55 protein-coding genes and 1 riboswitch (2 of these 56 only partly in view) are annotated in these 54,164 nt (G+C 70.6%); of the genes, 26 read left to right on the plus strand and 29 right to left on the minus strand.

Annotated elements, in window-relative coordinates:
• From FHR66_RS08655 to FHR66_RS08675, 5 genes are all read right to left on the minus strand, one after another.
• Positions 1 to 376, minus strand: the 5' end (the start) of a protein-coding gene (locus FHR66_RS08655) for a methyl-accepting chemotaxis protein (protein ID WP_160960851.1). Its footprint begins 815 nt before the window's first position; 376 of the gene's 1,191 nt are visible here — the first part of the coding sequence; its start codon is at positions 374 to 376; the stop codon falls past the left edge of the window.
• 163 nt (positions 377 to 539) lie between these two features.
• Positions 540 to 1,154: a high frequency lysogenization protein HflD gene (hflD, locus tag FHR66_RS08660; RefSeq protein ID WP_160967473.1), complete on the minus strand. Its 615-nt coding sequence runs from the start codon at positions 1,152 to 1,154 to the stop codon at positions 540 to 542.
• Positions 1,151 to 2,293 (minus strand): tRNA 2-thiouridine(34) synthase MnmA, encoded by a 1,143-nt coding sequence (gene mnmA, locus FHR66_RS08665; RefSeq protein ID WP_167087717.1) that lies wholly within the window; start codon positions 2,291 to 2,293, stop codon positions 1,151 to 1,153. The genes hflD and mnmA overlap by 4 nt, the downstream gene beginning before the upstream one ends.
• Complete coding sequence (locus FHR66_RS08670) at positions 2,290 to 2,748, minus strand: NUDIX hydrolase (protein ID WP_160967469.1); 459 nt, start codon at positions 2,746 to 2,748, stop codon at positions 2,290 to 2,292. The genes mnmA and FHR66_RS08670 overlap by 4 nt, the downstream gene beginning before the upstream one ends.
• Positions 2,748 to 3,251, minus strand: a complete 504-nt coding sequence (locus FHR66_RS08675; protein ID WP_160967467.1) for a hypothetical protein — start codon at positions 3,249 to 3,251, stop codon at positions 2,748 to 2,750. Before FHR66_RS08675 ends, FHR66_RS08670 begins: the two co-directional genes overlap by 1 nt.
• Before the next feature lie 76 nt (positions 3,252 to 3,327).
• Here FHR66_RS08675 and clpS point away from each other — a divergent pair, with 76 nt between their 5' ends.
• Together clpS and clpA are read left to right on the plus strand one after the other, a co-directional pair.
• Positions 3,328 to 3,648 carry an ATP-dependent Clp protease adapter ClpS gene (gene clpS, locus FHR66_RS08680; RefSeq protein WP_019796528.1) on the plus strand — a complete coding sequence of 107 codons (321 nt, stop codon included), beginning with the start codon at positions 3,328 to 3,330 and terminating at the stop codon, positions 3,646 to 3,648.
• A gap of 123 nt (positions 3,649 to 3,771) precedes the next feature.
• A complete protein-coding gene (gene clpA, locus FHR66_RS08685) occupies positions 3,772 to 6,054 on the plus strand; it encodes an ATP-dependent Clp protease ATP-binding subunit ClpA (protein ID WP_160967465.1) in 2,283 nt (760 codons plus the stop codon).
• Positions 6,055 to 6,179: 125 nt separating this feature from the next.
• Here clpA and infA read toward each other — a convergent pair whose 3' ends face one another.
• From infA to trxB, 4 genes are all read right to left on the minus strand, one after another.
• Positions 6,180 to 6,398, minus strand: a complete 219-nt coding sequence (gene infA / locus FHR66_RS08690) for a translation initiation factor IF-1 (protein ID WP_004425677.1) — start codon at positions 6,396 to 6,398, stop codon at positions 6,180 to 6,182.
• 92 nt (positions 6,399 to 6,490) lie between these two features.
• Complete coding sequence (gene aat, locus FHR66_RS08695) at positions 6,491 to 7,228, minus strand: leucyl/phenylalanyl-tRNA--protein transferase (RefSeq protein ID WP_160967463.1); 738 nt, start codon at positions 7,226 to 7,228, stop codon at positions 6,491 to 6,493.
• Between the two features lie 22 nt (positions 7,229 to 7,250).
• Complete coding sequence (locus FHR66_RS08700) at positions 7,251 to 8,375, minus strand: GNAT family N-acetyltransferase (protein WP_160967462.1); 1,125 nt, start codon at positions 8,373 to 8,375, stop codon at positions 7,251 to 7,253.
• Between the two features lie 114 nt (positions 8,376 to 8,489).
• Positions 8,490 to 9,458: a thioredoxin-disulfide reductase gene (gene trxB, locus FHR66_RS08705; RefSeq protein WP_160967460.1), complete on the minus strand. Its 969-nt coding sequence runs from the start codon at positions 9,456 to 9,458 to the stop codon at positions 8,490 to 8,492.
• 288 nt (positions 9,459 to 9,746) lie between these two features.
• On the opposite strand from trxB, the gene FHR66_RS08710 reads away from it, so the two are divergent.
• From FHR66_RS08710 to lolA, 3 genes are all read left to right on the plus strand, one after another.
• Complete coding sequence (locus tag FHR66_RS08710) at positions 9,747 to 12,104, plus strand: DNA translocase FtsK (RefSeq protein ID WP_160967459.1); 2,358 nt, start codon at positions 9,747 to 9,749, stop codon at positions 12,102 to 12,104.
• Positions 12,104 to 14,104, plus strand: a complete 2,001-nt coding sequence (locus FHR66_RS08715) for a DUF3857 domain-containing transglutaminase family protein (protein WP_237475332.1) — start codon at positions 12,104 to 12,106, stop codon at positions 14,102 to 14,104. The genes FHR66_RS08710 and FHR66_RS08715 overlap by 1 nt, the downstream gene beginning before the upstream one ends.
• A gap of 86 nt (positions 14,105 to 14,190) precedes the next feature.
• Positions 14,191 to 14,817, plus strand: coding sequence for an outer membrane lipoprotein chaperone LolA (gene lolA, locus FHR66_RS08720; RefSeq protein ID WP_160967457.1), 627 nt, complete (start codon positions 14,191 to 14,193; stop codon positions 14,815 to 14,817).
• Positions 14,818 to 14,863: 46 nt separating this feature from the next.
• Here the strand turns inward: lolA and dmeF are convergent, their stop codons facing one another.
• A complete protein-coding gene (dmeF, locus tag FHR66_RS08725) occupies positions 14,864 to 15,979 on the minus strand; it encodes a CDF family Co(II)/Ni(II) efflux transporter DmeF (RefSeq protein ID WP_167087719.1) in 1,116 nt (371 codons plus the stop codon).
• A 139-nt stretch (positions 15,980 to 16,118) separates the two neighbouring features.
• Between dmeF and FHR66_RS08730 the strand changes: the two genes are divergently transcribed.
• On the plus strand, positions 16,119 to 17,492 hold the full coding sequence (locus FHR66_RS08730; protein WP_160967453.1) for a replication-associated recombination protein A: 1,374 nt from the start codon (positions 16,119 to 16,121) through the stop codon (positions 17,490 to 17,492).
• Between the two features lies 1 nt (position 17,493).
• Positions 17,494 to 17,563: riboswitch (Fluoride riboswitch) on the plus strand.
• 110 nt (positions 17,564 to 17,673) lie between these two features.
• A complete protein-coding gene (gene crcB / locus FHR66_RS08735) occupies positions 17,674 to 18,093 on the plus strand; it encodes a fluoride efflux transporter CrcB (RefSeq protein ID WP_160967452.1) in 420 nt (139 codons plus the stop codon).
• 14 nt (positions 18,094 to 18,107) lie between these two features.
• Here crcB and FHR66_RS08740 read toward each other — a convergent pair whose 3' ends face one another.
• From FHR66_RS08740 to FHR66_RS08750, 3 genes are read right to left on the minus strand one after another with little or no spacing between them, the layout of a single operon-like run.
• Positions 18,108 to 18,440 carry a DUF3325 domain-containing protein gene (locus FHR66_RS08740; protein ID WP_160967450.1) on the minus strand — a complete coding sequence of 111 codons (333 nt, stop codon included), beginning with the start codon at positions 18,438 to 18,440 and terminating at the stop codon, positions 18,108 to 18,110.
• Complete coding sequence (locus FHR66_RS08745; RefSeq protein WP_160967448.1) at positions 18,437 to 20,053, minus strand: PepSY-associated TM helix domain-containing protein; 1,617 nt, start codon at positions 20,051 to 20,053, stop codon at positions 18,437 to 18,439. The genes FHR66_RS08740 and FHR66_RS08745 overlap by 4 nt, the downstream gene beginning before the upstream one ends.
• Positions 20,050 to 20,388, minus strand: a complete 339-nt coding sequence (locus tag FHR66_RS08750; RefSeq protein ID WP_160967446.1) for a DUF3649 domain-containing protein — start codon at positions 20,386 to 20,388, stop codon at positions 20,050 to 20,052. Before FHR66_RS08750 ends, FHR66_RS08745 begins: the two co-directional genes overlap by 4 nt.
• A 211-nt stretch (positions 20,389 to 20,599) precedes the next feature.
• Between FHR66_RS08750 and FHR66_RS08755 the strand changes: the two genes are divergently transcribed.
• A complete protein-coding gene (locus FHR66_RS08755; RefSeq protein WP_160967444.1) occupies positions 20,600 to 20,959 on the plus strand; it encodes a response regulator in 360 nt (119 codons plus the stop codon).
• A gap of 38 nt (positions 20,960 to 20,997) precedes the next feature.
• On the opposite strand, the gene FHR66_RS08760 is transcribed toward FHR66_RS08755, so the two are convergent.
• The 14 genes from FHR66_RS08760 to FHR66_RS08825 all read right to left on the minus strand — a co-directional run bounded on the left by FHR66_RS08760 (position 20,998) and on the right by FHR66_RS08825 (position 32,045).
• Positions 20,998 to 21,648: a TPR domain-containing protein gene (locus FHR66_RS08760; RefSeq protein ID WP_160967442.1), complete on the minus strand. Its 651-nt coding sequence runs from the start codon at positions 21,646 to 21,648 to the stop codon at positions 20,998 to 21,000.
• On the minus strand, positions 21,645 to 22,121 hold the full coding sequence (locus tag FHR66_RS08765) for a cytochrome c-type biogenesis protein (protein WP_160967440.1): 477 nt from the start codon (positions 22,119 to 22,121) through the stop codon (positions 21,645 to 21,647). Before FHR66_RS08765 ends, FHR66_RS08760 begins: the two co-directional genes overlap by 4 nt.
• A complete protein-coding gene (locus tag FHR66_RS08770) occupies positions 22,118 to 22,660 on the minus strand; it encodes a DsbE family thiol:disulfide interchange protein (RefSeq protein WP_160967438.1) in 543 nt (180 codons plus the stop codon). Before FHR66_RS08770 ends, FHR66_RS08765 begins: the two co-directional genes overlap by 4 nt.
• A complete protein-coding gene (locus tag FHR66_RS08775) occupies positions 22,657 to 24,627 on the minus strand; it encodes a heme lyase CcmF/NrfE family subunit (protein WP_160967436.1) in 1,971 nt (656 codons plus the stop codon). Before FHR66_RS08775 ends, FHR66_RS08770 begins: the two co-directional genes overlap by 4 nt.
• 37 nt (positions 24,628 to 24,664) lie before the next feature.
• The gene (gene ccmE / locus FHR66_RS08780) at positions 24,665 to 25,144 is read right to left on the minus strand and encodes a cytochrome c maturation protein CcmE (RefSeq protein WP_160967434.1); all 480 of its coding nucleotides are present in this window, start codon (positions 25,142 to 25,144) and stop codon (positions 24,665 to 24,667) included.
• Positions 25,128 to 25,340, minus strand: coding sequence for a heme exporter protein CcmD (ccmD, locus tag FHR66_RS08785; protein WP_160967433.1), 213 nt, complete (start codon positions 25,338 to 25,340; stop codon positions 25,128 to 25,130). The genes ccmE and ccmD overlap by 17 nt, the downstream gene beginning before the upstream one ends.
• A complete protein-coding gene (locus FHR66_RS08790; RefSeq protein WP_160967431.1) occupies positions 25,337 to 26,143 on the minus strand; it encodes a heme ABC transporter permease in 807 nt (268 codons plus the stop codon). Before FHR66_RS08790 ends, ccmD begins: the two co-directional genes overlap by 4 nt.
• 10 nt (positions 26,144 to 26,153) lie before the next feature.
• Complete coding sequence (locus FHR66_RS08795) at positions 26,154 to 27,476, minus strand: S8 family serine peptidase (RefSeq protein WP_160967429.1); 1,323 nt, start codon at positions 27,474 to 27,476, stop codon at positions 26,154 to 26,156.
• Entirely contained in the window at positions 27,473 to 28,114 is a 642-nt protein-coding gene (locus FHR66_RS08800; RefSeq protein WP_160967427.1) for a zf-HC2 domain-containing protein, read from the minus strand. The genes FHR66_RS08795 and FHR66_RS08800 overlap by 4 nt, the downstream gene beginning before the upstream one ends.
• A complete protein-coding gene (locus tag FHR66_RS08805; RefSeq protein WP_160967425.1) occupies positions 28,114 to 28,695 on the minus strand; it encodes an RNA polymerase sigma factor in 582 nt (193 codons plus the stop codon). The genes FHR66_RS08800 and FHR66_RS08805 overlap by 1 nt, the downstream gene beginning before the upstream one ends.
• A gap of 63 nt (positions 28,696 to 28,758) precedes the next feature.
• Positions 28,759 to 29,433, minus strand: coding sequence for a hypothetical protein (locus tag FHR66_RS08810; RefSeq protein WP_317845262.1), 675 nt, complete (start codon positions 29,431 to 29,433; stop codon positions 28,759 to 28,761).
• Between the two features lie 249 nt (positions 29,434 to 29,682).
• Complete coding sequence (locus FHR66_RS08815) at positions 29,683 to 30,078, minus strand: c-type cytochrome (RefSeq protein WP_160967423.1); 396 nt, start codon at positions 30,076 to 30,078, stop codon at positions 29,683 to 29,685.
• A gap of 22 nt (positions 30,079 to 30,100) precedes the next feature.
• The gene (locus FHR66_RS08820) at positions 30,101 to 31,465 is read right to left on the minus strand and encodes a cytochrome C (protein WP_167087721.1); all 1,365 of its coding nucleotides are present in this window, start codon (positions 31,463 to 31,465) and stop codon (positions 30,101 to 30,103) included.
• Between the two features lie 67 nt (positions 31,466 to 31,532).
• Positions 31,533 to 32,045 (minus strand): cytochrome b, encoded by a 513-nt coding sequence (locus tag FHR66_RS08825; protein ID WP_160968097.1) that lies wholly within the window; start codon positions 32,043 to 32,045, stop codon positions 31,533 to 31,535.
• A 278-nt stretch (positions 32,046 to 32,323) separates the two neighbouring features.
• Here FHR66_RS08825 and FHR66_RS08830 point away from each other — a divergent pair, with 278 nt between their 5' ends.
• The 15 genes from FHR66_RS08830 (at position 32,324) to FHR66_RS08900 (ending at position 47,331) form a co-directional block, all read left to right on the plus strand.
• Entirely contained in the window at positions 32,324 to 32,740 is a 417-nt protein-coding gene (locus tag FHR66_RS08830; RefSeq protein ID WP_160968075.1) for a sugar 3,4-ketoisomerase, read from the plus strand.
• Between the two features lie 3 nt (positions 32,741 to 32,743).
• Positions 32,744 to 33,409 (plus strand): acetyltransferase, encoded by a 666-nt coding sequence (locus tag FHR66_RS08835; protein ID WP_160968073.1) that lies wholly within the window; start codon positions 32,744 to 32,746, stop codon positions 33,407 to 33,409.
• Positions 33,410 to 33,414: 5 nt separating this feature from the next.
• Positions 33,415 to 34,374 carry a glycoside hydrolase family protein gene (locus tag FHR66_RS08840; protein WP_160968071.1) on the plus strand — a complete coding sequence of 320 codons (960 nt, stop codon included), beginning with the start codon at positions 33,415 to 33,417 and terminating at the stop codon, positions 34,372 to 34,374.
• A complete protein-coding gene (locus FHR66_RS08845) occupies positions 34,361 to 35,296 on the plus strand; it encodes a GNAT family N-acetyltransferase (RefSeq protein WP_160968069.1) in 936 nt (311 codons plus the stop codon). The genes FHR66_RS08840 and FHR66_RS08845 overlap by 14 nt, the downstream gene beginning before the upstream one ends.
• Positions 35,293 to 36,423 (plus strand): DegT/DnrJ/EryC1/StrS family aminotransferase, encoded by a 1,131-nt coding sequence (locus FHR66_RS08850; RefSeq protein WP_160968067.1) that lies wholly within the window; start codon positions 35,293 to 35,295, stop codon positions 36,421 to 36,423. The genes FHR66_RS08845 and FHR66_RS08850 overlap by 4 nt, the downstream gene beginning before the upstream one ends.
• On the plus strand, positions 36,420 to 37,673 hold the full coding sequence (locus tag FHR66_RS08855) for an O-antigen translocase (RefSeq protein WP_160968065.1): 1,254 nt from the start codon (positions 36,420 to 36,422) through the stop codon (positions 37,671 to 37,673). Before FHR66_RS08850 ends, FHR66_RS08855 begins: the two co-directional genes overlap by 4 nt.
• The gene (locus tag FHR66_RS08860) at positions 37,673 to 38,614 is read left to right on the plus strand and encodes a glycosyltransferase family 2 protein (RefSeq protein WP_160968063.1); all 942 of its coding nucleotides are present in this window, start codon (positions 37,673 to 37,675) and stop codon (positions 38,612 to 38,614) included. The genes FHR66_RS08855 and FHR66_RS08860 overlap by 1 nt, the downstream gene beginning before the upstream one ends.
• Positions 38,611 to 39,777: a hypothetical protein gene (locus tag FHR66_RS08865; RefSeq protein WP_160968061.1), complete on the plus strand. Its 1,167-nt coding sequence runs from the start codon at positions 38,611 to 38,613 to the stop codon at positions 39,775 to 39,777. The genes FHR66_RS08860 and FHR66_RS08865 overlap by 4 nt, the downstream gene beginning before the upstream one ends.
• A gap of 11 nt (positions 39,778 to 39,788) precedes the next feature.
• Positions 39,789 to 40,628 carry a Wzz/FepE/Etk N-terminal domain-containing protein gene (locus tag FHR66_RS08870; protein ID WP_160968059.1) on the plus strand — a complete coding sequence of 280 codons (840 nt, stop codon included), beginning with the start codon at positions 39,789 to 39,791 and terminating at the stop codon, positions 40,626 to 40,628.
• A gap of 108 nt (positions 40,629 to 40,736) precedes the next feature.
• On the plus strand, positions 40,737 to 41,585 hold the full coding sequence (locus FHR66_RS08875; protein ID WP_160968057.1) for a methyltransferase domain-containing protein: 849 nt from the start codon (positions 40,737 to 40,739) through the stop codon (positions 41,583 to 41,585).
• A 2-nt stretch (positions 41,586 to 41,587) separates the two neighbouring features.
• Complete coding sequence (locus FHR66_RS08880; protein ID WP_160968055.1) at positions 41,588 to 42,820, plus strand: amidohydrolase family protein; 1,233 nt, start codon at positions 41,588 to 41,590, stop codon at positions 42,818 to 42,820.
• A complete protein-coding gene (locus tag FHR66_RS08885) occupies positions 42,817 to 43,512 on the plus strand; it encodes a class I SAM-dependent methyltransferase (RefSeq protein WP_160968053.1) in 696 nt (231 codons plus the stop codon). Before FHR66_RS08880 ends, FHR66_RS08885 begins: the two co-directional genes overlap by 4 nt.
• A 23-nt stretch (positions 43,513 to 43,535) precedes the next feature.
• Positions 43,536 to 45,047, plus strand: coding sequence for a B12-binding domain-containing radical SAM protein (locus tag FHR66_RS08890; protein WP_160968051.1), 1,512 nt, complete (start codon positions 43,536 to 43,538; stop codon positions 45,045 to 45,047).
• A gap of 2 nt (positions 45,048 to 45,049) precedes the next feature.
• Positions 45,050 to 46,198: a glycosyltransferase family 4 protein gene (locus tag FHR66_RS08895; RefSeq protein WP_160968049.1), complete on the plus strand. Its 1,149-nt coding sequence runs from the start codon at positions 45,050 to 45,052 to the stop codon at positions 46,196 to 46,198.
• Complete coding sequence (locus FHR66_RS08900; RefSeq protein WP_160968047.1) at positions 46,195 to 47,331, plus strand: glycosyltransferase family 4 protein; 1,137 nt, start codon at positions 46,195 to 46,197, stop codon at positions 47,329 to 47,331. Before FHR66_RS08895 ends, FHR66_RS08900 begins: the two co-directional genes overlap by 4 nt.
• A 154-nt stretch (positions 47,332 to 47,485) precedes the next feature.
• On the opposite strand, the gene FHR66_RS08905 is transcribed toward FHR66_RS08900, so the two are convergent.
• Positions 47,486 to 48,769 (minus strand): nucleotidyltransferase family protein, encoded by a 1,284-nt coding sequence (locus FHR66_RS08905; RefSeq protein WP_160968045.1) that lies wholly within the window; start codon positions 48,767 to 48,769, stop codon positions 47,486 to 47,488.
• Complete coding sequence (locus FHR66_RS08910; RefSeq protein ID WP_160968043.1) at positions 48,766 to 50,274, minus strand: B12-binding domain-containing radical SAM protein; 1,509 nt, start codon at positions 50,272 to 50,274, stop codon at positions 48,766 to 48,768. The genes FHR66_RS08905 and FHR66_RS08910 overlap by 4 nt, the downstream gene beginning before the upstream one ends.
• A gap of 184 nt (positions 50,275 to 50,458) precedes the next feature.
• Between FHR66_RS08910 and FHR66_RS08915 the strand changes: the two genes are divergently transcribed.
• The 3 genes from FHR66_RS08915 to FHR66_RS08925 form a co-directional block, all read left to right on the plus strand.
• The gene (locus tag FHR66_RS08915; RefSeq protein ID WP_160968041.1) at positions 50,459 to 51,520 is read left to right on the plus strand and encodes a phosphoenolpyruvate carboxykinase (ATP); all 1,062 of its coding nucleotides are present in this window, start codon (positions 50,459 to 50,461) and stop codon (positions 51,518 to 51,520) included.
• Between the two features lie 99 nt (positions 51,521 to 51,619).
• Complete coding sequence (locus FHR66_RS08920) at positions 51,620 to 53,353, plus strand: ATP-binding cassette domain-containing protein (RefSeq protein WP_160968039.1); 1,734 nt, start codon at positions 51,620 to 51,622, stop codon at positions 53,351 to 53,353.
• Positions 53,354 to 53,558: 205 nt separating this feature from the next.
• Positions 53,559 to 54,164: the 5' portion of a TraX family protein gene (locus tag FHR66_RS08925; protein WP_160968095.1), read on the plus strand. The gene runs 93 nt beyond the window's last position; the window shows 606 of its 699 coding nt (coding positions 1–606); its start codon is at positions 53,559 to 53,561; the stop codon falls past the right edge of the window.

Genomic DNA, 54,164 nt, shown 5'->3' on the forward strand with positions numbered 1-54,164 from the left:
CGATGCGGGCCAGCGCCACGCTCTGCTGCCGCGACTTGCGGTTCATTGCCTCGAAGCTGCCGCCCAGGCCGCTGACGGCTTGGCGGATCAGTTCGCGGGCACGTTCGATCTCGGAGCGGGAGCCCTCGATCTCGTTGCCGACGAAGCTGCGCAGCTCGTTCAGCAGGTGGTCCTGCTCGCGCATGACCTTGGCCTGCTCCGGCGAGCGCCGGGTCTGGCTGTACGCGGTCCAGCCGGCGAAGCCGAGCCAGCTCAGCGTCATGGTGGTGAGGATGGCCCAACGGACCGGGGCCGGCCAGTCGAAACCGGCGGCGATGGGGAACAGCAGCGTCAGGGCGAGCGGGGCGGCCAGACGGATCAGGAGGCGTGAGTACATGGACGTTCTCGGCAGATTCACGATTGCTGTATCGGCCGTCCCCCCCGGGTCTTTAGCAACGCCGTGAGCGGATCATCGAAACCTGCCGACATTCATACGATCGGCGTCGCAGAACGGCCGAGCGGGGCGCGCTGCATGGCCCCGCGCCGGTGCCCTCGCGGGCTCAGCCCAGCGCGCGGTCCACGGTGTCGCGCATGCGCCGCTTGGCCAGCAGGAAGTCCCACAGGCTGCCGCCCATCTGCCGCCACAGCACCGCCGCGCGCACCGCCGCCAGCAGCAGCGCGCGGATCTCGGCCACCACCCCGGCCTGGCCCAGGTAGTGCGGATTGCCTTGCACCATCACCCGGGGGCGCAGGTGGCTGATGGTGTCGGCATAGAGCTGGCCCAGCGCCGCGATCACCTCCGGGTGGGTGCTGTCGCCATGGCGCTCCAGCAGCGGCGCGATCCGGGCCAGGCCGGCGTCGACCTTGGCGTCGGTCTCGGCATCGCCGGCGAAGCGCCGCTCCAGCTGGATCACCGCCAGCGCCAGCCGCGGCAGCACCTCGTCCTGGCCCTGGTTGCGGAAGTAGTTGTGCAGCAGGCGCAGGCCTGGCGCCAGGTCGGCGCGGCGGCCGTACACCGCCTCGGGGCTGGGCGCGTCGATGCGGAACACGCTGTCGAGCAGGGTGCGCACCAGCGACGCCTCCGACTGGCCGGTCTCGGCGATGCGCCGCACCTGCTGCAGGGCCTGGGCCATGCCCGCCAGCGCCAGCATGCGCGCGTCCATGGAATCGGTCATCGAATCGTGTCCTCGTGTGCGGCGGGTGCCTGCTGCGCCAAGCGGCGCTCCAGCGGGGCATCGGTAGTGGCGATCACGGCGCCGCCCAGGCATTCCTCGCCCTGGTACAGCACCAGCGACTGCCCGGGGGTGACGGCGCGCTGCGGGCGCGCGAAGCGCACCGACAGGGTGCCGTCGTCGCCGACCTCGACCGTGCAGTGCTCGTCGGCCTGGCGGTAGCGGGTCTGGGCGGTGCAGTCGAAGCGTCGTGCCGGCGGCGCGCCGGCGATCCAGTGCGCGGTCTCGGACTGCAGCCGGTTGGCCATCAGGTAAGGGCTGTCGCGGTCCTGGTCGACGTACAGCAGGTTCCGGGCGACGTCCTTGCCGACCACGTACCACGGCGCGGCGGCGCGCCCGCGCACCCCGCCGATGTTCAGGCCCTCGCGCTGGCCCAGGGTGAAGTAGAACACCCCCGGATGCTCGGCCACGACATGCTCGTGCGGATCGCGGATCTCGCCGCGCCGGGCCGGCAGGTAACGCCCCAGGAATTCGCGGAAATCGCGTTCGCCGATGAAGCAGATGCCGGTGGAGTCCTTCTTGGCGTGGGTCGGCAGGCCGGCCTCGCGGGCGATGCGGCGCACCTGCTCCTTGGGCAGCTCGCCGACCGGGAACAGCGTCGCAGCCAGTTGCGCCTGGCCCAGCTGGTGCAGGAAGTAGCTCTGGTCCTTGTTGCGGTCCAGCCCACGCAGCAGCCGCCAGCGGCCGCCGACGCTGTCCACCCGCGCATAGTGGCCGGTGGCGATGCGTTCGGCGCCGAGTTCGCGTGCCGCGTCCAGGAAATGCTTGAACTTGACCTCGCGGTTGCACAGCACGTCCGGGTTTGGGGTGCGCCCGGCGGCGTATTCGGCCAGGAAGTGTGCGAACACGCCTTGCCAGTACTCCTGCGAAAAATCGCGGAAATGGAACGGGATGCCGAGCCGCCCGCACACCGCCACCGCATCGCGGCGGTCGTCGTCGGCGCGGCAATCGCCGCTGCCGTCATCGGCCCAGTTCTGCATGAACAGCCCGGACACCGCGGCCCCCTGCTGGACCAGTTGCCAGGCCGCCACCGACGAATCCACGCCGCCGGAGACCCCGACCATGACCGTTGCGCCGCTCATGCCACCTGCCGCAACAGGTCCAGCGGGTAGCGGCGTCCGGCCAGGAAATCGGCCACCACCTGCCATACCAGCGGGCTGCGCCAGCGCGGCGCGGCGGCCTCCAGCTCGGCCGGGGTCATCCACAGCGCGCGCACGATGCCGGTGTCCAGCGGCCGCTGCGGATCGTGCGCGACCGGGTCGGCGGCGAAGGCGAAGCGCAGGTAGTGGCGGCCGTTGTCGGCCTTCCACTGGTAGGCGCCGATGAACGCGGTCGGCTGCACCTGCCAGCCGGTTTCCTCCAGCGTCTCGCGCACCGCGGCCTCGATCAGGCTCTCGTCCGGCTCCAGGTGGCCGGCCGGCTGGTTCAGCACCAGCGCACCGGCGATGGCTTCCTCCACCTGCAGCAAGCGCCCGTCGCGCACCACCACCGTGGCCACGGTCACGTCCGGCTGCCAGGGTTCTGCGGCCGCCGTCATCAGAACAGATCCTTGCCGCCGTTGAGTTCGGCGTCCATCGCGTCGGCGCCGCGTGCGGCCGCCTCCAGCGCCTCGCGCAGCGCCGTGTCGTCGGCATCGGCGGGGATCTTGACCACGAACACCGCGGTGCCGCCCTGGCGGACCCAGCCGCCGAGGATGTCCGACTGCGCATCCTCCAGCAGCCGGTTGGCGACCTTGGCGGGCAGGCTGTCGCCCTGCGCCTGGTAGGCCGGCGACCACACCTCGCGGATGCGGTAGCTGCCGAAGGTCTCCACCGGCGAGCGCACGTAGGTGAGCTGCTTGCGCTCGCGGCCTTGGTCGCGCAGGCCGAACAGCACCTGGTAATCGCCGTCCTCGTCGGCCTGCACGTCGTAGCCCAGCGCCTGCAGGCGCTTGCCCAGCGCCGCGTCCGGCGGCTCGGCGGCGGCCGGCAGGGCCACGGCGAGCAGCGTGGCGAGCAGCGGAACCTTGGGGAACATCGTCGAATGCATGCGAAGCGCCATCGAAAGGAGGGGAATTGTGCGGGCAGGGCCGGCGATCGTCCAATCCGGGCCGGCGGCCCCCGTATATAATGGGCGGATGCCCCGCAAGAATTCCCCCGAGCACGATCATGGCGTCATGGTGGAGACCGGCAAGCCGGAAATCGCCCGCCCGCCGATGTATCAGGTGCTGCTGCTGAACGACGACTACACCCCGATGGACTTCGTGGTGACCGTGCTGCAGCAGTTCTTCTCCCTGGACCTGGAGCGCGCCACCCAGGTGATGCTGCACGTCCATACCCGCGGCCGCGGGGTATGCGGGGTCTATACCCGCGAGGTGGCTGAATCCAAGGTGGCTCAGGTGAACGAGTTCTCGCGGATGAACCAGCACCCCCTGTTGTGCACGATGGAAAAAGCCTGATAGTGGGAGGCGTCGGTCACCGGTTTGCCCGGACTAACGCGGTGTGAACACACTGATCCGATAGGGTTGTGGAAATTCGCAACTCAAGCCACATATTGTTGGCAACAGACGTCGGAGTACACCATGTTCAGCAAAGATCTCGAGCAGACCATCGGCCAGTGCTACAAGCGCGCCCGGGAAGCCCGTCATGAGTTCATGACGGTGGAGCACCTGCTGTTGGCGCTGCTCGACAACCCCTCCGCCCAGGCCGTGCTCAAGGCCTGCGGCGCCGACGTCGAGCGGCTGCGCAGCGACCTGGAACAGGCCATCGAGGCCTCCGTGGCGCGCCTGGCCGAGGATGACGGCCGCGACACCCAGCCCACCCTGGGCTTCCAGCGGGTGCTGCAGCGGGCGGTCTACCACGTGCAGTCCTCGGGCAAGAAGGAGGTCAGCGGCGCCAACGTGCTGGTGGCGATCTTCGGCGAGAAGGACTCGCATGCGGTGTACTTCCTGAACCAGCAGGACATCACCCGCCTGGACATCGTCAACTACCTGTCCCACGGCATCGCCAAGATGGGCGAGGACGGCGAGCACGCCGCGCCGGCCGACGGCGAGCCCAAGGGCGAGGCGGGCGAGGGCGAGCCGAAGGGCGACGCCCTGGCCGAGTACGCCACCAATCTGAACGAGCAGGCCCGCAACGGCCGCATCGACCCGCTGGTGGGCCGCGCCGACGAGATCGAGCGCACCATCCAGGTGTTGTGCCGCCGCCGCAAGAACAATCCGCTGTACGTGGGCGAGGCCGGCGTCGGCAAGACCGCCATCGCCGAAGGCCTGGCCAAGCGCATCGTCGAAGGCAGCGTGCCCGCGGTGCTGGCCGATGCGGTGATCTTCTCGCTCGACCTGGGCGCGCTGGTCGCCGGCACCAAGTACCGGGGCGACTTCGAGAAGCGCCTGAAGGGCGTGCTGACCTCGCTGAAGAAGGTGCCCAACGCGGTGCTGTTCATCGACGAGATCCACACCATCATCGGTGCCGGCTCCGCCTCCGGCGGCACCATGGACGCGTCCAACCTGATCAAGCCGGCGCTGTCCTCGGGCGACCTGCGCTGCATCGGCTCGACCACGTTCCAGGAATACCGCGGCATCTTCGAGAAGGACCGCGCCCTGGCGCGGCGCTTCCAGAAGATCGACATCGTCGAGCCGACCGTGGGCGAAACCTTCGAGATCCTGCAGGGCCTCAAGCCCAAGTACGAGGCGCACCACGGCGTGACCTATGCCGACGACGCGCTGCAGGCGGCGGTGGACCTGTCGGTCAAGCACATCGGCGACCGACTGCTGCCGGACAAGGCGATCGACGTGATCGACGAGGCCGGCGCGCGCCAGCGGCTGCTGCCGGAAGGCCAGCGCAAGGAGTTGATCGACATCGAGGAGATCGAGACCATCGTCGCCAAGATGGCGCGGATCCCGGCCAAGCAGGTCAGCGCCACCGACAAGGACGTGCTGCAGCACCTGGAGCGCAACCTGAAGATGGTGATCTTCGGCCAGGATCCGGCGATCGAGACACTGTCCTCGTCGATCAAGCTGGCGCGCTCGGGCCTGGCCAATCCGGAAAAGCCGATCGGCAACTTCCTGTTCGCCGGCCCCACCGGCGTGGGCAAGACCGAGGTCACCAAGCAGTTGGCGCTGCAGTTGGGCATCGAGCTGGTGCGCTTCGACATGTCCGAGTACATGGAGCCGCATTCGATCAGCCGCCTGATCGGCGCGCCCCCGGGCTACGTCGGCTTCGACCAGGGCGGCCTGCTGACCGAGAAGATCGTCAAGACCCCGCACTGCGTGTTGCTGCTGGACGAGGTGGAGAAAGCGCACCCGGACATCTTCAACATCCTGCTGCAGGTCATGGACCGCGGCGTGCTCACCGACACCAACGGGCGCGAGGCCAATTTCAAGAACGTGATCCTGGTGATGACCACCAATGCCGGCGCCACCCAGGCCTCGCGGCGCTCGATCGGCTTCACTCAGCAGGACCACTCCACCGATGCGATGGAGATCATCCGTCGCAGCTTCACCCCGGAGTTCCGCAACCGTCTGGATGCGGTGGTGCAGTTCCAGCCGCTGGCCTTCAGCCACATCCTGCGCGTGGTCGACAAGTTCGTGATCGAGCTGGAGATGTTGCTGCAGGAGAAGCACGTGTCGCTGTCGGCGACCCCGACCGCACGCGACTGGCTGGCCCAGCACGGCTTCGACCCGCTGATGGGCGCGCGGCCGATGGCGCGGGTGATTCAGGACAAGGTCAAGCGCCCGCTGGCCGACGAGCTGCTGTTCGGCAAGCTGGTCAACGGCGGCCGCGTCACCATCGACGTGCGCGACGGCGAGCTGGTGGTGGAGACCCAGGCCGAGCCCGAGCGCCTGCTGCCGGCGACGGTGGACTGAGGCCGACAGGCACGACGAAAGGCGGCTGCAGAGGCTGCAGCCGCCTGGCGAAGTCACCGTCGTTCCATCGTTGCAGACGCGAAAGGCGGCCACTGGCCGCCTTCTTCATGTCCGCCCGCGGCGGATTACTTCATGCGGTAGGTGATGCGACCCTTGGTCAGGTCGTACGGGGTCATTTCGACCTTCACCCGGTCGCCGGTCAGGATGCGGATGTAGTTCTTGCGCATGCGGCCGGAGATGTGAGCGATGATTTCGTGTCCGTTTTCCAGCTTGACCCGGAACGTGGTATTGGGCAACGTCTCGCTGACGGTGCCTTCGAATTCGATGGAGTCGTCTTTCGACATGTAATCCTGTGCGATTCGGAGCGGCCAAAGGCCTGAAGAGCGAGGATTTTACTCGCCTGCGCCGCGCCATGCAAAGTTTGCGTTAATCCCGCTCAATCCTGGGCCAGTTCCAGCGCCGCCAGCGACCCGAATCGCGACGTCCAGGGCCCGTTCTGGGCCGGCGCCGCCGCCAGCGGCGCGATGGTCTCCAGGAAGCGCGCGCGCGGCCAGCGCTCGGCGCCCAGGCTCAGCAGGTGATCGTTCTCCACCTGCGCGTCGATCAGCGGCCAGCCCCAGCCGTGCAGGCGCCGCGCCAGCGCCGCCAGCGCGACCTTGGAGCCGCCGCTGCGCGCACTGAACATGCTCTCGCCGAAGAACATGCGTCCGCGTGCCACTCCGTAGATGCCGCCGACCAGTTCGCTGCCGTCGAACACTTCCACCGAATGCGCGTGGCCGGCCTGGTGCAGGGTCAGATAGGCGTCGCGCATCGGTGCGGTGATCCAGGTGCCGTCCTGCCCAGGGCGCGGGATCTGTGCGCAGGCATCGATGACCTGCGTGAAGGCGGTGTCGGCGCGCACCGTCCACGGGCAGTGGCGCAGGCTGCGGCGGAAGCGCGAGGACAGGCGCACGCCATCGCTGCGGAACACGGTGCGCGGGTCCGGGCTCCACCACAGGATCGGCTCGCCGTCGGAATACCAGGGGAAGATGCCCTGCACATAGGCCGCAAGCAGGCGCGTCGGCGACAGGTCGCCGCCGACCGCGAGCAAGCCGTCCGGCTCGCGCAGGGCGCTGGACGGCGGCGGGAACGGGGCGGCGGGATCGGCCGCGAGCAGGGCAGGGAGACGACGCATCGCCGGCAGCGTAGCCGATGCCTCAGGCGTCGTGGCGGAACGGCGAGTGGCGCTGCAATTCCGCCGCGTGCTGGCGCACCTCGGCGCGTTCCTGGGCGCACCACTCGGCCAGCGGCACACGGAAGCCCGGGTCGGCGATCCAGTGGCGGCTGCGTACCAGCCGCGGCAGGAAGCCGCGGGCGATCTTGTGCTGGCCCTGTGCGCCCGGTTCGAAGTGGGTCAGGCCCTCGCGCAGGCAGTATTCGATGCCCTGGTAGTAGCAGGTCTCGAAGTGCAGGCCGGGCAGGGCGTCGCCGCCCCAATAACGGCCGTACAAGGTGTCGCCGCCGCGCAGGCAGAACGCGCCGGCTACCGGCGCGCCTTCATGCATGGCGAGGAAGATCAACAGGTTGCGCGGCATCGTTCGCGCAAGATGTGAGAAGAATTCCAGGGTCAGCGCCGGCGAATTGCCGTAGTCGTCGAAGGTGCGCAGATAGAATCCGTACATCGCCTGCAGGTCGGCAGCGCTGGCCTCGTCGCCGTGCAGCACCCGGAAGTCGATGCCGGCGCGCTGCACCTTGGCCCGCTCCTGGCGGATGTTCTTGCGGTGCTTGTGGTCCATCGCGCCCAGGTAATCGTCGAACCCGGTCCAGCCGGCGTCGTTGTGCCACTGGTACTGCACGTCGTTGCGCTCCAGCCAGTCGGCGCCGAACGCGGCGTCCTCTTCGGCGCGGTGGAAATTGACGTGGGCCGAGGACAGGTTGGTGCTCTCGGTCAGCGCCTGCATGGCCGCGAGCAGTTCCTGTTGCGCCGCCTGATCGCGCGCCAGCAGCCGCGGCCCGGTCACCGGCGAGTACGGCACCGCGCACAGCCACTTAGGGAAGTAGTCCTGGCCATAGCGCGCGTAGGCATGCGCCCAGGCATGGTCGAACACGAATTCGCCGTGCGAGTTGCTTTTGACGTACCCGGGCGCCGCGGCGACCAGCGCCTCGCCGTCCCAGACGGTGAGATGCAGCGGGCTCCAGCCCCAGTCCGGGCGCAGGCAGCCGTGCTGCTCCAGGCCGGCCAGAAACGCGTGGGCGACGAACGGATTGCGGCCGTCGTGCAGGGCGTCCCAGTCGGCAGCGGCGACCGCGTCGAGCTGGCGCAGCCAGCGGATCCGGCTCATTGCTGTGACGACTTGCAGTAGAGGGCGGCGCAGCGGCCGCGCGTGCCACCTGCCGCCCGCGCGGGCGCATGGCCGCCGCCGGCCGGGCGCCGGCAGCTCAGGGCCTGCGTGGACTCAGGCACCCTTGTCCAGATACCGCTCGGCGTCCAGCGCGGCCATGCAGCCGAAGCCGGCCGAGGTGATCGCCTGGCGGTAGTGCTGGTCGGCGACGTCACCGGCGGCGAACACGCCGGGCACCGAAGTCTCGGTGGCGGCGCCGCCCAGGCCGGAGCGGATCTCCAGGTAGCCGTTGTGCATGGCCAACTGGCCATCGAACAGTTGGGTGTTCGGGTGATGGCCGATGGCGACGAAGAAGCCATGCGCCTCCAGGTCGCGGGTGCTGCCGTCCTGCACCGACTTGACCCGCACGCCAGTGACGCCGGCCTCGTTGCCCAGCACTTCGTCCACCTGGTGGTGCCAGACGGTCTCGATCTTGCCGGCGGCGACCTTGGCGAACAGCTTGTCCTGCATGATCTTTTCCGCGCGCAGGGTGTCGCGGCGGTGCACCAGATAGACCTTGCGGGCGATGTTGGACAGGTACAGCGCCTCTTCCACGGCGGTGTTGCCGCCGCCGACCACGACCACGTCCTGGTCCTTGTAGAAGAAGCCGTCGCAGGTGGCGCAGGCGGACACGCCGCGGCCCTTGAATGCCTCTTCCGAGGGAATGCCCAGGTACTTAGCGGTGGCGCCGGTGGCGATGATCAGCGCGTCGCAGGTGTAGTCGCCGCTGTCGCCGCTGAGCCGGAACGGGCGCTGCGCCAGGTTGGCGGTATGGATGTGGTCGAAGATCACCTCAGTCTCGAAGCGCTCGGCATGCGCCTGCATGCGCGCCATCAGGTCCGGGCCCATCAGGCCGTGGGGGTCGCCCGGCCAGTTGTCGACCTCGGTGGTGGTCATCAGCTGGCCGCCCTGCTGCAGGCCGGTGATCACCACCGGCTTGAGATTGGCGCGCGCGGCGTAGACCGCGGCGGTCCAGCCGGCCGGGCCGGAACCCAGGATCAGCAGGCGGGAATGCTTGGCGGAATTGGCGGCAGAGGGGCTCATGTATACTCGCGAACAGGGTGAAATGGCGGCCGAAGCGCGGCATTGCGCGGGTTCCGGCGAAGTCACATAGAGTGGCGGCCGGCCTGGAACGAATCAAGCCGCGTGGCGGAAACGCTGCGGCCCGCCGCGACAGACAGCGTGCGCCGCACGTCGTTGCCCGCCTCGATCGGGCATTGCCAGCGTCGGCCTGCGCAAAGACCGGACGATTCAGGTACCGACTGCTGAAATGCAAGGGCGAGTCGTTTATTATCAATCACTAACGATGCATTTCTAAGGTCTGGTCATAGCGTGGCGAAGCAGGTTCCGGAACGCGGCAAATCCCAGGGCGCCAATGCGGCGGCACGCAAGCAGGGCGCCGCGCCCAACCCACGCCGGCAGAAGCTGTGGCGCGATCTGGCGCTGATCGCGATCGCGCCGTTGCTGCTGTACCTGCTGGCCAGCCTGGCCACGTACTCGGCGACCGATCCGGGCTGGTCGCATACCGGCAGCGTGGTCGCACCGGTGCACAACATGGGCGGCAAGTTCGGCGCCTGGATCGCCGACGTGCTGCTGCAACTGTTCGGCTACGTCGCCTTCCTGCTGCCGGTGGTGATCGGCGCGATCTCCTGGATCGCGCTGTTCGGCATGGACAGCGACGGCGATGGCGAGGCCGACCTGGGGCCGGCGCTGCGCCTGGTCGGCATCGTCGGTTTCCTGATCGCCGCCACCGGGCTGCTGCACCTGCGCCTGTTCGCCGGCGACGTGGCCGGGGCCGGCGGCATCCTCGGCAAGCTGGTTGGCAACTCGCTCGGCGCCGGGTTCGGTGCGCTCGGCGCGAACCTGTTCGTGCTGGTGCTGCTGCTGGTGTCGGTGACCCTGGCCACCGGGCTGTCCTGGTTCGCGGTAATGGAGCGCATCGGCAAGGCGGTGATGACGCTGCCGGCGCTGGCCCGCCGCGGCAGCCAGCAGGCCAACGAATGGCAGCAGACCCGCGCCATGCGCGAGGAACGCGAGGAAGTGCGCAAGGTCGATGCCGTGCAGCGCGCCAAGCGCGAGCCGGTCAAGATCGAGCCGCCGCCGGCGCCGGTGGTGGAGAAGAGCGAGCGCGCCAAGCGCGAGCAGCAGATCCCGCTATTCCACGGCACCGGCAGCGACCCGTCCGGGGTGCCGCCGCTGGCCTTGCTGGACGACCCCAAGCCACAGGCCAAGGGCTATTCCGAGGAGACCCTGGAAACCCTGTCGCGGCAGATCGAGTTCAAGCTCAAGGACTTCCGCATCGAGGCGCAGGTGGTCGGCGCCTATCCCGGCCCGGTGATCACCCGCTTCGAGATCGAGCCGGCGCCGGGCATCAAGGTCAGCCAGATCAGTTCGCTGGACAAGGACATCGCCCGCGGCCTGTCGGTGAAGTCGGTGCGCGTGGTCGACGTGATCCCGGGCAAGTCGGTGATCGGCCTGGAGATCCCCAACGTCAGCCGCGAGATGATCTATCTCAGCGAGCTGCTGCGCTCCAAGGAATACGACAAGTCGACCAGCCCGCTGACCCTGGCGCTGGGCAAGGACATCGCCGGCCGCCCGACCGTGGCCGACCTGGCGCGCATGCCGCATTTGCTGGTCGCCGGTACCACCGGCTCGGGCAAGTCGGTGGCGGTCAACGCGATGGTGCTGAGCCTGCTGTACAAGGCCTCGGCCAAGGACCTGCGGATGCTGATGATCGACCCGAAGATGCTCGAACTGAGCGTCTACCAGGGCATCCCGCACCTGCTGGCGCCGGTGGTCACCGACATGAAGGAGGCCGCCAACGGCCTGCGCTGGTGCGTGGCGGAGATGGAGCGCCGTTACAAGCTGATGAGCGCGGTCGGTGTGCGCAACCTGGCCGGCTTCAACAAGAAGGTCAAGGACGCGCAGGACGCCGGGCAGCCGTTGATGGACCCGCTGTTCAAGCCCAACCCGGACCTGGCCGAGGCGCCGCGGCCGCTGGACACGCTGCCGTTCATCGTCATCTTCATCGACGAATTCGCCGACATGATGATGATCGTCGGCAAGAAGGTCGAAGAGCTGATCGCGCGGCTGGCGCAGAAGGCCCGCGCTGCCGGCATCCACCTGATCCTGGCCACCCAGCGGCCCTCGGTGGACGTGATCACCGGCCTGATCAAGGCCAACATCCCGACCCGCATCGCCTTCCAGGTCAGCTCCAAGATCGACTCGCGCACCATCCTCGACCAGTCCGGCGCCGAGACCCTGCTCGGCCACGGCGACATGCTGTACCTGCCGCCGGGCACGGCGATGCCGGATCGCGTGCACGGCGCCTTCGTCAGCGACGAGGAAGTGCACCGGGTGGTCGAGCATCTCAAGGCCAGCGGCCCGGCCGACTACATCGAGGGCGTGCTCGACGAGGTGCAGACCATGGGCGACGGCACCGTGATCGGCGCCACCGGCCTGCCCGAAGCCGGCGGCGGTGGCGGCGACGAGTCCGACCCGCTGTACGACGAGGCCCTGCGCATCGTCACCGAGACCCGCCGTGCCTCCATCTCCGGCGTGCAGCGGCGGCTGAAGATCGGCTACAACCGCGCCGCGCGGCTGATCGAGGCGATGGAAGCCGCCGGCGTGGTCAGCCCGCCCGAACACAACGGCGACCGCAGCGTGCTGGCGCCGCCGCCACCGAAGTGATGCACGCCGCGCCCTTCGCCGGCCATGGCCTGCGCCTGAGTGGACTGGCGCCGCTGCGCGCCGCGCGCTGGCTGTTCGGAGCGGCGCTGCTGGCGCTGGCCGGCGCCACCGCCGCGCAACCGGCGCCGGCCGCACATCCTGATGCCGATCAGGCGGCGGGCGCGGCGGCCGCACCGGTGGTCAGCAACAACTACAGCTACGTGCGCTACCGCGCCGACTACGAGGTGCGCGAAGACGCCACCAGCGTCGAGACCGACGAGTACGAACTGCTGCTCAAGACCAAGGCCGGCGTCGACCAGTTCAGCCAGGTGCGGCTGGGCTACAGCGAGAAGCTGGAGACCCTGGAGGTGCTGGCTGCCTACACCCTGACCCCGGACGGGCTGCGCCACGACGTGCCGGCCGACAAGATCTACACCCAGGAGAGCTATTCCAGCGCGGCGGCGGCGATGTACGCCGACCGCAAGGTCAAGGTGGTGGTGTTCCCCAACCTGATGCCCGGCGCGCGCCTGGTGTACCGGGTGCGCCGCACCCAGAACGTGCCGTACTTCCCCGGCTATTTCAGCTTGTGGGAAACCTTCAGCGTGTTCTCCCAGTACGACGACGCCACGGTGACCCTGGTGGCACCGCGGCGGCTGCAGATGCACCTGTACACGCGCGGCGTGCAGGGCAGCAACACGCCGCAGATCGACGGCGAGCAGGCGCGCTGGGAATGGCGCTACAGCCGCCGCGAGCCCATGAAAAGCCAGAACTGGACGGCGGCGACCTGGGAATTCAGCCCGACCATCATGGCCAGCAGTTTCCGCCGCTGGGCACAGATGGCCCAGGCCTACCAGCACAGCAGCGCCGCCGCCGCGCAGGTCACCCCGAAGGTGCGCGCACGCGCCGAGCAGATCACCGCCGGCATCAGCGACCGCCGCGCGCAGGCCGCGGCACTGTACGACTGGGTGGCGCGCAACATCCGCTACGTGGCGGTGTACCTGGGCAATGGCGGGCTGCAGCCGAACAGCGCCGACAGCATCCTCGACAACCACTACGGCGACTGCAAGGACCACACCGTGGTGCTGGAGGCGCTGCTGGCGGCCAAGGGCATCGCCAGCACGCCGGTGCTGATCGGCGCGCAGGGCGGGCCGACCCTGCCCGAGGTGCCGGTGCTGGGCCGCTTCAACCATGCCATCACCTATCTGCCCGAGTTCAAGCTGTACGTGGATTCGACCAGCCCGTACGCGCGCTTCGGCCAGTTGCCGGCCGGCGACCTGGGCGCGCCGGTGCTGCACACCGCCGACGGCACCGTGGCGCGCACGCCGCCGGACGATGCCAAGGTCAATCGCTACCTGGTCGAGACCGACTACCGCTTCGCCGCCGATGGCAGCCTGAGCGGCATCACCCGCCTGGACAGCGGCGACGTCGGCGAGGTCGGCCTGCGCACGATGTTCGTGCAGCTCAACGCGCAGAACCGCACCCGCATCGAGGAGTCGATCGTCGCCGCCTCCGGCTTCGACGGCAGCGGCGAGCTGCTGCTGCAGGGCACGCCGCAGGATCTGACCCGGCCCTTCGGCTACGCCTACCGCTTCCGCGCCCACGACTACGTCGACTTCGGCGTGGTCGGCGGCATGAGCCTGCCGCTGATGCCCGGCGCCGACTCGGTGCGGGGGGTCTACAGCACGGCTTCGGCCGAGCGCAATCTGACTCCGTTCTACTGCAACGACAACGCGCGCAGCGAGACCTACCGGCTGACCTTCCCGGACAGCGTGCCGATCATCGCGATCCCGGCCGACACCCATTTCCGCAACGCCGCCGGCGAGTACGCCGCCACCTGGGTGCGCGCCGGGCAGACCGTGACTGCCACGCATACGCTGCACCGGCGTGCGATCCATGGCCCGGCGGCGCTGTGCCAGCCGCAGGATTACGCTGCGTTCCGCGAGTTGTACCAGCAGGTGCGGCGCGGCTTCCGCGGGCAGATCCTGTACGGCGACCTGAGCCGGATGCAGACCGGGCCGTAGCCGTGGCGCGGCCGGCCGCGCCCTCTGATCGCCTATTCAGGCGCGTCGCGTCACACTTCCCACACTCCATCCGGAAATCCATCCGCATGCTTCGCACACTCCGCTACACCGTCCTCGCCACCGCGCTGCTGGCCGGCTCCGCCTTCGCCGGCGCCCGCGAGGACCTCACCGCCTTCACCCGCGGGCTGAAGGGCCTGGACGGCCAGTTCGCGCAGAAGGTCTACGACGGCAAGGGCACGCTGAAGGAAAGCTCCAGCGGCCGCGTTGCGCTGTCGGCGCCGCGCCTGTTCCGCTGGGAGTACCGCAAGCCCTACACCCAGTTGATCGTCGCCGATGGCAGCAAGGTCTGGGTGTACGACCCGGACCTGAAGCAGGCCACGGTGCGCGCGCAGGGCAGCGAGGAACAGAACAGCCCGCTGACCGCGCTGATCGATCCGGGCCGGCTCGACCGCCAGTACGACGTCAGCGAGGAAGCGGTGGCCCGCGACGGACTGCAGTGGCTGACGATGACGCCGAAGGTGGACACCGAGGCCAGCTTCCAGATGGCCAAGCTCGGCTTCGACCGCAACGGCCTGGCGCGCATGGAAGTGGTCGACCCGGTCGGCCAGCGCACCGACATCAGCTTCAGCGACTGGAAGCGCAATCCGGCCTTCGCCAGCGGCACCTTCCGCTACGTCCCGGACAAGGACGTGGACGTGGTCGGCGACCGCTGAGCCGGCGGCCGCCGCGCGCCGGGTCGGTGCGCGGCGGGCTTTTCGCTCAGCTGGGGCAGGTCTGCACTTCGATGCTGACGTGGCCCAGTGTGGCCACGCCCTGCAGGCGCGCGTGGTAGAACGCCGCCGGCCGAGGCCGGTGCGTCACCAGCGACACGATCGCCGCGTGCTGGCCGGGGCCGACCCGCCACACGTGCAGGTCGGCGATGCGCTCGTCGTCCTGCTGCAGGCGGTCGCGGATCTGCGCCTGCAGCGCCGCCGGCGCCGAGGCATCGAGCAGCACCGCGCCGGTGTCGCGCAGCAGCGCCAGCGACCAACGTGCGATGACGATGGCGCCGATGATGCCCATCAGCGCATCGGTCCAGGTCCAGCCCAGGTACTTGGCCAGCAGCAGGGCGACGATCGCCATCACCGAGGTCAGCGCGTCGGCCAGCACATGCATGTAGGCCGAGCGCAGATTGTGGTCGGCGTGGGCGTGCCGGTCGTGGCCGACGGCCTGTGCGGGCGCGGCGTGGGCGTGTGCGTGCTCGTGGTGATCGTGAGGGTGGGGATGGTCGTGACCATGCGCATGATCGTGGTCATGCCCATCATGGTGCGCGTGCGCATGGTCGTCATGCCGATGCGCAGCGTGTGCGTGGTCGTGGTCGTGGTCGTGGTCATGATGATGGCCGTGGCCGTGGCCATGCCCGTGATCGTGGTGGTGGTCGGCACCCAACATCCAGGCACTGAGCAGGTTCACCAGCAGGCCCAGCGCCGCGATCCACAGCGCTTCGTCATAGGCGATGTGCACCGGCTGCGCCAGGCGCAGTGCTGATTCCACGCCGATGCCCAGGGCGATCAGCGCCAGGATCAGCGCGCTGGAGAAGCCGGCCAGGTCGCCGACCTTGCCGGTGCCGAAGGTGAAGCGCGGGTTGTGCCGGTGCCGCCGCGCGAACCAGTAGGCGAAGCCGGCCAGCGACAGCGCGCCGGCGTGGGTGGCCATGTGCAGGCCGTCGGCCAGCAGCGCCATCGAGCCGGTCCACCAGCCGGCGACGATCTCCACGATCATCATCGCGGCGGTCAGCGCTACCACCGCCCAGGTGCGGCGCGCGTTGTGCTCGTGGCGCGTGCCGAGGAAGTCGTGCTGATGGGTAAATGCGTCCAGGGTGTCGTGGTGGCTCATGGCGGGGGGCGGCCGGGCAGGGGAGGCGCCGCGATTCTAGCGCTGGCGTCGGTGCCGCGCGGGCTTGCAGCGAGCGGGCCGCGGGCAGGGCGCATGCAGGCCGCACGGCGTGCACGGGCCGCGGCGATAGAATGGGCGCATGGCCAAACGCAGACCCTTCGCTTCCGATACGCCCGACCTGCTGAGCGTCGACCGCGAGGCCATGCGCCCGCTGGCCGAGCGCATGCGCCCGCGCACGCTCGACGAGATGGTCGGGCAGAAGCGCCTGCTGGCACCCACCAGTGCGCTGCGCCGCGCGGTCGCGTCCGGCCGCGTGCACTCGATGATCCTGTGGGGGCCGCCCGGCTGCGGCAAGACCACGCTGGCGCTGCTGTTGGCGCAGTACGCCGAAGCCGAGTTCAAGGCGATCTCGGCGGTGCTGTCCGGCCTGCCGGAAGTGCGCCTGGTGCTGGCCGAGGCCGCGCAGCGCTTCGCCGACGGCCGCCGCACGGTGCTGTTCGTCGACGAGGTGCACCGCTTCAACAAGGCGCAGCAGGACGCGTTCCTGCCGCACATCGAGCGCGGCACCATCCTGTTCGTCGGCGCCACCACCGAGAATCCCTCGTTCGAGCTGAATTCGGCGCTGCTGTCGCGCTGCCGCGTGCACGTGCTGGAGCCGGTGTCGCCACAGGACATCGCCGAGGCGCTGCAGCGGGCGCTGCACGATCCCGAGCGCGGGCTCGGCGCCGAGCAACTGCAGGTCTCCAACGCGGCGCTGCTGGAGATCGCCGGCGCCGCCGATGGCGACGTACGGCGCGCGCTGACCCTGCTGGAGATCGCCGCCGAGCTGGCCCAGGACGAGGGCGGCGAGATCACCGCGCAGACCCTGCAGCAGGTGCTGGCCGACCGCACGCGCCGCTTCGACAAGGGCGGCGAGCAGTTCTACGACCAGATCTCGGCGCTGCACAAGTCGGTGCGCAGCTCCAATCCGGACGCGGCGCTGTACTGGCTCACGCGCATGCTCGATGGCGGCTGCGACCCGTCCTACCTGGCGCGGCGGCTGACCCGCATGGCGATCGAGGACATCGGCCTGGCCGATCCGCGTGCACAGTCGATGGCGCTGGAAGCCTGGGACATCTACGAGCGCCTGGGCAGTCCCGAAGGCGAACTGGCGTTCGCGCAACTGGTGCTGTACCTGGCCAGCACCGCCAAGTCCAACGCCGGCTATGCCGCGTTCAACCAGGCCAAGGCCGAAGTTCGCGAGACCGGCACCCAGGAGGTGCCGCTGCACCTGCGCAATGCGCCGACCAAGCTGATGAAGACCCTGGGCTACGGCGCCGACTACCAGTACGACCACGACGCCGAGGGCGGCATCGCCCTGGACCAGACCGGCTTCCCCGATGCGATGGGCGAGCGCGTGTACTACCGCCCGGTGGAGCGCGGCCTGGAGATCAAGCTCAAGGACAAGCTCGACCGCCTGCGCGCCGCGCGCGAGCAGGCGCGGGCTGACAAGGCCGGTCGATCGGCTTCATAATCGGCGCACAGGAGATGGCATTCCTCCTCGAACCGCCCGCAGCACTGCGCGCTGATGATGCCTGCCCAACCCCCGCCGGGGTGGCAGGCTCGCGCCCCGGCATCGTCCTTGTGGAGAATCCGATGCCCGTTCCTTCTCGTATTTCTGCTGCCGCTCCGACGATCGCCTCGCGGAGGCGCGCATGAACCTGACCCTGTGGTGGCAACAACTGCTGCTGGCGATGGCCGGCGGCGCGGTCGGCTCCGGGCTGCGCTTCGCGGTGGGCAGTGCGCTGCTGCAGCGCTACGGCGCCGGCTTCCCGTGGGGCACGCTGGCGGTGAACCTGGCCGGCGCCTTCGTCGGCGGCTTCCTGCTGGTGTGGATCGAAGGCCGCGGCGCCAGCGCGCCGTACTGGCGGGCGCTGCTGATCGTGGGCCTGGTCGGCGGGCTGACCACGTTCTCCTCGCTGATGATGGAAAGCATGGTGTTCGTGCGCAACGGCCGCCTCGGCATGGTGCCGCTGTACCTGGCGATTACCCTGGCGGCGGGGCTGGTGCTGGTGTTCGCCGGCGCGCGCACCGCCGCGGAACTGCGGCCGCCGACGGCGACTGCCGGCCGCTGAGCGGACGTGGGTCTCTAGCCCAGCAGGGCGGCGCCCACGCCCAGCGGCGGCGCCAGCAACGCCAGCGGCACGATCAGCCGCGGCCGGTACGGCAGCAGGCCCAGGGTCAGCAGCGCCGCGCTGGCGCTGAGCGAGCCCACCCACAGCACCGGGCCGATGCCCCAGCCGCGCGCTGCAACGCAGCTGGCGAATGCCGCGCTCAGCAGCAACCAGCCGGCGGCCTGCAGTCGCCGCAGGCGCGGCGGCGTGGCGCGGCGTGCGCCGTACAGCTCGAGCTGGTGCTTCTCCATGCCCAGGCACAGCGCGACGAAGCCGGAGAAGGCCAGGCACAGGCCGAGCACGATCATGCGCCCTCCGTGGCCAGCACCGGCTTGCCGGGTCCGCCGCGTTCGCGGGCGCGGCGTTCTGCCGCCGACAGCGGCGGTTGCCAGCGCTGCATGCGCCGCGCGGCCAGCGCCAGGGCGATACCGAGGAACAGGCAGACCAGGTCGAACCCGGCCAGCGCCCAGTCGCCGGCCAGCAGGCTCACGCCCAGGTGCGCATCGGTGGTGACGGCGTTGAGCAGCGGCAGCAAGCCGAACAGCGCCGCGCCCGCATACAGTTGCCAGGCCCACATCGGGCGCTTCGGCCACACCTGGGCCGCGACCAGGGCCGCGGCCCAGGCCAGGAAGAACACCGTCGCTTCGCTTTCCGGGCGGGATTCCAGGTGCAGCGGCAGCAGCCGGTTGCCCCAGAAATAGGCGGCGAAGGCGATCGGCAGCCCGGCCACGGTGCCGATGTTGAGCGCGTCGACCAGGCGCAGGCCCAGGCCGATGCGGCCGGCCTTGGCGTGCTTGGGCCGCTCCTTGACCGCCCACAGGATCGCGCCGCTGGCCACCATCAGGCAGCCGAGCAGGCCGCAGCCGAAGAACAGCCAGCGCAGCCAGGGCCCGGCGAAGTGCGCCAGGTGCAGGCCGTACAGGGTGCTGCGGGTTTCCGCAGCGGCGCCGAGTTCGCCGCTGCGGCCGAGGATCTGCCCGCTGGCCGCGTCCAGCAGCAGCGAGGGCGTGGTGTAGCCCAGCCGCTGGCCGTCGCCCTGGCGGATCTGGATGGCCGCGGCAGCGTCGCCGGCGTTGTACACGGTGAAGCCGGCGATCGGCGCCTGCGCGCCCCATTCGCGGCGCGCCACGTCCAGCAGGTGCGCGATCGGCAGCATGTGCCCGGGCGTGCCGCTGGCCTCGCGCAGGTTCTGCGGCTCCTGGAAGGCCTCGGCGTAGAACGCCTGCTCGGCATCGGGATAGGCAGTCTTGATGCCCCAGGGCAGGTACATCAGCATCAGCGTGACCAGCCCGGTGTAGGTGATCATCGCGTGGTAGGGCAAGGCGAGCACCGCGCTGGCATTGTGGAAGTCCAGCCACGAGCGCTGGCCCTTGGCCGGACGGAAGGTGAAGAAGTCCTTGAAGATCTTCTTGTGGGTGATCACGCCGCTGATGATCGCCACCAGCATGAACATCGCGCAGAAGCCGACGATGTAGCGCGCCCACAGCGCCGGCAGGTAGTGCAGGTCGAAGTGCAGGCGGTAGAAGAAGTCGCCGCCGCGGGTGTCGCGGGTCTGGCTGGCCTCGCCGCTGACCGGGTCGAGCAGGGCGTTGCCGAACATCTCCTTGCGGCTCTGGCGGGCGCCGTCGGCCGGCGGTGGATTGCGCCAGAACAGATCGGTGAACGGCGCGCGCGGGTTGGCCAGCGACACGAACCATTGCGGCGACTGCGGCGCCTCGCGCTGCAGCAGCGCCACCGCACGTGCGGCGACCACGTCGGTGCTCGGCTGCGCGCTCGGCAGTTCCGGACGCATCCAGCGGCTGATTTCGTTGCGGAAATAGCTGGCGGTGCCGGCCATGAAGATCAGCAGCAGCACCCAGGACACCAGCAGGCCGCTCCAGGTGTGCAGCCAGGCCATCGATTGGCGGAATCCCTGCTTCATGGCGCGTGCTGCTGCAGCCAGGCGATGGCCAGCGCCATCGGCGCCAGCAGCGCGGCGATGCCCAGCCAGGCACGTCCGGCGCTGCGCGCGGCGAATGCCCACAGCACGGTGCAGGCGCAGACCAGGATGCCCAGCATCATGCCGCTCAACACCGCTTGCGCACGCACCGACGGCCACAGCAGCGGCAACAGCACCGCCGTGGCCGCGGCCAGCGCATAGCCGCCGACGATCGCGGCCAGGGTGCGCGCCAGCGCGCCCAGCCAGGGCGGCAGCCCACGCGAGGCGGCGGTGGGCGGGGTGGAGAGACGCGGCGACGCTGGCGGAACAGGGTGCATGGAGGCCCGTCGGGAGAGGCACCGGCTTGGCGACAGGGCTAGGCGGAGCGGATGGCAGCGAGGGCTGCAGGTCAGTTAATGATACGCATTCCTATTTTCGACGCAAATCCGCAGCCTGGCCGGTGCGGCTGGCAGGACACGTACCCGGCTGTGGCAGCGGTGGCCGGACTCCTGCACCATCGGTCCGGCCATCGGGCTGCCTGGGGATGCCATGAAGATTCTGGTCGTCGACGACTACCGCACGATGCGGCGCGTCATCCGCATGCTGCTGGGCCAACTCGGCTACGAGGACGTGGTCGAGGCGGCCGACGGCGAGGCGGCGCTGGCCGCGATGCGGGCAGAGAAGATCGGCCTGGTCATTTCCGACTTGAACATGGAGCCGATGACCGGTCTGGCGTTGCTGCGGGCGGTTCGGAGCGACGCGAAGCTGAAAGGCACGCCGTTCCTGATGGTGGTCGCCGAGTCGCGCAGCGACAATGTGACCGCGATCCGGGAAGCCGGGGTCAGCGGTTACATCGTCAAGCCGTTCAATGCGGACACGCTGAAGGAGAAGATCGCGTCCGTGCTCTGAGTGGACCGTGGCGCGCTGGCGCGATCGGCGGGGGAGCGTCAGCGTGGCGTGGCGGTCGCTGCGCTTGGTGCGGCGAGCATCGCTTCGGCAGCAGCGATCTTCTGCGTCACCGCGTCGCGCAACGGCGAGCCGGCGGGCAGCAGGGTCAACAGGTGGCGCCAGTCGCTGGCGGCGGCGGCATAGCGCTGCTGCTGGAAGGCGGCGATGCCGCGCATCCATAGGGCGCGCTGATTGTCCGGTTGCTGCGCCAGCACGCGGTCGAGCATGGCGCGTGCGGCGCTGCCGACGGTGAGATCGGCGTGTTGCGCCATGTCTGTCTCGGCCCAGCCGAGCAGGGCCTCGACATTGTCCGGGGCGATCCGCAGGGCCTGCGCAAAGGCCTGCTGCGCCTCGTGCGGGCGCCGCGCCTGTTGCGCGTCCCAGGCCTGCTGCAGCCAGCCTTGTAGCAGCTGCGCGGTCTGCTCCGGCGCGGCCGGCGGCAGCGGTTGCAGCGGGACACCGGCCAGGGCCGTCGGTGTGCCGATGCGCCAGTACAGGCTTGCACCGAGCAGGGGCAGGCTCAGCGCCAGCAGCAACGCGACGCCGCGTTGCGCAGATGCGCCGGAATGCTGGACGAGTAGTGGACGCAGCACCGCGAACAGGGCGATGCCCAGCATCGCCGCGGCGGCAAACAGGAAGCCGGGCGTCACCAGGCGTCCTCCGCATCCGCGTCCGCCGTCGCGGCGCCGATGGCGCGGCGGCGTTGCCGCAGCGTCGCCAGCACCATCGCGGCGCCGCCCAGCAGCAACAGCGCCGGCCCGAACCACAGCAGCCAGGTGCCCGGCGCCAGCGGCGGGTCGTACAGGACGAAGGCCGAGTAGCGATCGACCATGTACTGCTTGATCTGCGCATCGCTGCGCCCGGCCTGCAGTTGCGCGAACACCTGGTGGCGCAGGTCGCGCGCCAGGGTGGCGTCGGAATCGGCCAGTTTCTCGTTCTGGCAGACCAGGCAGCGCAACTGCGCGGTCAGTTGCTGGAAGCGCTGTTCCTGCGCGCGGTCCTTGAACGGCAACGGGTCCACCGCCTGGGCTAGCGCCGGCACCGCACCGCCCAGCAGCCACAGCAGCACCAGCAATCGCCACCATGGCGTACGTCGGCACGTCCGTGCGACGGTCGCGCTCATCGCCGCGCCTCGTCGAGCGACGCGATCGCCGGGCGCAGCTCATCGGCCAGCACCTGCGCCGTCAGCACGCCGACGTGCTTGTAGCGGACCACGCCGTCGGCATCGATCAGGAAGGTTTCCGGTGCGCCGTACACGCCCAGATCGATCGCACGCTGACCATCGGCGTCCACCAGTACCAGCGCATACGGATTGCCGCGCTGCGCCAGCCAGGCGGCGGTATCGTGCGGATCGTCGCGGTAGGCGTAGCCGACCAGGGTCACCCCCAGTTGCCGGGCCTGCGCCATCAGCAGTGGGTGCTCCTCGCTGCAGGCCATGCACCAGCTGCCGAACACGTTGAGCAGATACGGGCGACCGCGCAGTTCCTGGCTGCCGCTGCGCAGCTCCGGCCGGTCCAGGCGCGGCAACGCGAACGCTGGCACCGGCTTGCCCAGCAATGGCGAGGGCACCTCGCGCGGATCGTGGCTGCGGCTCCACCACAGGCCGAACCCGAACAACGCGGCCAGCAGCAGGAAGCCAGCCAGCGGCAGCAGCCGGCTCATGGCGCGGCTCCGGCGAGCGCGGCCGGCGTGGCGGCGCTGTCCGTGACCGGTTGCGCGCGCAGGCGGCGCGCGCCGGCGCTGACGAAGCCGCCGAGCATCATCAGCAGGCCGCCGGCCCAGATCCAGCGGATGAAGGGCTTGTCGTACAGGCGCAGGGTCCAGCCGTATTCGATGTGCTGGTCGTCGACCGGTTCGCCCAGCGCGACGTACAGATCGCGCAGCACGCCGGCATCGATCGCCGCCTCGGTCTGGATCCGGTCGCTGCTGTACAGGCGCTTCTGCGGATGCAGTACCGCCACCACGACGCCGTCGCGCAGCACGCTCACCGTGCCTTGCTCGGCCTTCCAGTTGGGACCGTCGACCAGGCGCACGCCATCGAAGCGGAACGCATGCGCGCCGACCTGGGCGCTCTGGCCGGGATCCAGGCGCACGTCGCGTTCCACCGACAGGCTTTCCGACAGCAGCACGCCGGCCACGAACACCGCGACCCCGGCATGCGCCAGCAGCATGCCGGCCAGTTCGGCGGGGAAGCGGCGGCCGCGGGGGGCGCTGCGCCAGCGGGTGAGCGCATACAACGCGGTGCCGACGCCGACCCAGGCCGCGGCCGCGACGCCTGCTACCGCGCGCAGCGTACCCGCGCTCAGCAACCACGCCAGCAGTGCGCAGCCCAGTGCCGCCAGACCGGCGCGCGCGGCCACCGCGCGCAGTGCGCCGGGCTCGGTACGGCCCCAACGCAGGTAGGGACCGAACGGCAGCAGCAGCACCACCGGCAGCATCAGCAGCGGAAACAGCAGGCCGAAGTAGGGCGGCCCGACCGAGATCTTGCCCAGCCGCAGCGCATCGCCGAGCAGCGGGAACAGCGTGCCCAGCAGCACCATCGCCGCGGCCACGCTGAGCAGCAGGTTGCCGATCAGGATCGCGGTCTCCCGCGACAGCCCGGCGAACGGTTTGCCCGCGGCCAGGCGCGGCGCGCGCAGCGCGTACAGCAGCAGCGAGCCGCCGACCACCAGCACCAGGAAGCCGAGGATGTACAGGCCACGGCGCGGGTCGGCGGCGAAGGCGTGCACCGAGGTCAGCACGCCGGAGCGCACCAGGAAGGTCCCCAGTAGCGACAGCGAGAACGCCAGGATCGACAGCAGCAGGGTCCAGGCGCCGAGCGCGCCGCGTTTCTCGGTGACCGCCTGGGTGTGGATCAGCGCGGCGCCGACCAGCCACGGCATGAAGCTGGCGTTCTCCACCGGATCCCAGAACCACCAGCCGCCCCAGCCCAGCTCGGCGTAGGCCCACCAGCTGCCGGCGACGATGCCGGCGCTGAGGAAGCCCCAGGCGACATTGGTCCACGGCCGCGCCCAGCGCACCCAGGCCTGCTTCTGTTCGCCGCCGAGCAGGGCGGCGATGGCGAAGGCGAAGGCCACCGAAAAGCCGACGTAGCCGGTGTACAGCACCGGCGGGTGGAACACCATGCCCGGGTCCTGCAGCACCGGGTTGAGCTCGCTGCCGTCGCGCGGCATCGGCGACAGCCGCGCGAACGGATTGGAGGTGAACAGGACGAAGGCCAGGAAGCCGCTGGAGATCAGCCCGAGCACCCCGAGCACGCGCGCGGCGAAGGCTTCCGGCAAGTGCCGGCTGCTGCGCGCCAGCGCCACCGTCCACAGGTTGAGGATGGCGATCCACAGCAGCAGCGAGCCCTCGTGTGCGCCCCACACCGCGGCCAGCCGGTAGTACCAGGGCTGCGCCAGGTTGGCGTTGGCGGCGACGTAGCGCACCGAGAAATCCAGCTGCAGCAACACGTAAGCGAGCAGGCCGAAGGCCAGCCAGGCGAAACCGGCCTGGGCGTAGGCGGCCGGCCGCGCCACCGCCATCCAGGCGCGCTGGCCGCGCCAGGCCCCGAGCAGCGGCAGCACGGCCTGCACCAGCGCCAGCAGCAAGGCCAGGATCAGGGCGCATTGGCCGAGCTCGGCGCTCATGGTGCGGCTGCTCCGGCGCGGTGGGACGCGATCGGACTCATGGTCGTGCGGTCGCCGCAGCGGCCGCCGAGGTGTTGCCGACGTGGGCGCGATCGGCATGCGCCTGCGCCATCGCGTCCTTCAGTTCCTGCGGCATGTAGGTCTCGTCGTGCTTGGCCAGCACCTCGGTGGCCACGAAGCGCGCGCCCCGCATCGAGCCGGTGGCGATCACCGCCTGGTTGTCGCGGAACAGGTCCGGCAGGATGCCGGTGTAGGCGATGGCGGTGGCGCCGGCCTTGTCGATCACCGTGAACTGCACCTGCAGCGAATCGGCGCTGCGCGTGATCGAGCCGGCCTTGACCATGCCGCCGAGCCGGAACACCCGGTAATCCCTGGCCGCGCCGGCCTGCACCTGGCTCGGCGTGAACAGGTAGCTGATGTTGTGCTGCAGGGCCAGCACGAACAGGCCGGTGGCCAGCGCCGCGGCGCCGAGCAACAGCAGCACCAGCAGCAGGCGGCGCCTACGGGTGGGATGCATCGTGCGCTCCGTTGGTGGCCGCGTTGCCGCGGGCACGGCGGGCCTGTTCGCGGGTCACTTGCGCACGGATCTCGGCGAGCAGCCGGCGCTGGCGGCGGCGCGGCAGCAGGCTGTCCAGGAGCAGCACCACCAGCGCCAGCGCGTACGCGCTCCACACATAGACTGCATAGCCGCCCATCGCCCAGAACCCGCTCATGCCGCGTGCTCCGCGGGCCGCGGCGCGGTGTCCGCCGGCGACGTCGACACCGGCGCGGCCTGCAGCGCAATCGCACGCACCCAGGCCTTGCCGCGCTCCAGTGACAGCAGATCGCTGCGCATGCGCCCGCACAGGCTGGCGATGTAGTAGCACTTGCTGGCGACCACGCCGGTCAGCAGCGGCCACAGCATCGACAGCGGCATCTTCGACGGGCCGAGCACGCGTACCGTGGAGCCCTGGTGCAGCGTGTTCCACCAGACCACCGAGTAATGCACGATCGGCAGGTTGATCAGCCCGACCAGCGCCAGCAGCGCGGCGGCGCGCGCGCCCTGGCGCGGGTCGTCGATGGCGCGGTGCAGGCCGATCACGCCCAGGTACAGGAACAACAGCACCAGTTCCGAGGTGAGCCGGGCGTCCCAGGTCCACCACGTGCCCCACATCGGCCGGCCCCACAGCGAGCCGGTGCACAGGGTGACGAAGGTGAAGGCGGCGCCGATCGGTGCCGAGGCCATGCAGGCGATTTCCGCCAGCTTCACCCGCCACACCAGCGCGACCAGGCCGGCCACGCCCATCGCCGCGTACACGAACAGGCTCATCCACGCGCACGGCACGTGCACGAAGATGATGCGGTAGGCGTCGTGCTGCTGGTAATCCGGCGGCGCCAGCACCAGCCCGCCGTAGCAGGCCACGGCGCCGAGCAGCATGGCCGCAGCCAGGCTCCAGGGACGCAACGCGCCGGCCACGCGGTAGAAGGTCGGCGGCGCGCCGAGCCGGTGCAACCAGAGCGGGATCCAGGAACGCATGGGGATGACCTCAGCGGGCGAGGGGAGCGCTGCGCGGCAACGCCTGCACGGCGGCGGCGGCGTCCACCTGCAGCAGGCCGTCGCGCGTGCGGCTGGTGCGCAGCAGCAGGTCATGCACGCTGCGCGCGTCCAGTTGCGGCGCCAGCGCCAGCAGCAGCGCGACCACGCCGCTGACGTGGGCGGTGGCCATCGACGAGCCGGAGGTGAAGTCGTAGCCACCGTTGGGCTGGGTGGTGAGGATGTCCTCGCCCGGCGCGCTGAGCACGCCCGCCGGTGCCGGCGTGGCGGCGCTGCTGCGCACCACGATCACCCCGGGAATGCCATCGGGAAACCCGTCCATGCGGCCGTTGGGCGGCATCGCCGCGACCACGATGCGGCCGTCGCGCAGCAACTGTTCCATGAGCTTGCGCAGCAGCGGGTCGGCCGGACCGCCCAGGCTGAGATTGATGATGCGGGTGCGGGTGTCGCCGATCGCCGCCAGCGCCTTGGCCAGGGTGAAGGAGTTGCAGCCGGCGCCGGCACCGGGGCGCTGCGGATACCAGCAGGCCTTGTACACGTCTAGCATCGCCTTCGGCGCGATGCCGACGATGCCCAGGTGGTTGTTGCTGCCGGCGGCGATGATGCCGGCGACCTCGGTGCCGTGGTGGTCGCGGTTGAACGCGCCCGGATCGGCGGCGACCAGGTCGCGGGTGTTGCGCAGGCGTCCGCGCAGGTCCGGATGCGACGTGTCCACGCCGGTGTCGACGATCGCCACGTCCACGCCCTGGCCCTGGCTCAGCGTCTGCGCGGTGGCTGCATTGGTGGCGGCGAAGCCGCGCTGCATGTCCACGTAGGGGTCGTTGTAGCGCAGCGGCTGCGCCGCCGCCGCCGCGGCCTGGCTGTCGGCCGAATACGTGCCGAAGTCCTGCAGCGGCTGCGACAGCGCCACGCGGTCGTCCTTGGCCAGTTGCGCCAGCAGCGCCGCGCGGTCGCTGCCCGGCGCCGGCTCCAGCACCACGCAGTACAGGCCCAGCGCCTTGATCGGCCAGCCGGCGACCTGGCGCAAACCGTAGCGCTTGTTCAGCGCGTCCAGGGTGGCGACCGCCTGGGTGCCGGCGCCATAGTAGCGGGCCGAGGCGTAGCCGAGCAGGTTGGAGCCGGCGTGGCGGCTCGGCGCGGCCATCGGGTTGGCCACGGCGAGAACGATCTGGCGCTGGCTGTCCAGCGCCGGCGACGGATCCAGGCTGGGCGCCTTGGCCGCGGGCGCAGGATCGGCGACGGCCGCCGGCGCTGCGTGGGCGCAGGCGCCCAGGCCCAGGCAGGCGAACAGCAGGCTGGCGAGATGCAGCTTCATGGCGCGGCGATCGGCTCCGCCAGGCGGATGCCGGCGGTGGCGCGCAACTGCTGCACGCTGCGCTGCGGCTGCGCCGCCGACCCGGCCTGGATCGGCACCACGGTGTAGGCGCCGGCGGCGTTGGGGCCGCCGATCACCCGCAGCTGCAGCTTGCGCAGCAGCGCATCCCAGTCGGCCAGGGTCATGCGTGCGTCCGGCACCACCCGGATCGCGTCGGCCGCCAGCGGCTGCGTGGCGTCGCTGAGGGTGCGGTAGGCGGTGCTGCGCTCGTGCTCGGCGGACAGGCGCACGCCCAGCACGCCCAGGCCCACGGCCTGCAGCAGGGCGGCGGCAACCAGCGCCCGCGTGGTCCAACTGGTGCGGCTGCGCTGCGGCTGTGCCTTGGGGACCGGCGCGTCCAGGCGCTGCAGCAGGCGCTGCAGCCCGGCCTCGGCGTCCACCGGCACGTCGCTGGGCAGGGTCATCGCCATGCGCAGGCGGCTCTGCTGGGCGAACTCGGCACTGCAGTGCTGGCACTTGGCCAGGTGCGCGACCAGCCATTCGTTCTCGTCTTCCGTGGCGCTGTCCTGCAGCACCCACGGCATCAGTTCCCAGGCATGCGCGCATTCGTTGCCTGGCTCATTGAAGCCCGTTTTCATCACGCGCTCTCCGTCAGCGTGGACGCGTCGCCGGCCAATCCCGGCAACACGTTGCGAAGCTTGACCCGGGCATGGAACAGCCGGGCCTTGATGGTGCCCACCGGGCACTGCATGATCGCGGCGACCTCGTCCAGCTTGTGGCCGAGGCCGTAGACCAGTTCCACCACCAGCCGCTGGTCGGCCGACAGGCGTTCCAGGCCCTTGCCCAGCCAGTCGCGCAGCTCGCGGTCCTCGTCCGGGTCCGCCGCCGCGGCGTGGTCCTCGGCGGCCACGCCATCGTCGATGGCGTCGTCGCTGTGGTGGCGGATCGCCTTGAGCCCGCAGCGGTAGGCGATGCCCATGATCCAGGTCGAAACCTGCGAATCGCCGCGAAAGTCGCCCGCCTTCTGCCAGACGATCCAGAAGCAGTCGTTGATCGCTTCCTCGATGATGTCCGGGCGCCGGGTCAGCCGCGACAGGAACCGGCACAGGCGGCCGTGGTAGGCGCGGTACAGGCGGGTCAGCGCCTCGCGGTCGCTGGCCGCCATGCGCCGGAGCAGCATGCGGTCGGTGGCATCGCCGAGCAGGTCGGTGTCGTTCATGGGGGCAGGTGTGGCAACGGGCACCGGTATGTGCCGGGGCGGCACGGAAAGGTTGCGCTCGGATCAGAAGCTGCGGGAGACGCTGGCCACCCAGGGCCAGATCCCGTGGTTCGCGCCGCCGTGGGTGTCGTTGAACATGCGGTCCACCTCCACGCTCCAGCGCCCGGCGTTCCAGATCAGCCCGGCGTGGCCGTAGCGATAGTGCGCCACGTACTCCAGTCCGTACAGGGCCGGCGGCGCCTGGCTGACGCCGACCCCGGCCGACAGCGACAGCGCGCCGTGGAGCGGCTGGTGCGCGGTGAGGTCGAGCGCGCCGTACCAGCGCTGGCGCAGGCCGCTGTCGGGCAGGCGGAACGCGGCCAGCGACAGGCTCAGGCGGTCGCGGTAGCTCCAGCCCAGGCTGAGCTCGTCGCGGTTGAACGGACGGTCGACACGCCGGCCGGGGTAGCGGTACAGCAGCGCTTCGGCCTGCAGTTGCCAGTTGTCGGACAGGGTCCAGCCGCGCGACAGGCCGGCGCTGCCCATCAACACCTTGCCCGGCGCGTCCAGTGCCACGCTGGCCGAGCCGCTCAGCGACCAGCCCGGCGCCGGCAGCCAGAACAGCGCGCCCTGCAGGGTCGGGGTGCTGCGGGTCACGGCGATGCCGCGATCGACCAGTTGCGAGCTGATCCCGGCGGCACCGCCGACGTCGCCGGCCATTGCCGCCGGCGCGTGCAGGGCGGCGAGCGCAAGGCCCACGGCCAGGGCCGCGCCGACGCCTGGATGCACTGACCGCCGGGATGCGGCGCTCGGCGGGACCTCGTGCGCGTTCAGCATGCGCGGCCCGCCCCGCAGCGCTGGGTAGCGGCGGGCAGCAGCGACGAAGCGCCGCGGACGGCAGGGAAAACACGCACGGTGGCTCGGTGCTCGCAGGTCAGGAATCGGGCACGGGCGCGACGCGACGGCCGGCCCGTGGGGCGCCGAATATGACCCGATCGGGCAGCGAGTTCAATGCAGGCTGTGCAGGTAGGCGATCAGATCCTGCAACTGCTTGGGATCGTCCAGTCCGTCGTACTTCATCTTGCCGCCGGGCAGGGCCTTGGATGTCGGTTGCGACAGGTAGCTGCGCAGCTTGTCGTCGCTCCAGGTCCACTGGCTCTGCTTCATCGCGTCGGAATAGGCGTAGTCCGGCACGCTGCCGGCGCGGCGCCCGACCACGCCGAACAGGGTCGGGCCCTTCTTGTTCTTGGCCGGCGCGGCGCTGTGGCATTCGGCGCATTCGCTGGCGAACACGCCGGCGCCGGGCGCGCCGCCGGCGGCATGCGCGGACGGCGCCACCGCGGCGGCCAGCGGCAGCAGGCCGGCCAGCAGGGTGCACAGGGGGAGGGCGTTGGTGCGTTTCATGGGGGAAGCTCCGTGCGGGGGATCAAAAGGCCAGGCTCAGGCTCAGCGCGAACTGGTTGAGGTCGCGCGGGCGAGTGACCGGGGTAGCGCCGAACACGTTGCCGGTGCTGCCGTTGAACTTGCTGAAACGGAACCAGGTCGCGGACAGGCGCAGGTTGGAGATAGACGAATAGCTGTCGTCCTTGCCGAACGGCGCCCACGAGGCGCTGATCAGGTTGCTGGTGGTGTCCGGCGCGCCGTACGGGCGGTAGCGGAACGGATCGTCCGAGCCGGTGTTGATGAAGTGCGCCAGCAGCAGGCTGTAGCTCTGCTTGTAGGTGTAGTTGAGGCTGATCGACTGGTCGCGCACGCTGGCCCGGCGCGGGCCGGCCAGGGCCGGGTCGGTCGGGTCGATCAGCGCGCTGCCGTAGCGGCGGCGCTCGTAGATGTTGAGGTAGCCGAGCTTGAGGATGTGCTCGCGGGTACCCAGGAACTGGTAGTTGAGGTCGTAGCCCAGATCGGTGAAGTCGTCGCGCGGGCCGGTGCTGCGCGGCAACTGCCGGCGCGTGGTCAGTGCGACCACGCCGGCGGAGAAGAACTGGCGCTTGAGATCCTTCATGTAGCTCAGGCGCAGGTAGCCGGTGTCGCTGAGCTTGCCGGGATCGCCGCCGATGGCGTAGCCCAGGTCGTCCTGGGTCGACACGGGCAGGGCGGTGTAGGTGCCGACTTCGCCATACCAGTTGCGGTCGTACAGGCCGTAGACGCTGGTGCCGATTACCCGGTTGGACAGCGAGGATTGGTTGAGCAGGGTGGTCGAATTGGAATAGGCCGAGGCCGGGCCCAGCCCGGAGGCGTTGGGCAGCATGCCGATCGGGTCCTGGCTGCCGGGATTGTTGTTGACGCTGACGCCGAGCAGGGTGTCCTTGCCGCCGAGCTGGAAGCTCTTGACCACTGCGCGCAGGTCGACGTTGTCCAGGCGCGTGGTGTAGTCGTTCTTGCCGTTGTTGGTAGTGGCGACCTTGACGTAGCCGCCGACGTTGTCGGTGATGCGCCCGGCCAGGTACAGGTCGGCCTCGCTGAAGCGGGTGCGGCTCTCGCCGCGCGCCGGCACGCTGCGGTTGGTGGTGAGCTGCGCGGAGGCCGGGATCTTGGTGCCGTTGCCGTCGCTGTCGGTGTAGCCGCCGAGCTTGAAGCGCATGCCGTAGGGCGTCAGTGCCGGGCCGTAGGCGCCGATGTGGCAGTCGGCGCAGGACGAGCCGGTCTGCCGCGCGAACGCCGGCACCGCGGCGGCGCGTGGGCTCAGCACCAGCAGCAGCGAGCCCAGCGCCGACCACAGCAGCGCCTGCTCGGTGCCGCGCGTCCTGTCGCTGCGGGAGGAGGTGGAGGGGGACGACGGGGCCTGGTGCATGCGGAAGGTCCTTTGGCGGGCGGGTGGGTGCGGCGGCGGACGGAAACGAGGTGAGGGGAGACGCGGCTCAGCGGCGGCGCAGGAACGGCACCATGCGTTGCAGCACGGCGTCGCGGCGCACGAGGTGGTGCCATAGCGCCGCGCCGATGTGCAGCAGGATCAGGCCGAGCAGCAGCCAGGCCGCGTCCACGTGCCAGGCGCCCAAGCTGTCGGCGAGATCGGGATCGGGCGCAACCAGCTCGGGCAGGGTCGCGCCGAACAGATGCACCGGCTTGCCCATCGATTGGCTCAGCGCCCAACCCAGCACCGGCAGGGTCAGCAGCAGCGCGTACATCACCATGTGGGTGGCGCCGGCCAGCAAGCGCATCAGCGCCGAGCCGGCCTCCGGGTCGTGGCGCTTGCCCAGGCGCAGCCGCAGTGCCACGCGCACGCAGAACAGGCCCAGCACGAACAGGCCGAAGTGGCGGTGGCCTTCCAGCAGCCACTGCCGCCACATGCGGCCGTCGACCTCTTCGCGCAGCAGGATCAGCCCCGCCGCCAGCACCAGGCACAGCACGGTGAGCCAGTGCAGCCACACCATCGGCCGCGGCAATGCCGCCGACGCGGCAGGAGGGGAAACGGGCGGTTTCGGAACGGCCGGCGTGGGCGAGGTCATGGCGGTACGCGGTGTCCTTGGGGGCGACGGGGCAGGGGCGCGGCGTGATGCCGGCGGGGCATCGCTGCAGCGGTGGTCGTCGATGGGTGCCGGCGCTGCGGCGAAAGGTTGCGTCGCGGTGCGCGTCGGCGTTGCGCAACCTTTCCGCGGACCCGCGGCACTCAGCCTGGACACTCCGATGTGGAGCCCGGTCGGGCACTCTGATGGCAATCGAACGAATCCAGTTGCGGACGCACGGCGACGCGCGCGGCCAGCTCGTGGCGCTGGAGCAACAGCGCGACGTGCCTTTCGACATCCGCCGTGTGTACTACCTGTTCGCCACCCGCAACGGCGTGCACCGCGGCCAGCATGCGCACCGCCATCTCAACCAGTTGGCGGTGGCGTTGCACGGTTCGGTGTCGTTCCTGCTCGACGACGGCAGCGGTCCGACGCAGGTGGTGCTGGACGATCCGCGGCAGGGCCTGCTGCTCGGCAGCATGGTCTGGCGCGATCTCTACGACTTCAGCGCGGACTGCGTGCTGATGGTGCTCGCCGACCAGGCCTACGACCCGACCGACTACATCTTCGACTACGACGAGTTCCTGCGCGAAGCGGCGGGCATGCGCCGGCAGGAGGCGTAGATCATGGCGCGTCCCCTGGTCATCGTCGGCGCCGGCGAACTGGCGCAGATCGCCTGCGAATACTTCACCCACGACAGCGACTACGAGGTGCTGGCCTTCAGCGTGGAGCGCGACTACCTGTCCGCGCCGACCCTGGCCGGCCTGCCGGTGGTGGCCTACGAGGAGCTCGAACAGCGATATCCGCCGTCGCAGGTGGAGGCATTCGTGGCGATCCCCGCCAGCGGACTCAACCGGCTGCGCACGCGTTTCTATCTGGACGCCAAGCGCCGCGGCTACCGCATGGCCAGCTACGTCAGCTCGCACGCCTTCGTCTGGCGCAACGTGGAACTGGGCGAGCACTGCTTCGTGTTCGAGCACAACGTGCTGCAGCCGTTCACCCGCATCGGTGCCAACTGCATCCTGTGGAGCGGCAACCACGTCGGCCACCGCACGGTGATCCACGACCACGTGTTCGTGGCCTCGCACGCGGTGATTTCCGGCTACTGCGAGATCGGCGCGAGCAGCTTCATCGGGGTCAACGCCACGCTCAGCGACCGGGTCAGGGTCGCCGCCGACAACGTCATCGGCGCCGGTGCGCTGCTGACCCGCGACACCGAACCCGGACGCGTCTACGTCGGTGCGCCGGCGCGGGCGGTGGCCGGCAAGTCCAGCTTCGACGTGGATCTGTGAGGCGCATGTTCGCCTGGCGCAAACGCGGATTGGTGTTCGACACCGCGCGCGACGGCGTCGGCGGCTGGATGCGACATTCGGCACTGACGCCGACCCCGCTGCGGCTGGATGCCGAGCGTCTGCGCATCTACGCTGGCTTCCGCGACGATGCCGGGGTCAGCCGCATCGGCTACGTGGACGTGCGCGCAGAGGATCCCACCCAGGTGCTCGGCATCAGCGCCGCACCGGTGCTGGATATCGGTCGCGCCGGCTGCTTCGACGACAACGGCATGATCCTCGGCGACGTGGTGCATGGGCCGGACGGCCTGTACATGTTCTATGTCGGCTTCCAGCAGGTGGCGCGCGCCAAGTTCCTGGCGTTCACCGGCCTGGCGGTCTCCAACGACGGCGGCGACACGTTCCAGCGCCGCCAGGACACGCCGCTGCTGGACCGCGCGCCGGGCCGCAGCACCATCGCCGCGGTGCATTCGGCGCGTTACGAGAATCGCCGCTGGCAGCTCTGGTACGCGGTGGGCGACGACTGGGAATGGACCGGCGGCACGCCGTACCCGCGCTACCACATCCGTTGCGTGGAGACCGACGACCTGCAGGCGATCCCGCGTCAGGACACGGTCTGCCTGCAGCCGCAGGGCGACGAGTACCGCATCGGCCGCCCGCGGGTGTACCGGCACGATGGCCGCTATCTGATGTATTTCACCCACGGCAGCCGCGCCGGCGCCTATCTGCCCGGCATGGCGGTCAGCGACGACGGCCGCCACTGGCAGCGCTGCGACGCGGCGTTGGGCCTGCCGCTGTCGGCCGATGGCTGGGACGCACGCACGCTGTGCTATCCGGCGCTGATCCGCCACGGCGAGCGCCTGCTGCTGTTCTACAACGGCAACGACATGGGCCGCGACGGGTTCGGCGTGGCCGAGGCGGTGGTGCCGGCCGGCATGGCCTGGGAGGACGGCAATGCTGTCGGTTAGGGCGTATACCGCGACCGACGCGCCGGCATGGGATGCCCTGGTGGACGCCTCGCGCAACGGCAATCTGCTGCACCGGCGTGGCTATATGGACTATCACGCCGCACGCTTCGTCGATGCTTCGTTGTTGGTCGAGGACGCCGGCGCGCCGGTGGCGGTGTTTCCGGCCAACCGCGATGGCGACGCGGTGACCAGCCATGCCGGCCTCAGTTATGCCGGCTTGGTGTCGACCCACGCGCTGCGTGCGACGGCGACGCTGGAGGCGTTCGAGCGCATCGCCGCGCATTATCGCGACACCGGCGTGCGCACGCTGCTGTACAAGGCGGTGCCGCATCTGTTCCACCGCAGCCCGGCGGAAGAGGACCTGTACGCACTGCACCGGCTCGGCGCGCGCCTGCAGCGCCGCGACCTGTCCTCGGCGGTGCCCTTACGAGAACCGCCGCGCTTCGCAGCCGCACGCAAGCGCTCGGTCGCCAAGGCGCGCCGCGCCGGGCTGCGCGTGCAACGGGTGGAGGATCCGGCGCCGCTGCATGCGCTGCTGGGCGAGGTGCTGCAACGCCACGGCGCGCGCCCGACCCACAGCCTGGACGAACTGCGCCTGCTGTGTGCGCGCTTCCCGGCGCAGATCGTGCCCTACGAAGTGCACGACGGTGCCGACCTGCTGGCCGGCACGCTGGTGTACGACTTCGGCCATGTCGTCCATACCCAATACCTGGCCTGCTCGGAGCAGGGCCGCCGCGCCGATGCGCTGAGCCTGCTGCTGGCCGACCTGATCGAGCAGGTCTACGCGCAGCGCGAGTTCCTCAGCCTGGGCATTTCCACCGAGCAGCAGGGCCAGGTGCTCAATGCCGGCCTGGTCGAGCAGAAGGAGCGCTTCGGCGCACGCGCCGTGGTCCACGATTTCTACAATTGGGAATTGCAATGAACCTGCCAGCGGCCAGCGTGCCGTTCCTCGACCTGCGCGCCAGCAATGCGCGCTATGCCGACGAGCTCAAGGCCGCCGCGGCGCGGGTGATCGATTCCGGCTGGTACGTGCTCGGCGAGGAACTGGACGCGTTCGAGCGGGAGTTCGCCGCCTACTGCGGCACCGCCCACGCCATCGGCGTCGGCAATGGCATGGATGCGCTGACCCTGATCCTGCGCGGCTACCGCGCACTCGGCCGGCTGCGCGAAGGCGACGAGGTGCTGGTGCCGGGCAATACCTTCATCGCCAGCTTCCTGGCGATCAGCGAGAACCGGCTGCGGCCGGTGCCGCTGGAGCCGGAAGCGGTCAGCTTCAATCTGGATCCGGCGCAGGTGGAACGGGCGATCGGCCCGCACACCAAGGCGATACTGGCGGTGCACCTGTATGGGCAACTCGCCGACATGGCCACGCTGCGTGCCATCGCCCAGCACCATGGGCTGTTGCTGCTCGAGGACGCGGCGCAGGCGCATGGCGCACGCCGCGACGGCCGCCATGCCGGCAGCTTCGGCGATGCCGCCGGTTTCAGCTTCTTCCCCGGCAAGAACCTTGGCGCGCTCGGCGACGGCGGCGCGGTGACCACCGACGACGACGCGCTGGCGGCGCAGCTACGCGTGCTGCGCAACTACGGCTCGGACATCAAGTACCGGCATCTGGTGCAGGGCGTGAACTCGCGCCTGGACGAACTGCAGGCGGCGCTGCTGCGGGTCAAGCTGCGCCATCTGGATGCCGACATCGCCGCGCGCCGCGCGATCGCCCAGCGATACCTCGATGGCATCGCGCATCCGCAGATCGCAGTGCCGCAGGTGGCCGACCCGGCCGCGCACGCCTGGCACCTGTTCGTGGTGCGCTGCGCGCAGCGCGATGCGCTGCAACAGCATCTGCAGGCCCAGGGCGTGCAGTGCCTGGTGCATTACCCAACGTCGCCGCATCGGCAGCCGGCCTATCCGGAACTGGCGACGCTGCAGTTGCCGCTGTGCGAGCGGTTGGCTGCCGAGGTGCTCAGCCTGCCGATCGGTCCGACCCTGGACGACGCGGCGGTCGCGCAGGTGATCGACGCCTGCCAGCGTTTCGGTGGCGTGGCGGCATGAACGTGCTGCGCAGCGGCGTGTACAGCGGCGTGGCCACCGCGGCCAAGCTGCTGGCCGCGTTGCTGGTGCTCAAGCTGGTGGCGGTGTACGCCGGGCCGACCGGGGTCGCCCGGCTCGGCCAGTTCACCAGCCTGATGTCGCTGCTGGCGGTGGTGGCCGGCGGCGGCATCGGTGCCGGCGTGGTCAAGTACGTGGCCGAATACCGCAACGATGCGCCGGCACTGACCCGGCTGCTCGGCAGCGCACTCGGCTACGCCTGCGTCGCCGCGGTCGCGATGGGCGCGGCCGCACTGCTGTGCAGCCGCCTGATCGCCGAGCGCCTGCTCGGCGACGCGCAGTACCAGCCGCTGATCTGCGTGCTGGCAGTGGCGCAGCTCGGGATTGCGCTGGCCAACTATATTCTGGCCGTGGTCAACGGTTTCATGGACGTGCGCCGGCTGGCCTTGATCCAGGTCGCCGGCGCAGTGCTGAGCGTGCTGCTGGTGGCGGCGCTGGCGCACGGCATGGGCCTGTATGGGGCGCTGTTGGGCCTGGTGCTGGGGCAGGTGGCCTGGCTGTGCGCCGGGGTGCCGGCGCTGCGGCGCAGCCCGTACTTCCGCCGCGAGATGCTGCGCATCCGCTTCGACCCGGCGATGGTGCGGCGGCTGGCCGCCTTCTCCGCGATGACCCTGGCCTCGGCGCTGCTGCCGCTGCTGGTCAACATCGGCGTGCGCGATCATCTGGCCGGCCAGCTCGGCTGGCAGCAGGTCGGCTATTGGCAGGCGGTGAGCCGTGTCTCCGATGCCTACCTGCTGTTCTTCACCACCGCCATCAACGTCCACTACCTGCCCAAGCTGGCGGCGCTGCACACGCGCACCGCGCTGCTGCAGGAACTGCGTGGCGCCTACCGCTACGTGCTGCCGGCGGTGATCCTGGCCGCGGCTACGGTGTACCTGTGCCGCGACTGGATCACCCGGCTGCTGTTCTCGGCCCATTTTGCCGCCGCGTTGCCGCTGTATGCGCCGCAGCTGCTCGGCGACGTGCTCAAGATCGCGTCCTTCGTGCTGTCCTACCTGATGCTGGCCAAGGCGATGACGCGGCTGTTCGTGCTCTCCGAATGCTTTTTCGCCGCCAGCTACCTGGGCCTGGTGGTGCTGTTCACCGCGCACATGGGCCTGATCGGCGCGGCCTATGCGTTCGCCTGCAACTACGCGCTGTATCTGGCGTTCAACGTGCTGGTGGTGCGCCGCTACCTGCGAGGACTGGGCTGATGGACGCACCGCACACGCCGCCGACGCTGCCGCTGGTGTCGGTGTTGATCCCGGCCTACAACCACGCGCGCTTCGTGCAGCGCTGCCTGGACAGCGTGCTGGAGGATCCGTACCCGAACAAGGAACTGGTGATCGTCGACGACGGCTCCAGCGACGGCACCGCCGAGTGCATCGCCGAGTGGATTGCCCAGCACGGCGACACCTTGCACGTGCGCTTCTGGCCGCGCGAGAACCTCGGCATCGCCGCCACGCTCAACCACCTGGTGGCGATGGCCCGCGGTGAGTTTCTGCGCCTGGGGGCCAGCGACGATTACCTGCTGCCCGGCGGGCTGGGCGTGCAGGTGGCGTACCTGGGCGCGCATCCGCACAAGGCTGCGGTGATCGGCGACGCCATCGTGGTCGACACCCAGGGCCGCACGCTGCACCAGAGCAGCATGCGCGACCTGCACGGCGTGGACAAACGCCTGTACCTGAGCGAGGCCGGCATCCGCCGCGCGGTGATCCGCCACTGGGCGGTGAGCGGGGCGGTAGCGCTGGTCCGGCGCAGCGCGCTGCAGCCGGGCGCGGAGTGGGACGAGGGCCTGCGTATCGAGGACTGGGACTTCTTCCTGCGCCTGGTCGCGCGCGACGCCCTCGGCTTCCTGGACGTCGCCGTCTGCGCCTACCGCGTGCACGACCACAACGCCAGCCGCACCCGGCACTTGCCCAGCCGCCTGGCCAACCTGGCCGAATCGCGGCAGGTGGCATTGCGCCGCGCGCGGTTGTTCGATCCCGCCTGCCGCACCCTGCTGCATGCGCAGGCGCACTACATCGCCGCCAAGATCGCGTTCCTGCGGCGCAGCCCGCTGGCGCTGGGCGGGCACCTGTTGGCACATGCGTGGCTGTCGCTGTTGGCACGGTTGCGCCAGGGCGGCCAGCCAGCCCTGATCGAGCGCACATGAGCCGCCTGCTGCGCCTGCCGTCGGCGTATTTCGGCCTGCCGCTGCTGCTGAGCTGTGCGCTGACCCTACTCAGTTTCGACCTGCCGCCAGGCTATCTCGCCGGCATCGCGCTGCTGGCCGCCGTGGCGCTGGCGACGCTGGGGCTGGACGCGTTGCTCGGCATCCGCCTGCCGCCGTTGGCGGCGTTCCGGGCGCGCGACTACGCCGGCACCCGCGAGGCCTTCGTCGCGCTCGGCCTGGCCGCCGCGGTGGGCCTGTTCTGCCTGCTGGACCTGTTGCTGTTCCCGATTCCCTTGCTGCACAACCCCTCCGCCTACGCCGACCTCAGCCCGCTGCAATCGCACGTGCGGCATGTGTCGAACATGTGCTGGATCCTGCCGCCGATCGGCCTGCTATGCGTGCGCGAGCGCAGCGTGCGCAACGCGCTGCTGCTGGTCGGCTTCGCCTTCCCGGTGCTGGTGATCGACCGCAACCGCCTGTTCGCGGCGGTGTTCAGTGTGGGCCTGTTGGTCTTGCTGCGTCGCGACCCGGCGCGGCCGCTGCCGTGGAAACGGGTACTGGCGCTGCTATGCGCCGGCGCCGCCGCGTTCTCGCTGCTGGGCACGCTGCGCTCGGGCTCGCTGGATTCGGTGGCGCTGCCGTTCGGCGCGCTGTACCGGGCCGCGCCGCAGGGCATCAAGTGGCTGCTGCTGTACATCGGTGCCGGCCCGTACAACTTCGGCGCGCTGCTCAGCAAGGGCTACGAGAACGCCAGCTTCCTGGTCAACCAGTTGGTGCCGCTGAGCGGTTCCATCGCCACTGCCGGCACCGGCATCCCGCTGGATGCGCCGAACATCAATGTCGGCACCGAGTTCCTGCCGTTCCTGCTGGCCGGCGGCCCCGGCGCCGCGCTGGCGGCGATGCTGGCGCTGTACGCGGCGCTGCTGTGGAGCGTACGCCTGCTCGGCCGCGGCGTGGCGCTGTTCAACCTGCTGGTGTTCCTGCGCATCGCCTACGCCTGCGTGATGTCGCCGTTCGCGCCGCAGGCCTTCACCTGGACCAATGCCGGCTTCGTCGCGCTGTGCCTGCTGCTGCACGCCTGCAGCGCCTTGCTGCCGAACCGCCGCGACGCCGCAGCGGCGGCGGCCCTGCCTTCCGCTCCCCCGAGATCCCCGCTGCCATGACCGACACCGCCATGCCCCAAGACGAAATCTACCTGATCGACCTGTGGCGGATCCTGCGGCGGGAATGGCGCTGGTGCCTGCTGCCGCTGTTGCTGGCAGTGGCGCTGGCGGCGCTGTTCCTGCATGGCGCGACCCGCCAGTGGCAGGCCACCGCCTGGGTGCAGGTCGGCGAGTTCGGCCCGACCCCGTCCGGGCGCGACCCCAAGCTGGAGCCGTTCCAGCGGGTGATCGACCGGATCAAGACCCGGCAGTTCCAGGAACAGGTGCTGCGCGGCGCCGGCATGGCGTTGGACAGCCGCCAGGCCGCGCTGTACCGCGACAGCCTCAAGCTGGATCCGGACCCGTACGCCAACCTGATCCAGCTGACCCTGCGCGCCCAATCGCCGCAGCAGGCACGGCAGCTGGCGACGGCCACCATCGCGCAGCTGCAGGCGCTGCACCGGGGCATCCAGGCCGGTCCGCTGCAGCAGGCCAATGCACGGCTGCAGGCGCTGGCCGCAGACATCGCCACCACCCAGGCCGAGCGCGACCGCTTGCTGCAGCAGCAGCGCGAAGGCCGCGGCAGCGTCGAGCAGCAATTGCTCGGCAACATGCTGCTGTCGGAGAAGACCACCACGCTGCGCGGCCTCAAGGCCGAACGCGAGGATCTGCTCGGCCGGCTCGGCGCGCGCTACACCTACGACACCTCGGCGCCCTGGGAGACCTATGTGCCGCCGCGCGCCGCGTTCCCCAACCCGGTGCTGGTGCTGGCCGCGGCGCTGCTGGCCGGGCTCGGCGGCGGCGTGCTGGCCGCGGTGGTGCGCAACGCGCTGCGCCGCCGCCAGACGCGGCCGACTGCGGCTGTCGCATAACGGCACCTTGCCGATTCAACCAAACGGCGCTGCCGCCGCACCTACCGTCAGTACCGCGCGCTCGATGCGCGCGGATTCCGACGAGGGCAGGGGAGTGGAGAGGTGCAGGTGACAGCGAACGGCAAGGCGGGCGCGACGGCGCATACGACCACTCTGGACCCGGTGCGGCTGCTGGACACGCAGCGCGCCTTCGACAGCGTGGCCGCCGACTACGATGGCCCACGCGGCAACAACGCGCTGATCCAGCGCATGCGCACCACCTTGTGGGACACGGTGGCGACGCAGTTGCCGGTCGGTTCGCGCCTGGTCGACCTGGGCTGCGGCACCGGCCTGGATGCGCACGCCTTCGCCCAACGCGGCTACCGCGTGCTGGCCACCGACTGGTCGCCGCAAATGGTCGAGCGCACCCGCGCCCGCGCGCAGGACCCGAGCCTTCACGGCCGGCTCAGCGCGGCCCACGTCGGCATCCAGCAGCTGGATCTGCTCGATGGCGAGTTCGATGGCATGTACTCCAACTTCGGCCCGCTCAACTGCGCGCCGGATCTGCCGGAGGTCGCCGGTCACTGCGCACGGCTGCTGCGCCGCGATGGCCGGCTGGTGTTCTCGGTGATCGGCCGGCTGTGTCCGTGGGAACTGGGCCACTACCTGCTGCGCGGGCGCCTGCGCCGTGCCGCCGTCCGCGCCGCCCGCGGCGCCACCGCGGTCGGCATGAACGGGCACACGATCTGGACCTGGTACTACTTCCCACGCGAGTTCTACCGCGCGTTCGCGCCGCACTTCGAGTTGGAGTCGTACCGCGCGCTCAGCCTGTGCCTGCCGCCGCCGTACCTGGTCGACCACTACCAGCGCCACCCGCGTTTGGGCGAGGCACTGGGCCGCCTCGACGACCGCATCGGCGGCTGGCCGCTGCTGCGCGACATGGGCGACCACTTCCTGATCGTGATGCGCAAGCGCTGAGCATGGCCGCGCCTGCCGCTCCCGTCGACGTCTGCCTGGACGGTGCGCGTATCGCGCATGCCGGCGGGGCAGTGCACGCGCCGCTGGCGCTATGCGCCGGTCGCGTCGCCGCGTCGGTCACGCCGGCGGCGCTGCACATCGCCTTGCCGGGGCACCTGCTGCTGCCGGGCTTGATCAACGCCCACGAGCATCTGCACGTCAATGCGGTGCCGCCGCTGCCCCAGGCCGCGCCATTCGCCAACAGCTACGCCTGGATCGACGCCTTCGCCGCGCATTTCCGCACCCCTGCGGTGGCCGCCGCGCTGGCCTTGCCCAAGCCGCTGCGGCTGCGCCATGGCGTGCTGAAGAACCTGCTGGCCGGGGTGACCTGCGTGGCCCACCACGACCCCTGGCATGCCGCGCTGGACGCGGCCGACTTCCCGGTGGCGCTGCTGCGCGACTTCGGCTGGAGCTACACCTTGCATGGCCCCGACTACGGGCCACCGCTGGCGCAGAGTTTCGCCGCGGCGTCGGCTGCCGGCTGGCCATGGATGATCCACCTGGCCGAAGGCACCGACGCGGTGGCCGCTGGCGAACTCGCCGAGTTGGAGCGGCGCGGCCATCTGGCCGACAACACCGTGCTGATCCACGGCGTCGGCCTAGGCACGCACGATGTCGCGCGCGTGCTCGCCTGCGGCGCAGCGGTGGTGTGGTGCCCGAGCAGCAACCTGACCCTGCTCGGACGCACCCTCGACCCACGACGCCTGAGCGCCGCCGGGCGCCTGGCGCTGGGCAGCGATGCGCGGGTCAGCGGCGGCCGCGACCTGCTCGAGGACCTGCGCCTGGCCGCTGCCCACGGCCTCGACGCGACCCAGGCGCTGCGTCTGGCCACGACCGCCGCGGCCGACATCCTGCGTTTGCCGGAGCGCGGGCATCTGGCGCCGGGCGCACACGCCGATCTGCTGATCGTCGCCGATCGCGGTGGCGCACCGGCGCAGAGCCTGGTCGGGCTGTCGCGCAACGCACTGCGCGCGGTGGTGCGCGACGGGCGGCCGCGGATCGCCGATCCCGATTTCGCTCCCTGGTTCGCCGCCGTCGGCGTGGACACGGTGCCGGTGACGCTGGACGGCGTGCCCAAACTGCTGGCCGCGGAGCTGGCCGATCCTGAGTTGCTGGCGCTGGAGCCGGGCCTGGAATTTCAAGTTGCGCCGCCGCGTTCGCGCACGGCGGACCCGGTGCAGGTATGCCACGCATGAGCGCAGTCCCGACCCTCGATCCGCTCGCCGCCTACGCCCTGTGGGCGGACAGCTACCCGGCGCAGGCGCACAACCCGGTGATGCAGGCCGAGCAGCGCGCCATGCTGGCCTTGCTGCCGCCATCGTTGCGCGGCCAGCACGTGCTCGATGCCGGCTGTGGCAGCGGCCGCTACCTGCTGCATGCCCTGCAGCGTGGCGCAGAGCACGTCACCGGCGTGGACCTGTCGCCGCAGATGCTGGCGCGCGCCGTGCAGGAACTGGCGGATGCCGACGCCGGCCGCTGCACCTTGCGCGAAGGCAGCCTCGAGGCCTTGCCGCTCGCCGATGCCAGCGTGGACCTGAGCCTCTGCGCGCTGGCGCTGGGGCACCTGCCGCAGTTGCCGCCCGCGCTGGCGGAACTGCGCCGCGTCACCCGGCCCGGCGGCTGGGTGCTGTGCAGCGACGTGCACCCGATCGGCCCGGCGCTGGGCTGGCGCCGCGACTTCAAGGCCGGCGGCCAGCGCTACGCGGTGCGCCACACCCAGCACCTGTACAGCCACTGGCACGCCGCCTGCGCCGCGCTGGGGCTGGCCATCGACGCGGTCAGCGAACCGATGCTCGACCCGGTGGACATTCCCGCCGGCGCCCATTTCGATCCCGCTGCATTGCAGGTGCCGGTGGCCCTGGTGCTGCGCCTGCGGCGCCTGCCGTGACCCCCGTCCTGCGTTCGCCTCGTATGTCCTCCACACCCAACACGCTGCTGGTCAATCCCACCATCACCAAGCCGTCCAGCGCCCGCTTTCCGCTGTCGCTGCTGAACCTGGCGGCGGCGCTGGACCGCCACGGCGACAGCCGCATCATCGACGGCAACGTCGACCGCGACTTCATCGATCGCAGCCTGCAGGCGCTGCACGAGCAGCACTTCGATGCGGTCGGCATCAGCGTGATGGGCGGGCCGCAACTGGCGCCGTCGATCGCGCTGTCGCAGGCCATCCGCGCGCGCTTCCCGGCGCTGCCGATCGTCTGGGGCGGCTATTTCCCCACGCTGTACCCGGACACCGCGCTGGCCGCGCCGTACGTGGACTACGCGATCCGCGCGCAGGGCGAGGACACCTTGCCGGAACTGCTGGCCGCCCTGCGCGGCGAGGGACCGACGCTGGCGCAGGTCGACGGGCTGTCCTGGAAACACGACGGCGCCGTGGTGCACAACCGCAACCGCGCCTTCCAGCGCGGCGATGCACTGCCGTCGCTGCCCTACGAAAAACTCGGCGAGCCGCGTCGCTATCTCGGCCGCACCTTCCTCGGCCAGCGCACCGCCTCGCACCAGGCCGCGCTGGGCTGCCGCTTCCGCTGCACGTTCTGCGGGGTGGCGGCGATGTTCGGCGGCGCCACCGCCTTGCCGGCCGCGGCACGCCTGGAGCGCGAGTTGGGCTATCTGAAGTACGGCCTGGGCGCCGACTCGATCCAGTTCTTCGACCACAACTTCTTCGACCGCGAAGCCGACATGATCCCGCTACTGGAGGTGATGGCGAAGCTGGAAATGCCGTGGTGGTGCTACGCGCGCGCCGACGCGTTGCTCAACCTGTCCGAGAGCACCTGGAAACTGGTGCGCAAGAGCCGCCTGCGCATGGCCTACATCGGTGCCGAGTCGCCGAGCGGGGCGATGCTCAAGGAGATCCGCAAGGGCACGCGCCCGGACCAGACCCTGGAAGTGGCCGAGCTGTGCCGGCGCAATGGGGTGATCCCGGAATTGTCGTTCATGGTCGCGCCGCCGCAGGACAGCGAGCGCGAGACCGAGCAGACCTTCGAGTTCATCCGCGAGCTGAAGCGGATCAACCCGCAGTCGGAAATCATCGTCTACGTGTACACCCCGTTGCCGGAAAGCAGCCGCCACGAGAAGGATCGCGGCCGCCGCGCCGGCATGCCCTCGCTCGACCGCGACGGCGTGCCGGTGCAGTTCCCGCGCACGCCGGAGGAGTGGGCGCAGCCGCAGTGGGTGGACTACGCCTGCCACGCCGATGCGCCCTGGCTCACCGATGCGCTGCGCCAGCGCATCCGCGATTTCGTCACCGTGCTCGGCTGCCGCTATCCCACCGCGCAGGACCCGCGTTCGCCGGGCTGGGCCAAGCGTGGTCTCAGCGCCCTGGCCGCGTGGCGCTACCGCTACCGGCGCTACGACCGGCCGTGGGAGCTGAACCTGGCCAACCGGCTGGTGCGCCTGCACCGGCCGCAGGCGTCCGGGATCTGAGCATGGCCGACAACGTCCCCCGCGCCGTACACGCCGTGCAGCTCAACTTCGTGCCGCTGCCGGACGGAGTGACGCCGGAGCAGGCCTTCGCGCTGTGGCCATCGCTGGCCGACATCGCCGAGGCCGTGGCCAGCGCCGGCACCCGCGTCTCGGTGATCCAGGCCGCTGCGGTCGATGCACAGCTGCGGCGCAACGGCGTCGACTATCACTTCGTGCGTCGCGCCGACGCCGGACGCCGGCGCCACCTGCGGCGCATCGCCGCGTTGCTGGCCGAGCTCGATGCCGACGTGGTGCACGTGCACGGCCTGCAGTTCGCGCGCGAGGCGGCGACGCTGGCGCGCTGGCGGCCGTCGCTGCCGATCCTGCTGCAGGACCACGCCAACCGTCCGCCGCGCTGGTGGCGGCGGCCGCAGTGGCGACGCTGGTATGCGGCCGCCGCCGGCATCGCCTTCACCTCGCTGGGCCTGGCGCGCGGCTTCGTGGGTGCCGGGCTGTTCGCCGGATCCACGCGGCTGTTCGCCATTCCCGAATCCAGTTGCCGCTTCACTCCCGGCGAGCGCGACCAGGCGCGCCGCGACAGCGGACTGCACGGCGCGCCCTGTGTGCTGTGGGTCGGCCATCTGAGCGAGGGCAAGGATCCGCTCACCGTCCTCGAAGGCGTGGCGCGCGCCAGCGTGCAGTTGCCCGAGCTGCAACTGTTCTGCGCGTTCGGCGATGCGCCGCTGCTGCCGGTGGTGCAGCAGCGCATCCAGGCCGATCCGCGGCTGGCCGGCCGCGTGCACCTGCTGGGCCGGGTGGCGCACGCGCAGATCCAGACCCTGATGCGTGCGGCCGACCTGTTCGTGTCCGGCAGCCTGGCCGAGAGTTGCGGCTACGCGGCACTGGAGGCCTATGCCTGCGGCGCGGTGCCGGTGCTGACCGACATCCCCGCGTTCCGTGCGCTCAGCGATGGCGGCCGGGTCGGCGCGCTGTGGCCCTGCGGCGACGCCGAGCGCCTGACGGCCACGCTGCTGCAGGCCTCGCGCGACGGGCCGTCGCGGGCGATGGTGCGCGCGCATTTCGATGCGCAGCTGTCGTTCGCGGCGGTAGGCCGGCGCTGGGCGCGCGCCTATGCGCAGCTGCTCGGCGCCACGCCGCGGAGCGCGGCATGAAGCTGGCCCTGGTGGTGCCGGGCGGCGTCGACCGCAGCGGCGAGTACCGGGTGATTCCGGCCTTCCTGAGCCTGATCGAACGCCTGGCACGCATGCACGACTTGCACGTCTTCGTGCTGCACCAGGAGCCGCTGCCGGCGCAATGGGACCTGCTGGGCGCGCGCATCCACAACATCGGCGCGGTGCGCACGCGCTGGCGCGCGATCGCCGCGATCCGCGCCGAACACCGTCGCGCACCGTTCGACGCGGTGCAGTCGCTGTTTTCCGGCCACTGCAGCCTGATCGCGGTGGTGGCGGCGCGCTGGCTGCGGCGGCCGAGCCTCGTCCACATCGCCGGCGGCGAACTGGTCGCGCTGCATGCCATCGGCTACGGCGGCCGGCGCAAATGGCAGGGTCGGCTGCGCGAGGCGCTGGTGTTGCGCCTGGCGAGCGCGGTGACCGCCGCCAGCGCGCCCATCCTCGACAGCCTGCGGGCGTTGGGCATCGCCGCCGAACGCGTGCCGCTGGGCGTGGACCTGCGCGCCTGGCCGCCGCGCCCGCCGCGTGCGCGCGGGGAGGGGCCGGCGCGCCTGCTGCACGTGGCCAGCCTCAATCCGGTCAAGGACCAGACGACCCTGCTGCGCGCACTCGCCGCGCTGGTCCGCGCCGGGGTCGACTTCCGCGTCGACCTGGTTGGCGTGGACACCCTCGGCGGCGCGATGCAGCGCCTGGTCGCCGCGCTGGGGCTGAGCGAGCGCGTGCGCTTCCTCGGCTTCAAGACCCAGCGCGAACTGCGGCCGCTGGTGGAGGCGGCCGATCTGCTGGTGCTGTCGTCGCAGCACGAGGCCGGGCCGCTGGTGCTGCTGGAAGCGGCGGTGGCGGGCGTGCCGACGGTAGGCACTGCGGTCGGGCATCTGCAGGAGTGGGCGCCCTCGGCGGCGCTGGCGGTGCCGGTGGGCGACTGGGCCGGCCTGGCCGATGCGCTGCGCCAGGTGCTCAGCGACGACGAACTGCGCCTGCGTCTGGCCTGGGCGGCGCAATGCCGGGCCGTGCGCGAGGATGCCGATTGCAGCGTGCGCGGCTTCACTGCGCTGTACCAGCGCCTATGTGCACCGCGCAATGGCGATGGCCGGCGCGCGGCGCAGCATGGTTGACGCGCAGCGCGGCATTCCGGCGCTTCGCCTTCAAGACGGAATCACGCTTTGTGGTAGGAGCGGCTTCAGCCGCGACATGCGCCGCCACAATGGCTGTCGCGGCTGAAGCCGCTCCTACGACGGTCTTTTACTGCGCGCTCGATGAGGGCGTGCGTCAATCCGACGACGGCACATACCCCTGCAGCGCCGTCCGCACCGCGTACAGCGTGTCCATCCGCGGCACCGGACGCAGCAGCCGCTGCAGCACGCGGCGACGCTGCGGCAGCCGCACCCAGTCCTGACCCTGCAACCACAGTTGGGTGCGGATCATCTCGGCGCGTTCCTGCCGGCTTTCCGCCGAGGGCTGCAGGCGCTGGCGCAGATAGTCCAGCACCTCGCGGCCCGAACGCGCCCACTCGATGCCCGGCAGTGCCGGTAGCCACAGTTGCGAGCACGACGCCGCGGTCAGGTCCAGCCCGCGCGTGCGCAGCCGCAGCAGCGGCGGGCATTGCGCGCGCAGTTGCTTGAGCACCGCCGACGGGATCGCCGCGCGGTAGTAACGCAACATCAGCCGCAAGGGCGACCATGCCCACCAGGCGTCGGCGCCGGTCAGCACCTGCCAGTCGCTGGCGCGCATGCGCGGGGCGAGCAGGGCCAGGTCGTGCAGGTGCATCAGCCGCAGGCTGCGGCTGCACAGCCCACCGGCCGCATGCAGCAGCAGGTGGCTCATCAGCGCGCCGTTGCTGGGGTAGGGATTCAAGCCAGGCTTGCCGTCGCGCGGCAGGATCCGTTCGCCGAGGTCGACCGTGTGCAGCGGCAGGCGCTCCTGGATGCGCACGTGCAGTTCGATGTTGATCGGGGTGTCGCGGTGCTCGCCCAGCGCCGGCACGGCCTGCGCCTGTGCCGGGCGGAAGGTCTGGTGCTTCCATTGCACGAACTCGGCCACGTAGCCCAGCGCACCGAGCAGCGCCGCGGCACGCTCGGTGTCTTCGGGGCGCACCAGCAGGTCGATATCGGCCATCGGGCGGTCGCCCGGGCGATACAGGCCTTGCGCATGCAGCGCCGCGCCTTTCAGCGGCACGATCGCCAGGCCGGCGGTCTGCGCCAGGGCATCGATCCGCTGCAACAGTGCGGCGATGCGCTGGTAGCGATGTGCCACGTGCTCGCGTTGCCCGTCCAGGAACGCGCGCCACGGCTGGTCGGGCCACTGCGAGCGCTGGCTCAGCAGCGGCGCCACGCCGTGCGCGACCGCCGCCGCGGCGGCCAGTTGCCAGTGCAGACCGCTCCAGGCCGGCATCGGCGCACCCGGGCGCGCCAGCTCGTGCGCCAAGGTTTCGGTGGCCAGGCGCAGGCCACGACCGATGCGCCGCAGCGGCAGGTGTGCCGGCGTCACCGTGGGGACCGCCGCCGGCGGGTCGGCCGCCACGGCCGGATTCGATGGCGTCGCCACGTCGCTCATGAGCGCTGCACCAGCGGGATGCGGCGGCTGCCACCGGCGGCGACCGCCTTGGCCGTCGGCGCCGGTGGCGCCTCGGTCCGATGCTGCGCCTCGCGCGCGATCAACGCCGCCCAGTCGGCGTCCAGCGCCACCCAGTCCTGCGCATGCGTCGGCGCCGGGCGCGCATCCTCACGGCATTGCAGGTCCACCTGCCGGTGCAGCAGGTCGCGCACCTGGCGATAGAACGCCGAGTCGTAGGCGCCACGGAACATCATCGCCAGGTCGTCGCTGTCCTGCCAATGCGTCTTGCGCCCGAGCTGGTCCTTGACCTGCTGGTAGAACACGGTGCCGGGCAGGGGATAGGACACGCTGACGCCGATGTCGTCCGGCCGCGCCTGCGCCACCAGCCGGCGGGTGGCGAGGATGTCGTCCAGTTGCTCGTCCAGGTAGCCCAATTGCAGGAAGAAGCCGACGCGGATGCCCTGCGCGCCGAGGCGCTGGCGCGCGGCGATCACGCCGTCCACGTCGGTGCCCTTGGTCATCTTGTCGAGGATGCGCTGGCTGCCGCTCTCCGCGCCGATCCAGGCCTCGCGGCAACCGGCCCGCGCCAGCGCGGCGGTCATGCGCTCGCTGCACAGGTCGGCACGGGTCTGGATGGTGAAGGGCACCGCGCCGTCGGCGGCAGCCAACGCGTCGGCGAAGTCCTCCACCCAGTCGACGTGGAAGCCGAAGATGTCGTCGGCCATCCACACATGGTCGGGCGCGAAGCTGCGCTTGAGCTGGGTCATCTCCGCGGCCACGTCCTGCGCCTCGCGGCGTTTGTAGTGATTGCCCCAGATCGGCTTGGCGCACCAGTTGCAGCGGAACGGGCAGCCGCGCGACGCGGCCATGTTCAGGCTGAAATGGCCGTGCCGCTGCTGCCAGAACGCACGGTAGCGGGCGATGTCCAGCAGGTCCCAGGCCGCCGTCACCGACAGCCGCGGATCCGGAGGCCGCGCACCGATCTGTGCGCGCTTGAGTTGCGGCAACACCGCGCTGGCCACCTCGGCGATGCCGGCCACCCAGCGCGCCGGGTCGATGTCCGGTTCCGCCTGCAGGCGCGCCACCAGTTCCAGCAAGGCCGCGATGCCTTCGCCGATCAGCACCGCGTCGGCACCGGCGGCGAGGAATGCCTCCGGGTGATCCGACGCGTCGGAGCCGGCGACGATCACCCGGCTGCCGCCGGCGCGCGCCTCGGCGATCATCCGGCACGCGGCCTCGCGCATCCTGCTCAGGCACATCTTGGTGAGGAAGTTGAAGTTGTCCTCGTAGAACACCACCAGGTCGGGCCGCTGCGTGCGAACGGCGTGGTCGTAGTCCTCCACACCCTCGGCGAGCATCGCGTCGAACAGCGTCAGTTGGTGTCCATGTTGGCGCAGCAGTGCCGCCACCTGCAGCGTGGCCAGCGGCGGATACGGCTTGCCACGCTCCCATTGCTTGGGGTCGTAGCGCAGGAAGTAGGAGTGGCTGACCTGGATCTTGAGCATCGGCGAAAGGTCTCGTTCGGCGCCGTGGGGGAGGGGCGCATGCAGCGATGGCCGCGCGCAGGTGGCCGTGGCGGTAGGTGCCGGGCCTGCGTCGTTTGGTTGCGCGCTGCGTGGGTGGCGCCGTCGCAACCTTTGGCCGCGACCAGCGCACCCACGCTGCATCCACTCAAGCGACTCTTCTCCGATGCAGCGATCGACCGTGCGTGTTCTGGACGTGGAGACAAGCGACCACGCCGCGCCTGTCGTCGCCGCGAGCGGCGCCTGCGATCCGTTCCACACCCGGTTGCCGCGACCGCACACGCTCAGCAAGCAACTGCTCGGCGGCCGCTTCCACTTCGAAAGCAACAGTCCGGCCCTGCTGGCCTTGGTGGAGGCCGCTTTCGGCGCGGTGCCGGCGCATCGCCTGCCGGAGAGCGCTGCGTTCCGTATCGAGCTGACCCTGGTGAACCGCGGCGAGGCGCCCTACGCGCTGGCGTTGGAACCGCCGCCGGTGCAGACCCATTCCGGTGCCGGCGTGTTGAGTGGGGTGATCGATGCGCACAACTACGTGGTGCTGGTGCCCGAGCAGGGCAGGGCGCTGGTGGTGGTGTCCGAGGACATGCTCGCGCACGCCTACCACGTGCGTTACGAACTGATCGAGTTCGCCGTGTTCGTCCTCGCCGCGCGCGGCATGCGCCTGGTGCCGCTGCACGGCGCCTGCGTCGGCCGCGATGGCCGCGGCGTGCTGCTGCTCGGCGGCAGCGGCGCCGGCAAGTCGACCCTGGCGCTGCACAGCCTGTTGCGCGGGCTGGAGTTCCTCGCCGAGGATGCCCTGTTCGTCGCGCCGCAGTACCTGCTCGCCACCGGCATCGGCAACTTCCTGCACCTGCGGCCGGAACTGCTGCGCCTGCTCGACCCGCAGACCTGCGCCTGGATCGCAGCGGCACCGATGATCCGCCGCCGCAGCGGTGCGCTCAAGCACGAGGTCGACATCCGCCAGGGCGACTGGCGCCTGGCACAGGCGCCATTGCGGCTGGCCGCGGCCGTGTTCGTCTCGGCCACCGTGGCGGCCGATCCGCAGCGCCTGCTGCAGCCGCTGCCCGACGCGGACGTGGCGGCGCGCCTTGCCGCGGACCAGCCCTATGCCGCGGGCCAGCCGCACTGGCCGTTGTTCGCCCGTCAACTGCAGCGGCTGGGCGTCTACGAACTGCAGCGCGGCACCCATCCGGAGGCCTCGGTCGATGCGCTGCAGACGCTGCTGGGCTGAGTCCTCGCACAAGGTGATGGTGCCGGCGATGCGCGTTGCCGGCGTCCGGGAGTGTCGGCTAAGCAAGGTGTTCATGGTCCACGGCACAGACACCCGACGATGAGCACGCGACCGGATCCAGCCTCGCACCTGCTGCGTGCCTTCATTGCCGTACTCGGTCGCGGCGAGTGCCTTCGCATCGCCTGGTACGTGCTGCTGTCGCTGCTCGGTGCACTGGCCGGCGCGCTCGCCGCGGTCGCGTTGGTGCCGCTGGTGCAACCCGGCCATGTACTGACCCTGGCCGGGCACGCCTTGCCATTGCCGAGCGGCTTCCTCGCGCAGACCCTGCTGTTCGTCGCCGCCAGCAGCGGCTTCGCCCTGCTGCGCTGGTGGGCGACGCGACTGGCCGCGGACCTGGCCAGCCGTCACGCGCTGGACCTGCGCCGGCAGGTGCATGCGCGGCTGCTGCAGGCGCCGCTGCCGGCCCTGGCCGATGCCAGCTCGGCGGAAATCGCCAACCTGCTCACCTACAACGTCGAGATCGTGGTGCAGGGTTTCAGTGCGCTACTGCAGTTGCTGGTGGCGGCGATCACCGCGGCGGTGAGCCTGGCCGCGGCATTCCTGGTCTCGCCCATGTTGGTGCTGGCACTGCCGCCGCTGCTGGCGCTGGGCCTGCTCGCCTTCCGCATCGCCGGCCACGAACAGGCCCGGGTCAGCCGCCAGTACGTTGCCGACATGACCCGGCTGTTCTGGCTCAGCGAGGATTTTCCGCGGCGCCTGCGCCACGTGCGTTCGTTCGCGCGCGAGGCACGCGAGCAGGAAGCCTACGAGGCGATCGCCGGTCGGCTCGCCCATGGCTACGCACGGCAGCAGGCGCTGGTCGCGTCCGGCCGCCTATGGCTGGAACTGGCGGCGGTGGCGGCCGTCGCCGCGATCATGCTGCTGGCCGGGATGTGGCACGGCATCGATCGCGGTGCGCTGATCACCGTCGGCCTGCTGCTGGGACGGCTGCTGCCGTACCTGGTCTCGACCCGGCAGAGCGTGCAGCAGCTGCGCTCGGCGGCGCCGGCGCTGGAGCTATGGCAGCGCTATGTGGCGCTTGGCACGCCAGCACGGGCGCCAGCGCCGTCACCGCCAACCACGGTGGCAGCGCAGTCCAGTGCAGCGACCGAGGCGGCGGCGCCAGCGGCCATCCAGATCGAACGCATCGGTCTCGCCCCGCCGCTGGCCGCCGTCGCCTTGACCGATCTGGTCCTGGCGCCCGGCACGCTGACCCTGATCAGTGGCCCGTCCGGGGTCGGCAAGAGCAGCCTGATGGATGCGCTGGCCGGCATGGTCGCGCCCCCGCAGTTCGTCGCCCACTGCGACGGCCACGCGCTCGACTTCGCCGGCTATCGTGCCGCGCTACAGCCCTTGGCCTACGTCGCCCAGGGCGTGCGGCCCTGGCAGCACACCGTGCGGCACTGCCTGGCCTGGGCGGCGCCGAGCGCGGGCGAGGCGGCGATGTGGGAGGCCCTGCGCGACGTCGGCCTGGCCGCACGTCTGCAGGGCGGCGCCGGCCTGGACACCGCCGCGCACGGCGCCGGCGCGCGCCTGTCCGGGGGTGAACTGCAGCGGCTGCTGCTGGCCCAGGTGCTGCTGCGGCAACCGCGCGTGGCCTTGCTCGACGAAGCCACCAGCGCCCTCGACGCCGTCGCCGAACAACAGGTCCTGAGGACGCTGCGGCGCCGCTTGCCGCAGACCGCTCTTGTGGCGGTGTCGCATCGGCTCGGCCTGACGGCGATCGCCGACCAGTGCGTGATGGTGCAACGCGGGACTGTCGCCCCGCTGCTGCTGGCCGATCGCGCGTCCTGAGCCAACCGGGAGTCACCCGCGCGGCCTGCGGCGGCGCGTTGATCCATGCTCATCTCCCCATCTGCACGTCCGAGCCGCTACAGTGCGCCGCTTCGTTCGCAGCGTATCGACCCCTGCGCCCGATCCGGCGCAGGGCAGGGCGCAGGCAGCGGGCGAGAGCCGTAGGCGCGATGCGATCGCCAGCAGCGAACCTCGGATCGACATGATGACCAGCGGTGCCCGTGAACTGTTGAAGTGGATCGCGCTGGTCTTGATGACCGGCGACCACGTCGCCAAGGTGTTCTACGGTGGCTATGTGCCGGTCGTGTCAGAACTCGGCCGCATCGCCTTTCCGGTATTTGCCATCGTCCTGGCTTACAACCTCGCGCAGCCTGGCGTCGACACGCTCAAATCGTTCCGCAGGCTGCTGCTGTGGGGCATCCTGGCGCAACCGGTGCATGGTCTGGCGTTCGGCTTCTGGGTGCCGTTCAACGTTCTGCTGAGCTTCGCACTGGCCAGCGCCGCCATCTGGAGCATCCAGCAGCGGCAGTGGGTGCTGCTGGGCATGTGCAGCGTCGTCGCACCGTTGCTAGTGGATTATCAATGGTCCGGCCTGGCGCTCGTGCTGTCGGCGTGGTGGCTGTTCCGCTCCTCGGTCGCAGCGCGGGGGGCGACGTCCGCGGATATAATGCCCAGCGCAGCGCGGTCGTGGGACGGGCGCGGCTTGCGCCTGATCCTGTTCTTCGCCGCCTTCGGCCTGCTGTGCTGGTACAACCGTAACGGCTGGGCGTTGCTGGCGATTCCGTTGTTGCTCGCGCTTGCGCCGCGCAAC

It is taken from the genome of Xanthomonas sp. F4 (assembly GCF_011761895.1).

What these genes read in the sequence shown, in the direction of transcription:
- FHR66_RS08895 (WP_160968049.1), top strand. Translation starts at nt 45,050, where the DNA reads ATGGCCGACAACGTCCCCCGCGCCGTACACGCCGTGCAGCTCAACTTC.
- clpA (WP_160967465.1), top strand. Translation starts at nt 3,772, where the DNA reads ATGTTCAGCAAAGATCTCGAGCAGACCATCGGCCAGTGCTACAAGCGC.
- FHR66_RS08890 (WP_160968051.1), top strand. Translation starts at nt 43,536, where the DNA reads ATGTCCTCCACACCCAACACGCTGCTGGTCAATCCCACCATCACCAAG.
- FHR66_RS08670 (WP_160967469.1), bottom strand. Translation starts at nt 2,748, where the DNA reads ATGACGGCGGCCGCAGAACCCTGGCAGCCGGACGTGACCGTGGCCACG.
- FHR66_RS08745 (WP_160967448.1), bottom strand. Translation starts at nt 20,053, where the DNA reads ATGAAGCAGGGATTCCGCCAATCGATGGCCTGGCTGCACACCTGGAGC.
- aat (WP_160967463.1), bottom strand. Translation starts at nt 7,228, where the DNA reads ATGCGTCGTCTCCCTGCCCTGCTCGCGGCCGATCCCGCCGCCCCGTTC.
- infA (WP_004425677.1), bottom strand. Translation starts at nt 6,398, where the DNA reads ATGTCGAAAGACGACTCCATCGAATTCGAAGGCACCGTCAGCGAGACG.
- FHR66_RS08845 (WP_160968069.1), top strand. Translation starts at nt 34,361, where the DNA reads ATGCTGTCGGTTAGGGCGTATACCGCGACCGACGCGCCGGCATGGGAT.
- FHR66_RS08775 (WP_160967436.1), bottom strand. Translation starts at nt 24,627, where the DNA reads ATGAGCGCCGAGCTCGGCCAATGCGCCCTGATCCTGGCCTTGCTGCTG.
- FHR66_RS08900 (WP_160968047.1), top strand. Translation starts at nt 46,195, where the DNA reads ATGAAGCTGGCCCTGGTGGTGCCGGGCGGCGTCGACCGCAGCGGCGAG.
- mnmA (WP_167087717.1), bottom strand. Translation starts at nt 2,293, where the DNA reads ATGAGCGGCGCAACGGTCATGGTCGGGGTCTCCGGCGGCGTGGATTCG.
- FHR66_RS08805 (WP_160967425.1), bottom strand. Translation starts at nt 28,695, where the DNA reads ATGAACGACACCGACCTGCTCGGCGATGCCACCGACCGCATGCTGCTC.
- FHR66_RS08740 (WP_160967450.1), bottom strand. Translation starts at nt 18,440, where the DNA reads ATGATCGTGCTCGGCCTGTGCCTGGCCTTCTCCGGCTTCGTCGCGCTG.
- crcB (WP_160967452.1), top strand. Translation starts at nt 17,674, where the DNA reads ATGAACCTGACCCTGTGGTGGCAACAACTGCTGCTGGCGATGGCCGGC.
- FHR66_RS08835 (WP_160968073.1), top strand. Translation starts at nt 32,744, where the DNA reads ATGGCGCGTCCCCTGGTCATCGTCGGCGCCGGCGAACTGGCGCAGATC.
- FHR66_RS08865 (WP_160968061.1), top strand. Translation starts at nt 38,611, where the DNA reads ATGAGCCGCCTGCTGCGCCTGCCGTCGGCGTATTTCGGCCTGCCGCTG.
- FHR66_RS08915 (WP_160968041.1), top strand. Translation starts at nt 50,459, where the DNA reads ATGCAGCGATCGACCGTGCGTGTTCTGGACGTGGAGACAAGCGACCAC.
- clpS (WP_019796528.1), top strand. Translation starts at nt 3,328, where the DNA reads ATGCCCCGCAAGAATTCCCCCGAGCACGATCATGGCGTCATGGTGGAG.
- FHR66_RS08675 (WP_160967467.1), bottom strand. Translation starts at nt 3,251, where the DNA reads ATGGCGCTTCGCATGCATTCGACGATGTTCCCCAAGGTTCCGCTGCTC.
- FHR66_RS08880 (WP_160968055.1), top strand. Translation starts at nt 41,588, where the DNA reads ATGGCCGCGCCTGCCGCTCCCGTCGACGTCTGCCTGGACGGTGCGCGT.
- lolA (WP_160967457.1), top strand. Translation starts at nt 14,191, where the DNA reads ATGCTTCGCACACTCCGCTACACCGTCCTCGCCACCGCGCTGCTGGCC.
- FHR66_RS08825 (WP_160968097.1), bottom strand. Translation starts at nt 32,045, where the DNA reads ATGGTGTGGCTGCACTGGCTCACCGTGCTGTGCCTGGTGCTGGCGGCG.
- ccmE (WP_160967434.1), bottom strand. Translation starts at nt 25,144, where the DNA reads ATGCATCCCACCCGTAGGCGCCGCCTGCTGCTGGTGCTGCTGTTGCTC.
- FHR66_RS08800 (WP_160967427.1), bottom strand. Translation starts at nt 28,114, where the DNA reads ATGAAAACGGGCTTCAATGAGCCAGGCAACGAATGCGCGCATGCCTGG.
- FHR66_RS08795 (WP_160967429.1), bottom strand. Translation starts at nt 27,476, where the DNA reads ATGAAGCTGCATCTCGCCAGCCTGCTGTTCGCCTGCCTGGGCCTGGGC.
- FHR66_RS08830 (WP_160968075.1), top strand. Translation starts at nt 32,324, where the DNA reads ATGGCAATCGAACGAATCCAGTTGCGGACGCACGGCGACGCGCGCGGC.
- trxB (WP_160967460.1), bottom strand. Translation starts at nt 9,458, where the DNA reads ATGAGCCCCTCTGCCGCCAATTCCGCCAAGCATTCCCGCCTGCTGATC.
- FHR66_RS08790 (WP_160967431.1), bottom strand. Translation starts at nt 26,143, where the DNA reads ATGCGTTCCTGGATCCCGCTCTGGTTGCACCGGCTCGGCGCGCCGCCG.
- FHR66_RS08840 (WP_160968071.1), top strand. Translation starts at nt 33,415, where the DNA reads ATGTTCGCCTGGCGCAAACGCGGATTGGTGTTCGACACCGCGCGCGAC.
- FHR66_RS08885 (WP_160968053.1), top strand. Translation starts at nt 42,817, where the DNA reads ATGAGCGCAGTCCCGACCCTCGATCCGCTCGCCGCCTACGCCCTGTGG.
- dmeF (WP_167087719.1), bottom strand. Translation starts at nt 15,979, where the DNA reads ATGAGCCACCACGACACCCTGGACGCATTTACCCATCAGCACGACTTC.
- ccmD (WP_160967433.1), bottom strand. Translation starts at nt 25,340, where the DNA reads ATGAGCGGGTTCTGGGCGATGGGCGGCTATGCAGTCTATGTGTGGAGC.
- FHR66_RS08870 (WP_160968059.1), top strand. Translation starts at nt 39,789, where the DNA reads ATGCCCCAAGACGAAATCTACCTGATCGACCTGTGGCGGATCCTGCGG.
- FHR66_RS08715 (WP_237475332.1), top strand. Translation starts at nt 12,104, where the DNA reads ATGCACGCCGCGCCCTTCGCCGGCCATGGCCTGCGCCTGAGTGGACTG.
- FHR66_RS08730 (WP_160967453.1), top strand. Translation starts at nt 16,119, where the DNA reads ATGGCCAAACGCAGACCCTTCGCTTCCGATACGCCCGACCTGCTGAGC.
- hflD (WP_160967473.1), bottom strand. Translation starts at nt 1,154, where the DNA reads ATGACCGATTCCATGGACGCGCGCATGCTGGCGCTGGCGGGCATGGCC.
- FHR66_RS08820 (WP_167087721.1), bottom strand. Translation starts at nt 31,465, where the DNA reads ATGCACCAGGCCCCGTCGTCCCCCTCCACCTCCTCCCGCAGCGACAGG.
- FHR66_RS08860 (WP_160968063.1), top strand. Translation starts at nt 37,673, where the DNA reads ATGGACGCACCGCACACGCCGCCGACGCTGCCGCTGGTGTCGGTGTTG.
- FHR66_RS08855 (WP_160968065.1), top strand. Translation starts at nt 36,420, where the DNA reads ATGAACGTGCTGCGCAGCGGCGTGTACAGCGGCGTGGCCACCGCGGCC.
- FHR66_RS08920 (WP_160968039.1), top strand. Translation starts at nt 51,620, where the DNA reads ATGAGCACGCGACCGGATCCAGCCTCGCACCTGCTGCGTGCCTTCATT.
- FHR66_RS08815 (WP_160967423.1), bottom strand. Translation starts at nt 30,078, where the DNA reads ATGAAACGCACCAACGCCCTCCCCCTGTGCACCCTGCTGGCCGGCCTG.
- FHR66_RS08770 (WP_160967438.1), bottom strand. Translation starts at nt 22,660, where the DNA reads ATGAGCCGGCTGCTGCCGCTGGCTGGCTTCCTGCTGCTGGCCGCGTTG.
- FHR66_RS08755 (WP_160967444.1), top strand. Translation starts at nt 20,600, where the DNA reads ATGAAGATTCTGGTCGTCGACGACTACCGCACGATGCGGCGCGTCATC.
- FHR66_RS08905 (WP_160968045.1), bottom strand. Translation starts at nt 48,769, where the DNA reads ATGAGCGACGTGGCGACGCCATCGAATCCGGCCGTGGCGGCCGACCCG.
- FHR66_RS08700 (WP_160967462.1), bottom strand. Translation starts at nt 8,375, where the DNA reads ATGAGCCGGATCCGCTGGCTGCGCCAGCTCGACGCGGTCGCCGCTGCC.
- FHR66_RS08850 (WP_160968067.1), top strand. Translation starts at nt 35,293, where the DNA reads ATGAACCTGCCAGCGGCCAGCGTGCCGTTCCTCGACCTGCGCGCCAGC.
- FHR66_RS08750 (WP_160967446.1), bottom strand. Translation starts at nt 20,388, where the DNA reads ATGCACCCTGTTCCGCCAGCGTCGCCGCGTCTCTCCACCCCGCCCACC.
- FHR66_RS08765 (WP_160967440.1), bottom strand. Translation starts at nt 22,121, where the DNA reads ATGAGCGCGACCGTCGCACGGACGTGCCGACGTACGCCATGGTGGCGA.
- FHR66_RS08910 (WP_160968043.1), bottom strand. Translation starts at nt 50,274, where the DNA reads ATGCTCAAGATCCAGGTCAGCCACTCCTACTTCCTGCGCTACGACCCC.